The sequence below is a fragment of the Curtobacterium sp. MMLR14_006 genome, from assembly GCF_001864985.1.
Taxonomy (GTDB): domain Bacteria; phylum Actinomycetota; class Actinomycetes; order Actinomycetales; family Microbacteriaceae; genus Curtobacterium.
Genome location: NZ_MJGU01000025.1, coordinates 148,428 through 189,672 on the forward strand (window position 1 = coordinate 148,428; position 41,245 = coordinate 189,672).

At 71.1% G+C, this 41,245-nt stretch carries 41 protein-coding genes (1 of these 41 running past the window's edge); 14 read left to right on the plus strand and 27 right to left on the minus strand.

Annotated elements, in window-relative coordinates:
- The 5 genes from BIU94_RS15925 to nrdH all read right to left on the minus strand — a co-directional run.
- On the minus strand, nucleotides 1–259 hold the 5' portion of the coding sequence (locus tag BIU94_RS15925) for a hypothetical protein (protein ID WP_139196430.1). Its footprint begins 398 nt before the window's first position; only the first 259 of its 657 coding nucleotides appear in the window; it begins with the start codon at nucleotides 257–259; its stop codon lies off the left edge, out of view.
- A gap of 240 nt (nucleotides 260–499) precedes the next feature.
- Nucleotides 500–1,501, minus strand: a complete 1,002-nt coding sequence (gene nrdF, locus BIU94_RS15930) for a class 1b ribonucleoside-diphosphate reductase subunit beta (protein WP_071262881.1) — start codon at nucleotides 1,499–1,501, stop codon at nucleotides 500–502.
- A gap of 94 nt (nucleotides 1,502–1,595) precedes the next feature.
- On the minus strand, nucleotides 1,596–3,701 hold the full coding sequence (nrdE, locus tag BIU94_RS15935) for a class 1b ribonucleoside-diphosphate reductase subunit alpha (RefSeq protein ID WP_139196019.1): 2,106 nt from the start codon (nucleotides 3,699–3,701) through the stop codon (nucleotides 1,596–1,598).
- Between the two features lie 17 nt (nucleotides 3,702–3,718).
- Entirely contained in the window at nucleotides 3,719–4,135 is a 417-nt protein-coding gene (gene nrdI, locus BIU94_RS15940) for a class Ib ribonucleoside-diphosphate reductase assembly flavoprotein NrdI (RefSeq protein ID WP_071263051.1), read from the minus strand.
- A gap of 82 nt (nucleotides 4,136–4,217) precedes the next feature.
- Nucleotides 4,218–4,451 carry a glutaredoxin-like protein NrdH gene (nrdH, locus tag BIU94_RS15945; protein WP_071262886.1) on the minus strand — a complete coding sequence of 78 codons (234 nt, stop codon included), beginning with the start codon at nucleotides 4,449–4,451 and terminating at the stop codon, nucleotides 4,218–4,220.
- Nucleotides 4,452–4,832: 381 nt separating this feature from the next.
- On the opposite strand from nrdH, the gene BIU94_RS15950 reads away from it, so the two are divergent.
- The 3 genes from BIU94_RS15950 (at nucleotide 4,833) to BIU94_RS15960 (ending at nucleotide 7,697) form a co-directional block, all read left to right on the plus strand.
- Nucleotides 4,833–6,038, plus strand: coding sequence for an MFS transporter (locus tag BIU94_RS15950; RefSeq protein ID WP_071262888.1), 1,206 nt, complete (start codon nucleotides 4,833–4,835; stop codon nucleotides 6,036–6,038).
- 256 nt (nucleotides 6,039–6,294) lie between these two features.
- On the plus strand, nucleotides 6,295–7,113 hold the full coding sequence (locus BIU94_RS15955) for an aldo/keto reductase (protein WP_071262890.1): 819 nt from the start codon (nucleotides 6,295–6,297) through the stop codon (nucleotides 7,111–7,113).
- Nucleotides 7,110–7,697 (plus strand): hypothetical protein, encoded by a 588-nt coding sequence (locus BIU94_RS15960; protein WP_071262892.1) that lies wholly within the window; start codon nucleotides 7,110–7,112, stop codon nucleotides 7,695–7,697. The genes BIU94_RS15955 and BIU94_RS15960 overlap by 4 nt, the downstream gene beginning before the upstream one ends.
- On the opposite strand, the gene BIU94_RS15965 is transcribed toward BIU94_RS15960, so the two are convergent.
- Nucleotides 7,694–8,032 (minus strand): hypothetical protein, encoded by a 339-nt coding sequence (locus BIU94_RS15965; RefSeq protein WP_071262896.1) that lies wholly within the window; start codon nucleotides 8,030–8,032, stop codon nucleotides 7,694–7,696. The genes BIU94_RS15960 and BIU94_RS15965 overlap by 4 nt on opposite strands.
- Nucleotides 8,033–8,092: 60 nt before the next feature.
- Here BIU94_RS15965 and BIU94_RS17925 point away from each other — a divergent pair, with 60 nt between their 5' ends.
- The 5 genes from BIU94_RS17925 (at nucleotide 8,093) to BIU94_RS15985 (ending at nucleotide 11,573) form a co-directional block, all read left to right on the plus strand.
- Nucleotides 8,093–8,254 carry a hypothetical protein gene (locus tag BIU94_RS17925; protein ID WP_175472197.1) on the plus strand — a complete coding sequence of 54 codons (162 nt, stop codon included), beginning with the start codon at nucleotides 8,093–8,095 and terminating at the stop codon, nucleotides 8,252–8,254.
- A 32-nt stretch (nucleotides 8,255–8,286) separates the two neighbouring features.
- Nucleotides 8,287–8,724: a MarR family winged helix-turn-helix transcriptional regulator gene (locus BIU94_RS15970; protein ID WP_071262898.1), complete on the plus strand. Its 438-nt coding sequence runs from the start codon at nucleotides 8,287–8,289 to the stop codon at nucleotides 8,722–8,724.
- A gap of 101 nt (nucleotides 8,725–8,825) precedes the next feature.
- Complete coding sequence (locus BIU94_RS15975) at nucleotides 8,826–10,250, plus strand: MATE family efflux transporter (protein ID WP_083404912.1); 1,425 nt, start codon at nucleotides 8,826–8,828, stop codon at nucleotides 10,248–10,250.
- Nucleotides 10,251–10,324: 74 nt separating this feature from the next.
- On the plus strand, nucleotides 10,325–10,951 hold the full coding sequence (locus BIU94_RS15980) for a hypothetical protein (RefSeq protein ID WP_071262901.1): 627 nt from the start codon (nucleotides 10,325–10,327) through the stop codon (nucleotides 10,949–10,951).
- 100 nt (nucleotides 10,952–11,051) lie between these two features.
- Nucleotides 11,052–11,573, plus strand: coding sequence for a ribonuclease H (locus BIU94_RS15985; protein WP_071262903.1), 522 nt, complete (start codon nucleotides 11,052–11,054; stop codon nucleotides 11,571–11,573).
- Nucleotides 11,574–11,579: 6 nt separating this feature from the next.
- Here BIU94_RS15985 and BIU94_RS15990 read toward each other — a convergent pair whose 3' ends face one another.
- The 3 genes from BIU94_RS15990 to BIU94_RS16000 all read right to left on the minus strand — a co-directional run bounded on the left by BIU94_RS15990 (nucleotide 11,580) and on the right by BIU94_RS16000 (nucleotide 14,975).
- A complete protein-coding gene (locus BIU94_RS15990) occupies nucleotides 11,580–11,831 on the minus strand; it encodes a DUF6458 family protein (RefSeq protein WP_071262905.1) in 252 nt (83 codons plus the stop codon).
- 67 nt (nucleotides 11,832–11,898) lie between these two features.
- On the minus strand, nucleotides 11,899–12,399 hold the full coding sequence (locus BIU94_RS15995; RefSeq protein ID WP_071262921.1) for a GNAT family N-acetyltransferase: 501 nt from the start codon (nucleotides 12,397–12,399) through the stop codon (nucleotides 11,899–11,901).
- Nucleotides 12,399–14,975: an RNA helicase gene (locus tag BIU94_RS16000; protein ID WP_071262923.1), complete on the minus strand. Its 2,577-nt coding sequence runs from the start codon at nucleotides 14,973–14,975 to the stop codon at nucleotides 12,399–12,401. The genes BIU94_RS15995 and BIU94_RS16000 overlap by 1 nt, the downstream gene beginning before the upstream one ends.
- 171 nt (nucleotides 14,976–15,146) lie before the next feature.
- Here BIU94_RS16000 and BIU94_RS16005 point away from each other — a divergent pair, with 171 nt between their 5' ends.
- Entirely contained in the window at nucleotides 15,147–16,157 is a 1,011-nt protein-coding gene (locus BIU94_RS16005) for an LLM class flavin-dependent oxidoreductase (protein WP_071262926.1), read from the plus strand.
- A 435-nt stretch (nucleotides 16,158–16,592) separates the two neighbouring features.
- Here BIU94_RS16005 and BIU94_RS16010 read toward each other — a convergent pair whose 3' ends face one another.
- On the minus strand, nucleotides 16,593–19,058 hold the full coding sequence (locus BIU94_RS16010; RefSeq protein ID WP_071263060.1) for a glycoside hydrolase family 3 protein: 2,466 nt from the start codon (nucleotides 19,056–19,058) through the stop codon (nucleotides 16,593–16,595).
- Nucleotides 19,059–19,104: 46 nt separating this feature from the next.
- Nucleotides 19,105–20,385, minus strand: coding sequence for an MFS transporter (locus BIU94_RS16015; RefSeq protein WP_071262933.1), 1,281 nt, complete (start codon nucleotides 20,383–20,385; stop codon nucleotides 19,105–19,107).
- A 119-nt stretch (nucleotides 20,386–20,504) separates the two neighbouring features.
- On the opposite strand from BIU94_RS16015, the gene BIU94_RS16020 reads away from it, so the two are divergent.
- Together BIU94_RS16020 and BIU94_RS16025 are read left to right on the plus strand one after the other, a co-directional pair.
- On the plus strand, nucleotides 20,505–21,095 hold the full coding sequence (locus BIU94_RS16020; RefSeq protein ID WP_083404913.1) for a TetR/AcrR family transcriptional regulator: 591 nt from the start codon (nucleotides 20,505–20,507) through the stop codon (nucleotides 21,093–21,095).
- Between the two features lie 222 nt (nucleotides 21,096–21,317).
- Entirely contained in the window at nucleotides 21,318–22,181 is an 864-nt protein-coding gene (locus BIU94_RS16025; protein WP_071262935.1) for an NAD(P)-dependent oxidoreductase, read from the plus strand.
- A gap of 34 nt (nucleotides 22,182–22,215) precedes the next feature.
- Here the strand turns inward: BIU94_RS16025 and BIU94_RS16030 are convergent, their stop codons facing one another.
- Both BIU94_RS16030 and BIU94_RS16035 read right to left on the minus strand, forming a co-directional pair.
- A complete protein-coding gene (locus tag BIU94_RS16030) occupies nucleotides 22,216–23,892 on the minus strand; it encodes a class I SAM-dependent methyltransferase (protein WP_254784830.1) in 1,677 nt (558 codons plus the stop codon).
- Nucleotides 23,889–24,254 carry a helix-turn-helix transcriptional regulator gene (locus BIU94_RS16035; protein WP_071262942.1) on the minus strand — a complete coding sequence of 122 codons (366 nt, stop codon included), beginning with the start codon at nucleotides 24,252–24,254 and terminating at the stop codon, nucleotides 23,889–23,891. Before BIU94_RS16035 ends, BIU94_RS16030 begins: the two co-directional genes overlap by 4 nt.
- A 101-nt stretch (nucleotides 24,255–24,355) precedes the next feature.
- On the opposite strand from BIU94_RS16035, the gene BIU94_RS16040 reads away from it, so the two are divergent.
- Complete coding sequence (locus BIU94_RS16040; protein ID WP_254784831.1) at nucleotides 24,356–25,612, plus strand: MFS transporter; 1,257 nt, start codon at nucleotides 24,356–24,358, stop codon at nucleotides 25,610–25,612.
- 33 nt (nucleotides 25,613–25,645) lie between these two features.
- Here BIU94_RS16040 and BIU94_RS16045 read toward each other — a convergent pair whose 3' ends face one another.
- From BIU94_RS16045 to BIU94_RS16055, 3 genes are all read right to left on the minus strand, one after another.
- Nucleotides 25,646–26,089 (minus strand): TIGR02611 family protein, encoded by a 444-nt coding sequence (locus BIU94_RS16045; RefSeq protein WP_071262951.1) that lies wholly within the window; start codon nucleotides 26,087–26,089, stop codon nucleotides 25,646–25,648.
- A 119-nt stretch (nucleotides 26,090–26,208) separates the two neighbouring features.
- On the minus strand, nucleotides 26,209–27,258 hold the full coding sequence (locus BIU94_RS16050) for a hypothetical protein (RefSeq protein ID WP_071262953.1): 1,050 nt from the start codon (nucleotides 27,256–27,258) through the stop codon (nucleotides 26,209–26,211).
- 100 nt (nucleotides 27,259–27,358) lie between these two features.
- A complete protein-coding gene (locus BIU94_RS16055) occupies nucleotides 27,359–27,691 on the minus strand; it encodes a TraR/DksA C4-type zinc finger protein (protein ID WP_071262955.1) in 333 nt (110 codons plus the stop codon).
- A 78-nt stretch (nucleotides 27,692–27,769) separates the two neighbouring features.
- On the opposite strand from BIU94_RS16055, the gene BIU94_RS16060 reads away from it, so the two are divergent.
- A complete protein-coding gene (locus BIU94_RS16060) occupies nucleotides 27,770–28,807 on the plus strand; it encodes an LLM class flavin-dependent oxidoreductase (RefSeq protein WP_071262958.1) in 1,038 nt (345 codons plus the stop codon).
- 13 nt (nucleotides 28,808–28,820) lie between these two features.
- Here the strand turns inward: BIU94_RS16060 and BIU94_RS16065 are convergent, their stop codons facing one another.
- On the minus strand, nucleotides 28,821–29,294 hold the full coding sequence (locus tag BIU94_RS16065; protein ID WP_071262960.1) for an ASCH domain-containing protein: 474 nt from the start codon (nucleotides 29,292–29,294) through the stop codon (nucleotides 28,821–28,823).
- Nucleotides 29,295–29,419: 125 nt separating this feature from the next.
- Here BIU94_RS16065 and BIU94_RS16070 point away from each other — a divergent pair, with 125 nt between their 5' ends.
- A complete protein-coding gene (locus BIU94_RS16070) occupies nucleotides 29,420–29,863 on the plus strand; it encodes a DUF2510 domain-containing protein (RefSeq protein ID WP_071262962.1) in 444 nt (147 codons plus the stop codon).
- 161 nt (nucleotides 29,864–30,024) lie between these two features.
- Here BIU94_RS16070 and BIU94_RS16075 read toward each other — a convergent pair whose 3' ends face one another.
- The 10 genes from BIU94_RS16075 to BIU94_RS16120 form a co-directional block, all read right to left on the minus strand.
- A complete protein-coding gene (locus BIU94_RS16075; RefSeq protein WP_254784832.1) occupies nucleotides 30,025–31,032 on the minus strand; it encodes a site-specific tyrosine recombinase XerD in 1,008 nt (335 codons plus the stop codon).
- A complete protein-coding gene (locus BIU94_RS16080; protein WP_071262982.1) occupies nucleotides 31,029–31,610 on the minus strand; it encodes a DUF1349 domain-containing protein in 582 nt (193 codons plus the stop codon). Before BIU94_RS16080 ends, BIU94_RS16075 begins: the two co-directional genes overlap by 4 nt.
- Nucleotides 31,607–32,182: an NUDIX hydrolase gene (locus BIU94_RS16085; protein ID WP_071262987.1), complete on the minus strand. Its 576-nt coding sequence runs from the start codon at nucleotides 32,180–32,182 to the stop codon at nucleotides 31,607–31,609. Before BIU94_RS16085 ends, BIU94_RS16080 begins: the two co-directional genes overlap by 4 nt.
- Before the next feature lie 155 nt (nucleotides 32,183–32,337).
- On the minus strand, nucleotides 32,338–34,053 hold the full coding sequence (locus tag BIU94_RS16090; protein WP_071262989.1) for a CTP synthase: 1,716 nt from the start codon (nucleotides 34,051–34,053) through the stop codon (nucleotides 32,338–32,340).
- Between the two features lie 270 nt (nucleotides 34,054–34,323).
- Nucleotides 34,324–36,018 (minus strand): DNA repair protein RecN, encoded by a 1,695-nt coding sequence (recN, locus tag BIU94_RS16095; RefSeq protein WP_071262993.1) that lies wholly within the window; start codon nucleotides 36,016–36,018, stop codon nucleotides 34,324–34,326.
- A 52-nt stretch (nucleotides 36,019–36,070) separates the two neighbouring features.
- On the minus strand, nucleotides 36,071–37,003 hold the full coding sequence (locus BIU94_RS16100; protein ID WP_071262995.1) for an NAD kinase: 933 nt from the start codon (nucleotides 37,001–37,003) through the stop codon (nucleotides 36,071–36,073).
- A complete protein-coding gene (locus BIU94_RS16105; protein ID WP_083404918.1) occupies nucleotides 37,000–37,833 on the minus strand; it encodes a TlyA family RNA methyltransferase in 834 nt (277 codons plus the stop codon). The genes BIU94_RS16100 and BIU94_RS16105 overlap by 4 nt, the downstream gene beginning before the upstream one ends.
- Nucleotides 37,826–38,014 carry a hypothetical protein gene (locus tag BIU94_RS16110; RefSeq protein WP_139196431.1) on the minus strand — a complete coding sequence of 63 codons (189 nt, stop codon included), beginning with the start codon at nucleotides 38,012–38,014 and terminating at the stop codon, nucleotides 37,826–37,828. Before BIU94_RS16110 ends, BIU94_RS16105 begins: the two co-directional genes overlap by 8 nt.
- A gap of 10 nt (nucleotides 38,015–38,024) precedes the next feature.
- Nucleotides 38,025–39,002: an HAD-IIA family hydrolase gene (locus tag BIU94_RS16115; RefSeq protein WP_071263003.1), complete on the minus strand. Its 978-nt coding sequence runs from the start codon at nucleotides 39,000–39,002 to the stop codon at nucleotides 38,025–38,027.
- 25 nt (nucleotides 39,003–39,027) lie between these two features.
- Nucleotides 39,028–39,831, minus strand: a complete 804-nt coding sequence (locus tag BIU94_RS16120) for a hypothetical protein (protein WP_071263069.1) — start codon at nucleotides 39,829–39,831, stop codon at nucleotides 39,028–39,030.
- Nucleotides 39,832–41,245 lie beyond the last annotated feature (1,414 nt).

The following is a 41,245-nucleotide window of genomic DNA, read 5'->3' on the forward strand; positions in this document are numbered from 1 at the left end:
CCCAGAAAGACCACCTGTCGTAGATCTTGGGTACCCGTCCGGTGAGCGGGTGCACGCCGCAAGAGATACGCTCCGCGGGCAGGTTCGAGGACGTCTTCGCTGCTTCGACCAGACGCCGGATCGCGAACATCCCGTTCAACAGGTCGCGCTCGACAAGGAACGACGTCCGTTCAACCCATCGAGTCGAGTTCGCACGCTTCTCGAGTGCCGTCGCGGCCTTCCAGAGATGCTCACGCCACGGCACGGAGTCTGAAATCATGCGCGCAGTCTCTCAGGCGGCGGGCCATGTGAAGCGCTGCTAGGGGTGTCCACTAGCCGGTCCTCGACCGCACACCTCCGCGTTCAACGCCCGCACCGAACACCGCCCGTCTCACATGACGCGTCCGATGCGAATCTCGATGAGCGTCCGCTATCCGGACGCCTCCGCGTCACCAAGAGAACGAGAACGCCCCGCCGGCCGAGGCCAGCGGGGCGTCTCCTCAAATGAGTCAGACCAGGATCAGAAGTCCCAGTCCTCGTCCTCGGTCTTCTCCGCCTTGCCGATGACGTACGACGAGCCGGACCCCGAGAAGAAGTCGTGGTTCTCGTCGGCGTTCGGCGACAGCGCCGACAGGATCGCCGGGTTCACATCCGTCGTCTCCTTGGGGAACATCGGCTCGTAGCCCAGGTTCATCAGCGCCTTGTTGGCGTTGTAGTGCAGGAACTTTTTGACGTCCTCGGTCAGCCCGACGCCGTCGTAGAGGTCCTGCGTGTACTGCACCTCGTTCTCGTAGAGCTCGAACAGCAGGTTGAACGTGTAGTCCTTGATCTCCTGCTTGCGCTCTTCCGAGGCGCCCTCGAGGCCCTTCTGGAACTTGTACCCGATGTAGTACCCGTGGACGGCTTCGTCGCGGATGATCAAGCGGATCAGGTCGGCGGTGTTGGTGAGCTTCGCGCGCGAGGACCAGTACATCGGCAGGTAGAAGCCGGAGTAGAACAGGAACGACTCGAGCAGCGTCGAGGCGACCTTGCGCTTCAGGGGGTCGTCACCGGTGTAGTAGTCGAGGACGATCTGGGCCTTCTTCTGCAGGTTCACGTTCTCGGTGGACCAGCGGAAGGCGTCGTCGATCTCGGGCGTCGAGGCCAGCGTCGAGAAGATCGACGAGTAGCTCTTCGCGTGCACCGACTCCATGAACGCGATGTTCGTGTAGACGGCTTCTTCGTGCGGGGTGATCGCGTCGGGGATCAGGCTGATCGCGCCGACGGTGCCCTGGATGGTGTCGAGCAGCGTCAGGCCGGTGAAGACCCGCATGGTGAGCTGCTGCTCCGCCGGCGTCAGTGTGTTCCACGACTGCACGTCGTTCGACAGCGGCACCTTCTCGGGCAGCCAGAAGTTGTTGACCAGCCGGTTCCAGACCTCGACGTCCTTGTCGTCCTCGATGCGGTTCCAGTTGATGGCACTGACCGCACTGATCAGCGGGATGGACTTGCCCGTGGCGTGGACCGGGTCGGTGAGGGTCATGGGATTGTCTTCCGGATTCGGGATGGTGATCTGATGACGGACTGGAGGCGCGGGGCGGGGCCCGCCCCGCGCCTCCAGGAAGAGAGCAGCAGCTCTACAGCATGCAGCTGACGCAGCCCTCGACCTCGGTGCCCTCGAGGGCGAGCTGGCGCAGACGGATGTAGTAGATCGTCTTGATGCCCTTGCGCCATGCGTAGATCTGCGCCTTGTTGATGTCGCGCGTGGTGGCGGTGTCCTTGAAGAACAGCGTCAGGGACAGGCCCTGGTCCACGTGCTGCGTCGCCGCGGCGTACGTGTCGATGATCTTCTCGGCACCGATCTCGTACGCGTCCTGGTAGTAGTCCAGGTTGTCGTTCGTCATGAACGGCGCCGGGTAGTAGACGCGGCCGAGCTTGCCTTCCTTGCGGATCTCGATCTTCGACGCGATCGGGTGGATCGACGACGTCGAGTGGTTGATGTACGAGATCGAACCGGTCGGCGGGACGGCCTGCAGGTTCTGGTTGTAGATGCCGTGCTCCTGGATGGACGCCTTCAGCGCCTTCCAGTCGTCCTGCGTCGGGATCGTGATGTTCGCGTTGTCGAACAGCGATGCCACGCGGGGGGTCGCCGGCGTCCACGCCTGGTCGGTGTACTTGTCGAAGAACTCCCCCGACGCGTACTTCGAGTCGCGGAAGCCGTCGAAGGTCTCGCCGGTCTCGATCGCGATCTTGTTCGACGCGCGCAGGGCGTGGAACAGCACCGTGTAGAAGTAGATGTTCGTGAAGTCGATGCCCTCTTCGGAGCCGTAGTACACGCGCTCACGAGCCAGGTAGCCGTGCAGGTTCATCTGGCCGAGGCCGATGGCGTGCGACTTGTCGTTGCCGTCCTCGACGGAACGCACCGAGGTGATGTGCGACATCTGCGAGACCGAGGTCAGGCCGCGGATGGCCGTCTCGATGGTCTTGCCGAAGTCCGGCGAGTCCATCGTCAGCGCGATGTTCAGCGAGCCGAGGTTGCAGGAGATGTCCTTGCCGATCTCCTTGTAGGACAGGTCCTCGTTGAAGGTCGTCGGGGTGTTGACCTGCAGGATCTCCGAGCACAGGTTGGACATGTTGATCCGACCCTTGATCGGGTTGGCCTTGTTCACCGTGTCCTCGAACACGATGTACGGGTAGCCCGACTCGAACTGGATCTCGGCGATGGTCGTGAAGAAGTCACGCGCCTTGATCTTCGTCTTCTTGATGCGCGAGTCGTCGACCATCGCACGGTAGTTCTCGCTGATCGGGACGTCGCCGAAGGGGACGCCGTAGACCTTCTCGACGTCGTACGGCGAGAACAGGTACATGTCCTCGTTGTTCTTCGCGAGCTCGAACGTGATGTCCGGCACGACGACGCCGAGGGACAGCGTCTTGATGCGGATCTTCTCGTCGGCGTTCTCGCGCTTGGTGTCGAGGAACTTCATGATGTCCGGGTGGTGGGCGCTGAGGTACACCGCGCCGGCACCCTGACGCGCACCGAGCTGGTTCGCGTACGAGAAGGAGTCTTCCAGCAGCTTCATCACGGGGATGATGCCCGAGGACTGGTTCTCGATCTGCTTGATCGGGGCGCCGGCCTCGCGGATGTTGGAGAGCAGCAGGGCCACGCCGCCGCCGCGCTTCGAGAGCTGCAGCGACGAGTTGATCCCGCGCGAGATCGACTCCATGTTGTCCTCGATGCGGAGGAGGAAGCACGAGACGAGCTCGCCGCGCTGGGCCTTCGCCGTGTTGAGGAACGTGGGGGTCGCGGGCTGGAAGCGGCCGGCGACGATCTCTTCGACCAGGTCGATGGCAAGCTGCTCGTTGCCCTGGGCCAGGCCGAGGGCGGTCATGACGACGCGGTCCTCGAAGCGCTCCAGGTACCGCTTGCCGTCGAACGTCTTGAGCGTGTAGCTCGTGTAGTACTTGAACGCGCCGAGGAACGTCTGGAACCGGAACTTCTTCGAGTACGCCAGGTCGTTGAGCTGCTGGATGAAGTCCAGCGAGTACATGTCGATCGTGGCTTTTTCGTAGTACTCGTTCTCGACCAGGTAGTCGAGCCGCTCCTTCAGGTTGTGGAAGAAGACGGTGTTCTGGTTGACGTGCTGCAGGAAGAACTGCTTGGCGGCCTCACGATCCTTGTCGAACTGGATGTTCCCGTCCGCGTCGTAGAGGTTGAGCATCGCGTTGAGGGAGTGGTAGTCCATCCCCGTCTGCGGCGACGTCAGATCGACGTCTGCAACTGCTGCGTCCAAAATGCATCCAATCCTGAGTTGACCGCCGACACGTCGTCAGGGGTCCCGAAGAGTTCGAATCGATAGAGAAGGGGGACGTTGCACTTCCGTGCGACGACGTCCCCTGCCAGGCCGTACGCCTCGCCGAAGTTCGTGTTGCCGCCGACGACCACGCCGCGGATGAGCGAGCGGTTGTGGGCGTCGTTGAGGAACTTGATGACCTGCTTGGGGACCGCGCCCTCGCCGTTGCCGCCACCGTAGGTGGGCAGGACCAGGACGTAGGGCTCGTCGACGTGCAGGAACGGTTCGCTCGGGTAGAGGGGGATCCGGTCCGCGTCACGGCCGAGCTTCTCGACGAAGCGTGCGGTGTAGCCGGACACGCTCGAGAAGTAGACGAGGCGACTCATGTGCACTCCCAGGTGGGGGATGCGGACAGCAGATCAGGGGGTCGGTGCTCCCGGCCGCGACGGGCCGGGAGCACCGGGGCGATCAGCCCAGTTCGGCGCTGAGCGTCGCGATCTTGTCGGGGCGGAAGCCCGACCAGTGGTCGTCGTCCGTGACGACGACGGGGGCCTGCATGTAGCCGAGGCTCTTGACGTGCTCGAGGGCGGCCTCGTCGGTGGAGACGTCGTGCACCTCGTACTGGATGCCCTTGTTGTCGAGCGCGCGGTACGTCGCGGTGCACTGGACGCAGGACGGCTTGGTGTACACGGTGACTGCCATGGTCTCCCCTGATTTCTACTGGTCTTCGAAGGCGCTTCGCGCCGGTGGGCGCTGCGTGCTGTGAGGTGGTGCTGATGCCTGTTCGCAGACGTGTCCGGGAAGGGGCCGCTGCGATGGCTCCACACTACATCTAGTGGCTGGCCGGGTGAACGACCACAAGAGGAAGTGTTACAGCCGTGTAGTTCTCCACAACGCTCTCCACACGCTGTGGATTCCTGCGAGGCCCGTCGTTCCGCCAGTCTCCGCCCGACCACCGACACTTCCCCACACCCGTGGACAGCCTCGATCCACATGTGTGGAATCAGCGTGTCGGCGTGTCGCGGCAGACCCCCTCCCCAGGACGGGGGACAGCCCGTTCCGTCCGGTCCGTACACTCGTGTCGTGAGTACGTACGGCCCCCTCCTCAAGACCCCCGGCGTGGGTCGTGTCATCGCTGCACAGCTCACCGCGCGCTTCCCGTTCGGGATGCTGTCGCTGGCCTACCTGCTGCACGTGGAGCACGTCTTCGGCTCCTACGGCGCCGCCGGCCTCGTGCTCGCGACGACGAGCATCGGGCAGGCGATCGCGGGTCCGCTGACGAGCCGCTGGATGGGCAGCTGGGGAATGCGCCCCGTCCTCGTCCTGACGAGCATCGTCGCGCTCGCGAGCATGGTCGTGATCGCCTTCTCCACCATGCCGCTCTGGGCCTACGTCGTGGTCGGGTTCCTCGGCGGCCTCGCCGTTCCGCCCGTGCAGCCCGCGGTGCGCACCATCTACCCGAAGATGGTGACCTCGTCGCAGCTCACCCCGCTGTTCTCGCTCGACGCCAGCGCCCAGGAGCTCATCTGGGTCGCCGGCCCGGTCATCACCACCTTCGTCGCGACGCAGGTCGGCACCGTGCAGGCGATCGTCGTCGCCATGGTCTTCCTTGTGATCGGCGGCGTGTGGTTCATCGCCTCCCCCGAACTCGGTCGCGTGCGCATCCCCCGCTCGAAGCGCGCGTTCGGCGTCGTGCTCCGCCGCCCCTCGGTCGTGGTGGCGACGCTGACCGGTCTGCTGCTCATCGGCGCCTGCTCCGCGGTCGAGGCCAGCGTCACCAGCGTCTTCGGCGAGGGCAGCCCGAACGCCGGCATCGTCCTCGCCGTCTTCGCGGTCGGCTCCCTGCTCGGCGGGCTGGCGTTCGGCCACCGCCCGATCTCCCGCAACACCCTGTGGACGCGCATGGCCGTCGTCTTCGTCGGCCTCACCCTGGCCCTCGGCGGCACGGGCTTCTGGTGGCTCTGCCTCGCACTGGTCATCGCCGGTGTGGGCATCGCCCCGGCCCTCGCGGTCATGTTCGGGTCGGTCTCGGCGACCGTCAAGTTCTCCGACACCGCCGAGGCCTACGGCTGGATGGGCACCGGCCAGCTCATCGGCGCCGCCGGCGGATCGGCCGTCGCCGGCTTCCTCATCGACAGCAACGGCCCGATCGGCGGTTTCACCGTGGGCGCCGTGATGGCCGGCGTGGGCGTGCTGCTCCCCCTGGCGATGCGCAGCTGGCTGCCCGACCTGCGCGGCCGCGACGCGAGCCCCCTGCCCGACACCGAACCGGTCGTCCTGCCGACCTGACGCTCGCGCGCCGGCCCGTCCGCGGCGCCGCGCTGCCGCGTCGACGTCGCACGACAGCGACCTCGTCGCCCCGCCGCAGCCCGACGTCCCTCCCCCGGTCCGGCAGGCGGCTCGCGACACCATCGTCGTCGTACGACAGCGATCATGTCGCGCCGGTCGCTCGACCTCCCCTCCACAGCCCGCCGATCGGCCCGCGTCCTCCACGGACGGCCGGGAGGCCCGGCGCACCCCCGGCGAGCACCGGCAGGATGGGTGCATGGTCACCTCCATCCCCCTCCGCGACGGGGCATCGATCCCCGCGATCGGCTTCGGCGTCTACAAGGTCGACGACACCGAGGCCGAGTCGGCCGTCGGCACCGCCCTCGACGCCGGCTACCGACACGTCGACACGGCCGAGATGTACGGCAACGAGACCGGCGTCGGCAAGGCGATCCGGGCCTCCTCGCTGGACCGTGACGACGTCTTCGTGACGACCAAGGTGTGGAACGACCACCAGGGTCGCGACGCGACGCTGCAGGCCTTCGACGACAGCGTCGCGCGGCTCGGCCTGGACACGGTCGACCTCTACCTCATCCACTGGCCGGCCGCGGCGAGGGACCGCTACGTCGAGACCTGGCGCACCCTGGTCGAACTGCGCGAGTCCGGCCGCGCGCGGAGCGTCGGGGTGTCGAACTTCCAGGTGGAGCACCTGCAGCGGCTCGTCGACGAGACCGGTGAGGTCCCTGCGCTCAACCAGGTCGAACACCACCCGTGGCTGCCGCAGCGGGAGCTCATCGCCTTCCACCAGCAGCACGGCATCGCCACCGGCGCCTGGTCGCCGCTCGGGCGCGGGCGGCTCATCGACGAGCCGGTGCTCACCGGCATCGCGGACGCGCACGGGGTCAGCGTGGCGCAGGTGCTCGTGCGGTGGAACGTGCAGCAGGGCGTCGTGGTGCTGCCGAAGTCGGTGACACCGTCGCGCATCCGGTCGAACCTGGACGTCGACGGCTTCGTGCTGACCGACGAGGAGCTCGCAGCCATCGCCACGCTCGAGTCCGGGCAGCGCACCGGCTCCCACCCGGACGCCGTCTCGTGACGAAGGGGTCCGGCGGAGCAGGCGACCCGCAGTCCACGGCTCGTGCCCACCTCGGGCCGGACGAGCAGCTGTACTGGGCCGGCACGAGCGACCCCGCGAAGCGCTTCTCGGGGCGGGACGGCTTCCTCGTCCCGTTCAGCCTGCTCTGGCTCGGGTTCGTGGTGTTCTGGATGGTCTCGGCCATCACCGGCGGAGCGCCACCGTTCTTCCTGCTCTTCGGGACCGTGTTCGTGCTGATCGGCCTCCACATCACGGCCGGCCGGTTCATCGTCAAGCAGCACCGCAAGCGCACGACGGTCTACGCCGTCACCGACCGCCGGGCGCTCGTGATCACCCCGGGCGGCACCCGTGACGTGCCGATCGGCCGGACCGACCGCACCGTCAGCTGGACCCGCGACCGGAGCCACTGCACCGTGGAGTGGGGGTCGGACGGCGGCGGCTCGATCTTCGCCGCGAACGGCATGAACGCCAGGGTCTACGGCAACACCGGCCTCGACGGCCTCTTCGGCCCCCAACCGATGGCGTTCTGGGACGTCAGCGACGGCGAGGGGCTCGTGCGCGCGCTCGACCGGACGTCGCGCTAGCCGCGGCGGTCCTCCTCCGACTGCCACGGCAGGTGCAGGTCGCCCGGTGCGGGCTCGACGTCGCCGGCGTCGTCGGCTCCGCCCGTCCCCGGTGCCGCGATGACCTTGGACGTGTCGATGCCGTCGGCCTCGAGCTCGGCGTCCGAGCGCTGGTCGTCCTGCGCGGCGACGGTCTCTCGCTCGCTCGAGGGGCTGTACGCCGTGTCGGCGGCGCGCTGTTCGCTCGCGTCGACACCGCCCTCGCCCTCGTGGTGGGCGGCGTCGCGGAGGGCGTCGCTGCGTGCGCGGTCGTCGGAGGAGTCAGGGCCGGGGGCCTGCGGGATGCTGTCGCTCATGGCCCGCACGGTAGTCCGCGCCTCCCGAGTGCCGGTCCGACGATGCCCTCCAGGACCGCGGTGCTCGCGCAGGGAACCGACACGATCACGCCCGTCTCCTGCGTCGTCATCGGCGTCGCGATCGTCGTGCTCCTCAGCGCCCGCGCCGACGCCGTTCCTCCCGGCGAGCCGGATCTCCGCCCACGGCCAGTCGACGATCGCCCCACCACGGCCGCGCATTGACTGTTTGATATCGAACGGTTAGAGTTCTGATCATGCAGGCACCGCACTTCGACACCCCGCTCCAGCTCATGCGGTGGATCGGCTGGGCGCAACGCAAGGCCGCGGACGACTGGGTCCGTGAACGCGACCTCACGCACGAGCAGAGCTTCGTGCTGGGGTACCTGCAGCAGAACCCCGGTGCCATCCAGCGGGACATCGCCACGATGACCCGCACCACACCGGCCAGCGTCTCGAGCCTGCTGCAGGGACTCGAGAAGCGTGGTCTGGTCGAACGACGGCCCGACGCCGCGAACGGCCGCACGAAGCTCGTCCACGCCACACCCGCCGGTGTCGAGCTCATCGCCGGCTTCGAGGACGCGATGCTCGCCCTCGACGACACCCTGCTCGCGCCGCTCAGCCCCGCTGAGCGCGCCACGCTCCGCGAACTCCTGCTCAAGGTGACCGCAGAGCTGCCGGAACCGACCCGGTAACCGCACCCGTGCCTCCCGGCCGTCCGCCGGAGGCACCACCCACACGCACGCGACGGCCACCGCCGGACGCGCGATCCGTCCTGCCCGGAAGGGGCCGACACATGAGCACCGACACCACGACCGCAGCGGCCACCAACCGCTGGTACCTCTCCACCGCCCCGATCGCCAGGGCACTCGTCCACCTCTGCGTCCCGATGGCCGCGGCGATGGTCGTCAGCGCCCTGTACAACGTCATCAACGCGGGCTTCATCGGCTCGCAGCACGACACGTCGCTCCTCGCCGCGATCACGTTCGGCACCCCGCTGCTCGGCCTCATCATGGCGATCGGCGGCGTCTTCGGCGTCGGCGGCAGCTCGCTGATGTCCCGGTTGCTCGGCGCGTCCGAGAACGACCCGGCGAAGGCGGGTGAGATCAAGCACGTCGCGTCCTTCGCGGTGTGGGGTTCCGTCATCACCGGCGTCGTCCTCGGCGGCGCGGGGCTGCTCCTGCTCCGGCCGCTCGTCGGCGTGCTCGGGGCGGACGCCGCCGCGGTGCCCGCGACCAGTGCCTACGTCGCCGTGATGCTGGCGTTCGTGCCGGTGCTCGCTGCCGCCTTCTGCCTCGAGCAGATGGTCCGCGCCGAGGGCGCCGCCCGGCAGGCCATGGTCGGCCTGGTCCTGTCGACGATCGGGAACCTGGTCTTCGACGTGCTCTTCATCCTGGTGCTGCACTGGGGCGTCGCCGGAGCAGCCCTCGCCGTCGGACTCGCCAACGTCGTGAGCATCGTCTACTGGGTGCGCTGGCTCGGGCGGCACAGCGAGAACGTGTCGCTGTCGCTCCGGTGGTTCACGCTCCGGCGGTCGGTGCTCGGACCCGTGTTCGGCATCGGGGTGAGCGAACTGCTGCAGGCCGGGTTCCTCATCGTCACGACCCTGGTGCTCAACAACCTCGCGGCCCGGTACGGCGACGACCCGCTCGCCGCCATGGGGGTGGCCGTGCGGATCGCACAGGTGCCCGAGTTCCTCGTGATGGGCGTCACCATCGGGGTGCTGCCGTTGCTGGCCTACGCCTACGGCAAGGGCGACCGTGCCCGGCTGCACGCCGCACTGCGAGCGTCGGCACTGACCGTCGGAGCCATCGTGCTGGTCTTCTCGGGGACGGTGTTCGTGTTCCGCGAGCAGGTCTTCACGATCTTCTCGTCCGACCACTCCGTGCTCGCGATCGGTCTGACGATCCTGGTCGCCCAGCTCGTCGCGACCGTGGTGAACGGCTTCACCGGCCTGTTCACGTCCCTGTTCCAGGCCGCCGGACTGGTCACGCCGGCGATCGCGATGTCCCTCGCGCAGGGCGTGCTGTTCATCCCGATCGTGCTGCTCGGCAACCTGTGGTTCGGCCTCGCGGGCATCATCTGGGCGCTGACCGTCACCGAGGTGCTGGTGTTCCTCGCCGGACTCGTCATCTGGACGGCGTCGCGCCGCCGGATCGACGAGGGGCTCGCCGCGGGCAGCCCGGAGCGGGCTGAGGCCACGCTCGAGGCCGCCGGCTGACGACCAGGTCGTCCCGACCGGCCGACCGGCCGACCGGCCGCCCGGTCGGCCGGCCGGCCGCTACGCTCGCAGTCGTGGGTGAACCGACCGCCGAGCGGACACGACGGGCACGACGGGCGCGACCGCGGTCCGGCGACGACCGACGTGCTCTCGTCGAGCCGCTGCTGGCGCCCGACGAGCAGCTGCTCTGGGTCGGGTACAGCGATCCCCGGAAGATGTTCGGCTCCCACGACCGCTGGCTCGTCCCGTTGAGCATCCTGTTCACGGGCTTCGTGGTCGCCGTGCTCGTCCGTGGGGCCGTCGAGGGGATCCCTCTGCCCGCGGCGGTCGTGCTGCTCGTGTTCCTGCTCATCGGAGCGCACGGCATGGTCGGACGCTTCCTGGTGAAGCGGCACCGCAAGCGCACCGAGGTGTACGCCGTGACGGACCGCCGCGCCCTCGTCACCGACGGGCGGCACACCCGCGACGTCGACGTCCGACGCACGGACCGCATGGTCGACGACTCCGGCGACCACCTGTCGATCGAGTGGAACGAGACCGGCGACCTCGACACGCTCTTCCTCGGTGGCAGCAGCGCAGTCCGCCAGTACGCGAACACGGGACTCGACGGGATCCTCGGGATGCGGCGTGACTTCGCCTTCTACGACGTCACCGACGGCGACGGGCTCGCCTCCGCCCTGGAGCAGGCCGTCGACCGCTGAGGCAGCGGCCAGGCGCCGTGGCGGGGCAGCTCGGACGGGCAGGGGCAGCCGGGCGTCCGTTACGCTCGACGGGCACCAGCACCGACCAGGAGGTCCCCTCGTGACGATCGTCGCCGCAGCAGACGGCTCAGCCCTCGGCAACCCCGGCCCCGCCGGCTGGGCCTGGTACGTCGACGACGACCGGTGGGCTGCGGGCGGGTGGCCGCGCGCGACGAACAACATCGGCGAGCTCACCGCCGTCCTGCAGCTGCTCCGGGCGACGAAGGACGCGGGCGAGCCGCTGCACATCCTGTGCGACAGCCAGTACGCCATCAAGGCCTGCACGGAGTGGCTCGCCGGGTGGAAGCGCAAGGGCTGGCGGAAGGCCGACGGCAAGCCGGTGCTCAACGTCGAGATCATCAAGGAGCTCGACGCCGAACTGCAGGGCCGCAAGGTCACGTTCGAGTGGGTCCGCGGCCACGTCGGGCACGAGATGAACGAGGCGGCGGACGTGCGCGCCCGCGGAGCGGCCACCGCCTACCAGAACGGCACCGAGGTGCCCGAGGGTCCGGGCTGGCCGGGTGCCGAGGTCAGCGGGCCGTCACCGCTGCCCGAGGCGACCCCGCCGGCGACGCTGTTCTAGCCGCGCTCAGTACGTCCCGTCACGCCGTTCCTGCTGGGTGATCTGCTCCCCCGACGCCGGGTCGACGCCGGAGCGCGTGGTGGTCGTGGTCCGTCGGCCACCGAAGGCGACGGCCAGGCTGATGATGAGCAGGACGACACCGGCCGCCATGAGGATGTAGCCGATGAGCCGGAGGTCGATCCCGGCGAGCTGCACGTCCACGGCGAACGCCACGATGGCGCCGATGACGATCAGGGCGATGCTCGATCCGATGCGCACGATGGGGTCCTCTCGTTCGTGACCCCGAGCCGATCGGCGCAGGGCTGGCGCCGAACGTACCCGCTCGTCAGAGTCGCCGTTCCCACAGCGCGACCGTGCTGGTGAGGTGGTCGTACCGGTAGGGCTTCCGCTCCCCCGTCGGTTCGTACCCGAGGGCCCGCCAGAACGGCTCGGCGACGGGTGCGTTCGTCGCGACGATCCCGAGCCGCAGCCGCTCGGTGCCCGGAGTCGCCCGGAGCTGGTCGACGACGGCGTCGTGCATCGCCCGACCGAGCCCGCGCCGACCGCGGTCGCCCCGCACCACGAGCAGCCCGATGAACGCCACGGCGTCGGACGGGTACCCGCGCAGGACGTCCGCGAAGGCGACCAGCTCCGGCCCGTCCCAGAGTCCGGTGCCGGACTTCCCCGCGGGATCGAACCCGTCGGGCACCGAGACGAGCGCGCTCAGGCCGTCCGAGGGGCCGGGCGGGTAGCCGGTGATGCGCGCGGCGTAGTCCGGCACGGACTCGAGCAGGCCCTGCAGCGCCGCGACGTCGTCGGGGCCGAGATCGCGCACCGTCAGCGGCATCAGTCGACGTCCACCTCGGCCCAGCCGTCGAAACGCCCGATCTCGGTGACCTGAACGACCGCCTCGCCGACCTCGTCGGACGCGTCGAGGTCGATGGTGGCCGAGAACCCGAAGTCCTTGTCGCCGGACGGGTCGGCGAAGATCTGGCGGGCCCGCCAGACACGGGCGCCACCCGACCCGGCCGCCGCGTTCTCGTCGAGCACCAGGTACTGCATCGAGCGGGCGTCGGCGTCGGTGCGGACCTCGTCGTGCGACTCGTAGTACTCCTCGAGCACCGCGTCCCAGGCGTCGGCGTCGAAGCCGGCGGCCGCGTCGAGCGCGCCGAGCCCGTCGACGTCGTCGGCGGCGGCGAGCAGCACCCGCTGGAACAGGGCGTTGCGCACGAGCACGCGGAACGCCCGCGGGTTGCCGGTGAGGCGGGCGGGTTGTGGCGGCGTGATCTCGTCGTGCTCCTCGGCCGCGAGCAGGACGTCGCCGTTGACGAGCGCCTCCCACTCGTCGACGAGCGAGGAGTCGGTCTGCTTGACGACCTCGCCGAGCCACTCGATCAGGTCGTCGAGCTCCTGGGTCCGTTGCTCGTCGGCGATGGTCTGCCGCATGGTGCGGTAGGCGTCGGACAGGTAGCGGAGCACGAGCCCCTCGGACCGGGTGAGCTGGTAGAAGCGCACGAAGTCGCCGAAGGTCATCGCGCGTTCGTACATGTCGCGGACGACGGCCTTGGGCGAGAGCGCGAAGTCGAGCACCCACGGCTGCTCGGCCGCGTACGCCTCGTACGCCGCTTCCAACAGCTCGGACAGCGGGCGAGGCCACGTGACCTCCTCGAGCAGCTCCATCCGCTCGTCGTACTCGATGCCCTCCTGCTTCATGCGGGCGACGGCTTCGCCGCGCTCCTTGAACTGCTGCTGGGACAGGATGGCGCGCGGGTCGTCGAGGGTGGCCTCGACGACGGAGACCATGTCGAGCGCGTAGGTGGGCGACTCGGGGTCGAGCAGTTCGAAGGCTGCGAGCGCGAACGGGGACAGCGGCTGGTTGAGCGCGAAGTTCGGCGCGATGTCGACGGTGAGGCGGTAGGCCCCGTCGACCTTCTCGATCACCCGTGCGTTGATGAGCGTCCGCGCGATGACGAGTGCCCGCCGGGCCATCGCGAGCTGGCGCGCACGCGGTTCGTGGTTGTCGAACACGAGCGACCGGACGTCCTCGAAGGCGTCCCCGCCGCGCGCGACGACGGACAGCACCATCGCGTGGGTGATCCGCATCCGCGAGACCATCGGCTCGGGTTCGGCGCCGATGAGCCGTTCGAACGACGGCTGCCCCCACGAGACGAAGCCCTCCGGGGCCTTCTTCCGTTTGATCTTGTTCTTCTTCTTGGGGTCGTCGCCGGCCTTCGCGACCGCGCGGGCGTTCTCGATGTCGTGCTCGGGCGCCTCGGCGACGACGTCGCCCTCGGTGTCGTAGCCGGCGCGGCCGGCCCGCCCGGCGATCTGGTGGAACTCGCGGGCGGACAGCTGGCGCATCTTCGTGCCGTCGAACTTCGTCAGGCCCGTGAACAGCACGGCGCGGATCGGCACGTTGATGCCGACGCCCAGGGTGTCGGTGCCGCAGATGACGGGCAGCAGGCCGCGCTGCGCGAGCTGCTCGACCAGGCGCCGGTACTTCGGCAGCATGCCGGCGTGGTGCACGCCGATGCCGGCACGGATGAGCTTGGACAGCGTCTGGCCGAAGCCGGCGCTGAACCGGAAGCCCGCGACGGCGGCCGCGATCTCGTCCCGTCGCTCACGCGAGGCGACCCGGGCGGACAGCAGCGACTGCGCGCGTTCCAGGGCCGCTGCCTGGGCGAAGTGCACGATGTAGATCGGCGCCTTGCCCTCCTCCAGCAGCCGTTCCACCGTCTCCTGCACGGGCGTCATCACGTACTCGTACTCGAGCGGCACGGGTCGCGAGACGCCGGTCACCCGGGCGGTGGGTCGACCGGTCCGGCGGGACAGGTCGTCGGCGATGGTGGTGACGTCGCCGAGGGTCGCCGACATGAGCAGGAACTGCGCGCGCTCGAGCACGAGGAGCGGCACCTGCCACGCCCACCCGCGGTCGGCGTCGCCGTAGAAGTGGAACTCGTCCATCACCACGACGTCGACGTCGGCGTCCGGGCCCTGGCGCAGCGCCAGGTTCGCCAGGATCTCGGCGGTGCAGCAGACGATGGGAGCGTCGGCGTTGACGCTCGAGTCCCCGGTCACCATGCCGACGTTCTGCGCGCCGAACAGGTCGACGAGCTGGAAGAACTTCTCCGACACGAGCGCCTTGATCGGGGCCGTGTAGTAGCTGCGCTTCCCCTCGGCGAGGGCGGCGAAGTGCGCGCCTGCGGCGACGAGGGACTTCCCGGTGCCGGTCGGGGTGCTGAGGACGACGTTGGCACCGGACACGAGCTCGATGACGGCTTCGTCCTGCGCCGGGTAGAGCGGGCGGCCGCCCTCGGCGGCCCAGGCGGCGAACGCCTCGTAGACGGCGTCGGGGTCGACCGCGCCGTCCACCGCCGCCGGGATCGCGGCGACGAGCGGGGCCTGGGTGGTGACGTCGGTCATGCGCCCATCCTCCCAGGTACCGCCGTCGCGGACGGCGGGAACGGGCAGCGGGGTGCAGACGGCACAGCGCAGACGGCGGACGGGAGGCGCGGCACCGGGCCGCCACGCGCCTCCCGACCCGACAGGTGCCGGACTAGGGACGCGCTCCATACGTGCGCATAGACTCACGACATGCGCGAACTCGGCTTCCTCTCCTTCGTCCCGAACCACGGCGGCACCGACGGTGCCGCGGCCGCCCTGGAGGACGGCCTGCGCCTGTTCGAGACCGCCGAGCGGTTCGGGTACGGCACCGGCTGGGTGCGCGGTCGGCACTTCGAGCCGTTCCTCACCAGCCCGATGACGTTCTTCGCGGCCGCCGCACAGCGCACGAGCACGATCGGGTTCGGCACCGCGGTGCTCGGCATGCGCTACGAGGACCCGGTCCGGCTCGCCGAGGACGCCAGCACCGTCGACCTGTTGAGCGGCGGTCGCGTGCAGCTCGGCATCAGCACGGGCATCGCCGGGTACGGCCCGATCCTCGACCCGGTGTTCGGCAGCGTCGACCGGTCGTTCCGCGACGAGGCCGAGGCCCGCGCCGGCCGCCTGCTCGAGGTCCTGCAGGGCGAGCCGCTCGGCAGCGCCGGCAAGGGCTACGAGAGCATCCCGGCCGGGGCGGACCTGACGCTGCAGCCGCTGAGCGCCGGCCTGCGCGAGCGCGTCTGGTGGGGCGGCGGCAGCATGGCCACGGCGGTCCGCACGGCGGAGAAGGGCCTGCTGCTGCACTGCTCGACGCTGAACACCGAGGACACCGGCGCTCCGTTCGCCGAGGCGCAGGCCGACCAGGTCGCCGCGTACCGGGAGCGCTTCGCCGCGCTGCACCCGGAGCGCACCCCGAAGGTCGCCGTCGGGCGCATCGTCGTCCCGCTGCTCGACGAGCACGACCGTGCCGTGCACGAGGAGTTCCTGACCGGGTACGCCGCCGGCATGGACGACGAGGGCCGTCCGTCGTCCGGCCCGCCCTTCCGCTTCAGCTCGGTGCTGTCCGGCGAACCGGCCGCCATCGTCGACGCCCTGCTCGCCGACCCGGCCGTGACCGCTGCCGACGAGCTCGTGGTCACCCTGCCGGCGAACGGCGACGCGGCGTCGCACGAACGGATCCTGCGCATCGTGGCGGAGGAGATCGCGCCGGCGCTGCGGGCCTGACGCCCTGCGGAGCATCCGGCGGGGCTCACATCGGGGTGGTGAGTCCCGAGAGCCCTGCCGGATGACCATCCCGTCCCTGATCCGCACGGGATGGTGGGACCATCGTTCCACCCGGCAAGTGGTTTGTCACACCGGTCTGCGCCCTGCGGACGGAAAAACCTGACCGATCGTCATGGGATTTGTCGGGTTCGTACGAAGTGCCCGCGACCCGGATCAGCGCCGATCCCCGCTCCGACGAGGAATGCGCCCCCGCGCGGACGCGGGGACGCATTCGGGACGCACCGGGGTGCCAGGGCTCCGTCGGCCGGATCAGGAGACCGAGTCGCGCGTCCGGCGACCCCGTGAACGGTGCGCACGCCGCCGGTAACCAGCCGACTGGCGCACAGCGATGCTACTCGGACAAGCCGAGTGCCGCACGGAAATCGGACGTCCGGCTCACTCCAGTTCGAGGGCCGCCGTCCCGGACTCGTCGGTCACCGAGGCGCCGACGTGCAGTGTGAAGGCGCCGGGCTCGTACCGCCAGGCACCGTCCTGCCAGTGCGCGAACGCCCGCGCCGGGACCTCGATCGACACCTCGGTCGACTCCCCGGCGTCGAGGCGCACGGGGGCGAACCCGACGAGCCACCGCACCGGCCGGTCGACCACCGAGGCCCCGCGCGAGGCGTAGACCTGCACGACGTGCTTGCCGGCCCGGTCGCCGGTGTTCGCCACGGTGGCCGTCACGACGGCCGTCCCGCCCTCGCCGACGGTGGGCGTCGCCGCCACGCCCTCGATCGTCCAGGTGGTGTACCCGAGGCCGTGGCCGAACGGGTACGCCGGCTCGGTGCCCGCGCGGAGCCAGGCGCGGTACCCGATGTGCACGCCCTCGTCGTAGCGCACCAGGCCGTCGACCGGGGTGACGTCGAGCACCGGCACGTCGGCCATCGCGGCCGGCCAGGTCGTGGGCAGGCGCCCGCCGGGCTCCTGCGCGCCGGTGAGCACGTCGGCCACCGCGTTGCCGTACTCCTGACCGCCGAACCAGGTGAGCAGCACCGCGGCGACGTCGTCCCGCCAGGGCATCTCAACCGGGGACCCCGCGTTGACGACGACGACCGTGTTCGGGTTGGCGGCGGCGACCGCGCGCACCAGGTCGTCCTGGTGCCCGGGCAGGGCGAGCGACGACCGGTCGTAGCCCTCGGACTCGACCTTCGAGTTCGTGCCGACCACGACGACCGCGACGTCCGCGTCCTCCGCGGTGGCCACCGCGGCGTCGATGAGCACCGACGGGTCCTCGTCGCTCGGCTCGGTGCCGAACTGGTAGGCGAGCACCCCGCCGAGGGTCTCGTCCTGCACCACGTCGTACTCGATGCGGATCGCGACGTCCTGCCCGGCGGTCACCGACACCGGCACCGACCGGGCCGGCGGGTTGAGGAACGCCGCGCCGAGCTGGTCGCCCTCGTACGGCACGTCCTCGTCGAGCACGAGCTCGTCGTCGATCCACATGCGCGAGCGGCCCGCGGCGCCGATGCCGATCCGGACCGTCCCGGCAGCGGGCGCCGTGTACGTCGTGGTGATGTCGAGCCGGTCCGCCTCGCGGGTGGGGGCGTCGCCGCCGAACCAGAAGAGCGCGGTGGCCCGGCGGTCCTCGACGTACAGCTCGACCCCGTCGCGCACGAACGCGACACGGGCGCCGGGCTCCCCGGTCGCCGGGTTGGTGATGGTGTCGATCGGGAACTCCGCGATGCCCTCCTGCACGACCGCGCCGATGGCGTGCTCGACCGTCGCGCCCGGGAACGCGGCACGGATGCCGTCGAGCGGCGACACGACCGAGGACGGCACGACCGTCGCCGAGCCGCCGCCCTGCGTGCGCGCCTGGTCGGCGTTGTGGCCGATGACGGCGACGCGTGACACCGCGGGGGCGTCGAGCGGCAGCACGCCGGTGTTGCGGACGAGCACGGTGCCCTCGGCCTCGGCCTCGCGGACGAACGCGGTGCCGTCCTCGACGTGCACGGGCGTCGCGGCGACGGGCTCGAAGCCCTCGAGCGCGCCGACCCGGGCGGCCAGCGTCAGGATGCGCCGGACCTTGCGGTCGATCGCGTCCATCGGCACCTCGCCCGACTCGACCGCGGCGAGCAGCGGCCCCTCGCTCCACCACGGGTTCGGTCCGGGCATCGCGACGTCCTGCGACGCCTTCGCCGAGTCGACCGAGCGCACCCCGGTCCAGTCGGACACGACGATGCCGTCGAAGCCCCACTCCGTGTTGAGCGGCGTCTCGAGCAGCTCGTGCTCCGACGCCGTGACGCCGTTGACCGAGTTGTACGACGACATGATCGCCCAGGCGTGCGCCTCGGTGACGGCCTTCTCGAACGCGAGCAGGTACAGCTCGCGGAGCGCCCGGTCCGAGACCTCGGTCGAGGCGGTGAAGCGGTCCGTCTCGTAGTCGTTCGCGATGTAGTGCTTCGGCGTCGCGGCGACGCCGTTCTCCTGCACGCCCGCCACGTACGCCGCGGCGAGGTCGCCGGTCAGCACCGGGTCCTCGCTGAACGCCTCGAAGTGGCGGCCGCCGAGCGGCGACCGGTGCAGGTTGATGGTCGGGCCGAGCACGACGTCGACGCCCTTGCGCCGGGCCTCGACGGCGGCGGCCGCGCCGTAGCGCTTCGCGACGCCTGCGTCCCACGACGCGCTCAGCGCGGTGGCCGAGGGCAGGTTGAGGGACGGGTCGCGCTCGTCCCACACCTCGCCGCGGACCCCGGAGGGGCCGTCGGACATGAGGATGCGGCGCAGCCCGATCTTCTCGATCGGCCAGGTCGTCCAGAAGTCACGTCCGGTCAGCAGCTGCACCTTCTCCTCGGTGGTCAGCTGGTCGACGAGCGCGTCGATGCGCTCCGCCAGCGGACTGGAGGTGGTGCTCGCGGTCTGCAGATCAGTCACGGTGATCGGTCCTTTCGTTCAGAGCCGGGGCAGGGGGTCAGCGCACGCCGCGGATGCGGGACACCGAGGCGATGCCGAGCAGTCCGACGACGGCGCCGGTGATGAAGAAGCCGCTGTACCCGCCGGTCAGGGCGATGACGCCGGGAGCGGCGGCGGGCACGAGGGACTGCGGCAGCGCCTGGGCGATGTTCACGACGCCGAGGTCCTTCGCGTTGTCCTGGTCCGACGGCAGCACGTCGGTGATGAGCGCCAGGTCGACCGCGTAGAAGACGCCCATGCCGGCACCCATCACGAACTCGCCGACCAGGACCACGCCCAGGGACGGCGCGAGCGCGATGATGACGAGCCCGACGACGCCGACGACGCCGGCGACCGCGACGAAGAGCTTGCGACGCCCGAGCTTGTCCGACAGCCAGCCGGCCACGAGCGAGGTCAGCACGATGCCGACGACGTTCCACAGCGTGCCCTGGAACACGGCGTTCGCCAGGTTCGACTCGTCGACGCCGATGTCGTCGCGCAGGAAGTAGGTCAGGTAGCTCACCGCGGTGTACTGGGCGGCGACCATCATGAAGCGGGTGAGCCAGGCCCAGCCGAGGTCGGGGTGCTTCACGGGGTTGAACACGAACGAGCCGAAGAGCTGCCCGATGCCGAGCTTCGAGGTCGGGCGCTGCGCGAGCACGCGGTCACGGAACACCAGCGCGTAGAGGACGACGACCGCGGAGCCGATCGCCCCCGGCACGATCATCTGCGTGGCCGAGGTCGAGAAGAGCTGCACCAGGAAGGTGCCGCCGACGAGCGCGAGGTTCTGCGCGAGTCCGAGGAGCGCCGCGACCCGGCCGCGCTGCGAGCGCGTGACGTGGTCGGGCAGCACGGCGGTGAGCGCCGCGATCGTCGCGTTGTAGGCGATCTGCGCGACACCCCAGCCGATCACCAGCACGACCACGGAGGACGTCGTCGCGACGACCACGAGGGCCGCGAAGCCGACCACGGTGCCACCGATGATCCACGGACGACGCATGCCGAGCCTCCCGGCCGTCCGGTCGCTGAAGCGACCCGCCAGCGGGTTGGCGACCATCGCGGCGAACGCGCCGATGCCGAGCGCCAGGCCGAGCACGCCGGCCTGGTTGTCCGGCGCGATCTCGGCGACCTTGAGCGCCATCGCGACGAGCACCGGCGGCAGCAGGGCGATGAAGAGCCCGAACATCGCGATCGGCATGCCGAGCGAGTACATGAGGGGCGCACCGCGACCCTGGGTCGGGGCGACCGCGGTCGGGGTGTCGGAAACGGACAGGGCGTCGTTGCCCACTGCAACCTCCATGGGGTGCGCCACCGTCGTCGGTGACTCGCTCGCCTCCGTCGGCGGCTGGGGGCCACGGTACCACCAAAACCAAGCAGTAGTAGGTTTTCTGCTGCCGACCCTGGCGGTACAGTCCTGCCATGGCACAACGGGGTTCGTACGCGAAGGGGATCGCGAAGCGCGAGGAGATCCTGACGGTCGCCCTCGAACTCGTCGCCTCACAGGGGTTCCGCCGGACGAGCATCAAGGACATCGCCGACGCCGTCGGTCTGACCCAGGCCGGCCTGCTGCACTACTTCGACTCGAAGGACGACCTCTGGGTCGAGGTCCTCCGCCGCCGCGACGACTCCGACGCCGCCACCGACTGGGACGCCGCCGACCCGGGCGAGCTGCTCGCCGCCATCGTGCGGCACAACGTCTCGGTGCCCGGCCTCGTGCAGATGTTCGTCAACCTGTCCGCGGCCGCGGCGACCGACCCGGACCACCCCGCGCACGCGTACTTCCAGGAGCGCTACGACCGCACCCGCCGCGACCTGTCCGCGGACTTCCGGGCGATGCAGCAGGACGGCCGGCTCCGGACCGACGTCGACGCCGAGGAACTGACGAGCGTCCTGCTCGCGGTCTCCGACGGCATGCAGATCCAGTGGCTGTTCGACCCCTCGCGCGACATGGCCCGGCACGTCGAGCTCGTCACCCGGCTCGCGATCGCCCAGGCGGCGCCCGCCGTCTGACGCCGCCCCCGGTCGCTCCCCGCCCAGTCGCTCCCCGCCCGGTCGCTCCCCGCCGGAACCAGGTTCCGGACACAGCACCGCGCGGTTCCGTGGTGTCGTGTCCGGAACCTGGTTCGCACGACGGAGCGGGGTACGGACAGGGCCTGGCCCGACCCCGGCCGCCCGGGGCAGGATGGACCGGACCCTCCGGGGTGCACCCCGACGACGATGTGGAGAGACGCGATGACGCGTGTGTTGGTGACCGGCGGCAGCGGCAAGCTCGGGCGGGCGGTGGTGCGCGACCTCGACGCGCACGGGTACGACGTGGTCCTGCTCGACCGCGTGCCAGCGCCGGACAAGCCCGAGCGGGTGCCCTTCCTGCGGATCGACCTGACCGACCACGGGCAGGTGCTGAACGCCTTCATGGGCATCGACGACCGCTACGACCACGTGGACGCCGTCGTCCACCTCGCGGCCGTGCCGGCCCCCGGACAGGTCCCCGACGTGGCGCTCATCACGAACAACGTCACGTCGTCGATCAACGTCTTCCACGCGGCCCGAGCGGCCGGGATCAAGAACGTGGTGTGGGCGTCGAGCGAGACCCTGCTCGGGATCCCGATGGGCGAGCACCACCCGCCCTACCTGCCCGTCGACGAGGAGTTCGCGGTCCGCCCGCAGTCGTCGTACTCGCTCGGCAAGGCCGTGGAGGAGGAGATGGCGCGCCACTTCACCCGCTGGGACCCGGAGCTGAAGATGATCGGGCTGCGGTTCTCGAACGTCATGGACGAGACCGACTACCCGGCCTTCCCGTGGGACGCCACCCCGGAGGCGAAGACCTTCAACCTGTGGTCGTACATCGACTCGCGCGACGGTGCCCAGGCGGTCCGGAAGTCCCTCGAGGCCGACCTCACCGGGTTCGAGGCGTTCGTCATCGCGAGCCCGGACACCGTGATGGACACGCCGACCATCGAGCTGGTCGAGCGCTTCGTGCCGGACATCGAGCGCCGCGCGGACATCGACGGGGTCAGCTCACTGCTGTCGTCGGAGAAGGCCCGCGAACTGCTCGGCTACGCGCCGGAGCACAGCTGGCGTGACCACCGCGCCTGAGCGCGCGCGGGGTCGCTCGGTCCCCGTGTGCGCGTCAGGCAGCGGGGACGAGCAGCCCGTCGAGCACCAGGTCGCGCGCCGCCGGCAGCAGGTCGGCGGCGAGCGCCTGCTCGTCCACCCCGGTGATCTGCGCGAGCGCGCCGATGATCGCGGCCACGGACAGGTCGCCGTCACAGGCGCCGACGAACGCGGCGAGCGCGGTGTCCGCGTCGACCCTGCGTCCGAGTCCCCCGCCCTGCACGAGCGTCATCACCGTCGGGTCGTCGTTGCCCGGCCAGTAGTAGCGCTCCTCGGTGACGTCGCCGGCGACCGACAGGTGCGTGGCGGCGAGCGCGGCGTCGTCGTGCCCGGCGAGCCAGGCGGCCGCGTCGAGGACGCGCGCCACCGTGGCACCGAGCCCGGCGGGGTTGGAGCCGAGCGCCTCGGGGACGCGCTCGAACCGGCGGAATCCGGACGGGCCTCCCCCCACGGGCTCGGCCGCCACGTCGCTCCGCAGGCTCCGCGACGCGTCGGAACCGGCCCGCGTGGGCCGAGGCAGGGGTCGACGCACCACGACGTACCCGAAGCCGACGCCGGTGACGCGGCGCTCCGCGAAGTCGTCGAGCCAGGCGCCCACCAGCGTGTCGAACTCGGTCGTGCCGGGCTTCGTGCCGCCGTCGCGGATCCAGGTCTCGGCGTAGGACGTCGGGTCCTGGCGCTCGCGCTCGACGACCCACGCGTCGAGGTCGGTGTCCGCGAACCAGCCGCGCACGCGGTCGAGGCCGTCGACGCCCCAGTGGTACTCCCAGTTGCCGAGCAGCTGCGCGGTCCCGCCGGGCTCCAGGTGGTCGGCCAGGCCGCGGAGCACGGTCTCGACCAGGGCGTCGCCGACCATGCCGCCGTCGCGGTACTCGTACGAGGGGACGCCCGGTCGGCGGGGCGTGATGACGAACGGCGGGTTCGAGACGATGCGGTCGAACCGCTCCCCCGCGACGGGCTCGAAGAGCGAGCCGTACCGGAAGTCGATCCCGTCGATCCCGTTGAGCTGCGCGTTGAAGCGGGCGATGTCGAGGGCGCGGCGGGAGATGTCCGTGGCGACCACCCGGTCGGCGAAGCGTCGGGCGTGCATTGCCTGGATGCCGCACCCGGTGCCGAGGTCGAGCACCGTGCGGACGGGCACCGGGACCTGCAGGCCGCTCAGCGTGGTGGTCGCCCCGCCGATGCCGAGCACGTGCTCCTCGCTGATCGCGTGGCCGAGCGCGAGCTCGCCGAGGTCGGAGACGATCCACCAGCTGCCGGCACCGAGGTCGTCGACGAAGGCGTAGGGGCGCAGGTCGACGGTGGGCAGGACCTCGGCGCCGCCGGTGCCGCCGGTGCCGCCGATGCCGTCGGCACCGTCGGCTCCGTCGGCTCCGTCGATCCGCAGCAGGCCGGCGACGACGACGGCGTCGAGGCCGGCGGTCGGGAACGCCGCCGCGGCGTCCTCGTGCGGGACCGGCAGGCCGAGCACGAACAGGGTCGCGAGCGTGCCGAGCGGCGATGACGGCCGCGCCGCGAGGGCCCGGAGGGCGGCCACCCGTGAGCCGCGGTGCAGCGACGCGGCGGCCTCGGCACCCCACAGCGAGTCGACCCGCTCGACGCTGAAGCCGGCGGCGTCGAGGTCCGCGGCGAGCGCCGACGTCACGTGCGGCGCGGCGCCGACCTCGGGCAGGGCGTGCACGGTCCGGCTCACGACTCGATCCCGTCGCGCATCAGGGCGGCGGGCACGTCCCACGCGGACACCAGGTCGAGCAGCCCGGGGAACCGTGCCTGCACGTCCTCGGCGCGCACCCGACTGGAGCGGGTGAGCCCGTCCTGGTGCTGTTCGAGCAGCCCGGCCTCGCGCAGGACGCGGAAGTGGTGGGTGAGCGTGGACTTCGGTCGGTCGACGCCGACCCACCCGCAGCTGCGCACGCCGCCTGCGGCGTCCACCAGGTAGCGGTGCAGGATGGCGAGCCGGATCGGGTCGCTCAGGGCATCCATCACGACCGGCAGGTCCAGCTCGGCCACGGACGGTTGGGGCAGTCGCTCGGGGGCGTCGACGTGCGCGGGCATGGACGGGACGCTACCACCGACCACCTCGCAGTACGACTTGCGTCGTACAGTTCACCTGCGGTACGAATGCAGTCGTACAACACGTGGACGAAGGGATGCTCGTGCAGCAGCAGTCAGCTCGATCGGTCGCCGGGTTCTGGATCCTGGCCGCCATGCTCCTGGCGTCGGTCGCCTCGTCAGCCGTCCCCTCGCCGATCTACCCCGTCTACGCCGCCGAGTGGCACCTGACGCCGCTCATGCTCACCGGTGTCTTCGCCGTCTACGTCGCCGGGCTGCTCGCGAGCCTGCTGGTCGCCGGCCGTCTGTCCGACCACGTCGGCCGGAAGCCGGTGCTCGTCGTCGGCGGCCTCGGCGTCGCCCTGTCGCTCGGGCTCTTCGCCGTCGCCGACGGCGTCCTCGCCCTGGTCGTCGACCGCATCGTGCAGGGCGTCTCCGTCGGGCTGCTCATCGGCGCGCTCGGCGCCGCCCTCATCGACAACTCGCTCGAGCGGCACCCCGCCCTGGCCGGCGTGCTCAACGGCGTCGTCCCGCCCGTCGCCCTGGCCACCGGAGCGATGGCGAGCGGCGCCCTGGTCGAGTGGGGCCCCGCGCCGGAGCAGCTCGTCTACCTGGTGTTCGGCGTGCTCCTGGTCCTGCTCGTCGTCGCCCTCGTCGTCGTCCCCGAGCGCGTCGAGCGCCGCCCGGGGGCCCTGCGCTCCCTCCGCCCGACGATCAGCGTGCCCCGGTCGTCCCGCCGGCTGTTCCGCGGCGTCGCCGGATCGCTCGTCGCGAGCTGGGCACTCGGCGGCATGTTCCTGTCGCTCGTCCCCTCCGCACTCGGCGCGGTGTTCGGCATCACGAACCACTTCGCCGCCGGCGCGCTCATCGCCGTCGTCACCGGCACCGGTGCACTCACCGGGCTCGCGATCCAGCGGATGGACACCCGACGCGCGGTGCTCCTCGGCCTCGTCGCCCTGGTCCTCGGACCGGTCGTCACCGTCGCGTTCGTCGCAGCGCACTCTCTGCCGGGGCTCGTCGTCGGCAGCGCGATCGCCGGCGTCGGCTTCGGCGCCGGGTTCCAGGCACCGCTGCGGATGCTGCTCGCCACCGCAGCGCCGACCCACCGCGCCGGACTGCTCTCCACCATCTACGTCGTGAGCTACCTGGCGTTCGGCGTGCCGTCCGTCATCGGCGGCCTGCTCGAGCCCGCCGTCGGCCTCGTCCCGGTGATCGCCGGGTACGGCGGTTTCATCGTGCTCGCCGCGGTCGTCGCCCTCGTGCTGCAACTCGTGTCGAAGGACACCGCCGCGGTCGAGGAACAGGCAGCCGAGGCCGTCGAACGCACCGCGACCGGGTCCGTGCGGGTCGCCGCCGAGTAGTGGCCGGGTACCGGCCGTCCGTCCCGTCGGGCGTCAGTGCCCGGGGCGGGCCGGCTTCGCGCCCCGACGCGGCACGCCCACGGTGCGCGCGGCACCGGTGTGCGCGGCGTCGACGTCGGCCTTGCCGCGGTCGGCCGCGTCTCGCAGCCGCTTCGGTCCGTGTCGCTTCGCCCAGTCCCAGAACCGGTGCAGCTGCGCGCGGAGCCACGTGATGATCCGGTGGAAGAAGTGGAACTCGCTCGCCAGGATCGTCAGCCCGATGAACACCACGAGCCAACCCGGACCGGGCAGCGGCACGAGGATCAGCCCGATGACCACCACGAGCCCACCGACGATGCCGACCAGCACCTTGTAGAACAGGTGCACGTGCGGCCGCGCGTGGATCCAGGTCCGCATGTCGTGGAACCACTGGAACCGCTGGCGCTGCGCACCCTCGCCCTGCGCCTCGGCAGGTCCGGCGTTGGGGTCGGCGTCCATGCGGAAACGGTAGGGCGCGCGGCTGGGAATCCGCGGCGCGCCCGGTGGACGGATGGTGCGCCGGCCGGGAGGCGCGAGGCGGGGCCGCATCGTGCCTCCCGGCCGGCAGGTGGTCGCCGCTACTGCGCCGTGGGAGCGAGCGCGGTCCCCTGCAGCGCCTGGTACCAGGCGCTGCTCCAAGGGATCATCGTCTCGACGAGCGCGTCGAGGTCGTCGAGGCCGACGGGTTCGGTCTTCGGACCGATCGACCAGTCGGCGTAGCCCCTGGCCAGGTGGGTGCGCCCGGTCAGGTGGCGCTTCGCGAGCCGGAGCTTGTGCTTGCCGAGCCCCTTCCTGCCGTTGCCCGCCGATCCGAGGCTCACCGCGACCCGGCCCGGGTTCTTCGTCAGGACCTCGTCGTCCAGCACCTCGAGCGCGCGGATCCACGACGGGGCGTCACCGGTGTGCTCCGGATCCGGGAAGTCGGCCTCGGACAGGTGGCTCACCGAGATGCCGACGAACCCTTCGAACTCCGTGTCGTCGAGGTGCGGCGGCATGCCCCGCCCGGTCACCTGGATCTGTCCGCGGATCCACTTCGCGTCCTCGCCGTCGTGCAGCGCGCGCTCGAAGACGATGGACGGCATCCCGCCGTCGCCGCGCTGCACGCGGACGTCCCAGTCGGGCATCCGCTGCCGGAGCCCGAGCGCCTGGAGCCGAGCCTCGACGGTCGTCTTGAGCAGCCGCCCCTCGCCCTCGATGTCGTCCTTCACGAGTCGCGGCGAGTCGAAGCACGCGAGCGCCTCGTCCCAGTCGATCACGTGGACGCGCTCGTCGTTGGTGACGAACTCGCCGAGCGACTCCTTGCGCGGCACGAGGACGAACAGCGTGCCGGTCTCGCCGAGGGCCTCCAGCTGCTCGTCGACCTGCCGACCGGTCAGCTCGTGGTCGAGCTTCGCCTCGATCCCGACGGTGCCGTGCTCGAAGGTCAGCTCGACGTCGAGCCGGACCGTGCCCCGTTCGGTCTCGACGTCCTTGTGCGGCACCTCGCACTCGACCTTCTGGAACGTCCCGAACTGCTTGCCGCTCACACGCTCGAGGAGCTGGACGAAGCGCTCGTGGTCGTGGCGGATCTCGGCACCGAGGGCACGGGTCGCCATCGGCTCCGTGCGGTAGATGGTGGTCTGCGTCATGGCGCCATGATGTCGGGGCGCGAGCGCCTCGGAGGGGCGCAACGCGCCGTCGGTGGAGAAATGTTGTAGAAATCTCACCTGTGAGGAGAACGGTGGACGGTCACGCGTGCGCAATGCAGGTCGCCGCCCACGGCACTGCCGCCAGACGGGCCTCGGGGATCGGTTCCCCGCCGACGATGCACCGGCCGTAGGTCCCCGCGTCGAGTCGGACGAGCGCGGCGTCCACCAGGCGGATCCGTTCACGGGCGTCGTCGCGCACGGCGCCGAGCGACCCGCGCTCCCACGCGAGCGTCGCGCCCTCGGGGTCGTGCTCGTCGTCGGAGTTCGCGTCCTGCCGGGCGTCGCTGACGTCCCGCATGCTCCGCTCGACGTCGGCGAGCAGGCGCTCGTTCCGGGAGCGCTCGGCGGTCAGGGCGGCGCGGGGGTCCTCCATGTCGCACACCGTAGTCGCCGACGGGCCGGCCGGCAGGCGACGCGGGTGCGGAATGGTCCGCACCTCGGATGCGTTCGCATGGACATGACGAAGATCGGGTTCCTGTCGTTCGGCCACTGGCGCGACGTCCCGGGTTCCAGGGTGCGCAGCGGCCGCGAGGCCCTCGTGCAGGCGATCGACCTCGCGGTCGCCGCCGAGGAGTCCGGCGTCGACGGCGCGTACTTCCGCGTGCACCACTTCGCACCGCAGCAGGCGGCGCCGTTCCCGCTCCTGTCCGCCATCGCCGCGAGGACGAGCCGCATCGAGATCGGCACCGGCGTCATCGACATGCGGTACGAGAACCCGCTGTACATGGCGGAGGAAGCCGCGGCCACCGACCTCATCTCCGGCGGACGCCTGCAACTCGGTGTCTCCCGGGGGTCACCCGAGACCGCCCTCGCCGGCTACGAGCAGTTCGGGTACGTGCCGGACGCGTCGGACACGAACGGTGGCGACCTGGCCCGGTCGCACACGAGCGTCTTCCGACGTGCGATCGCCGGCGAACCGATGGCGAACGCGAACCCGCAGATGACCGGCATGGCCGGGTCGCTGCCGATCTCCCCGCTCTCCGACTCGCTCAGCGACCGCATCTGGTGGGGCGCCGGCACCCGCGCGACGGCCGAGTGGACGGCCGAGCAGGGCATGAACCTGATGTCCTCGACCCTGCTGACCGAGGACACCGGCGTGCCGTTCGACGAGCTGCAGGCCGAGCAGATCGCCCGCTTCCGCAGCACCTGGGCGGACATGGGGTGGGAGCGCACGCCACGGGTCTCCGTGTCGCGCAGCATCATCCCGATCACCGACGACGAGTCGCGGCACTACTTCGGCGTCCGCGCGCAGGTCGAGGGGCAGGACCAGGTCGGCCACCTCGACGGCGGACTCGCCCGCTTCGGTCGCTCCTACATCGGCGAGCCCGAGCAGCTCGTAGCCGAGCTCGCCGCGGACCGGGCGGTCCGCGAGGCGGACACCGTGCTCGTCACGGTGCCGAACCAGCTCGGCGTCGACTTCAACTCCCGGCTGCTCGCCGCGGTGAAGGACGTCATGAACGAGGTGGACGCGGCGCCCGTCCCCGCCTGACGGCCTCGGGGCGTCAGGCGGTGCGCGTCGCCGTCGGCCACACGAGCCGGAACCGTTCGCACACGACCGGCATGTCCGGCTCGAAGCCGCGCGGGTTCTCGGAGTGCGCTCGCCAGTAGGCCTCGTGCTCCCGCCGCCACCACGCCAGCGTGCGGTCCCCTTCGCCCTCGGCGCGGGCGTGCTCCTCGTCGACCTCGTCGAACGGGACCACCCGCACGTCGGTGACCGCGATGACCGCGCGCGGGGCGCCGACACCGTCGAGGACGACGGCGAGGTCCCCGACCGTCGGCAGCGCCTCGTCGGCGGCCTCGTAGTCCCAGAGCGACGACGCCGTGCCGTCCTTCACGCCGTCGAGCACCAGTGCGAGCAGGTCGTCGGCCTGCTCCGGCGTCGCCCCGAACGCCCAGGCCTCGGGAACGGCGCTCGGCAGGCCCGGTACCTCGTCACGTCGGCGGGCCCAGAACTCGTCGAGCGGTGTCGTGGTCATCCCCCGACGGTAGTGCAGCCGGTCTGTCCTCCGTTGTGCTGACACCCGCGCTGGGACTGGGGAGCGCGCGCTCCTCCTCGTAGCCTCGTGGGGCATCGACTTCCCCCGCACCACGAGGAGGACCCGTGACCCTTCCGGCCGCAGGCTGGTTCCCGGACCCGCAGGACGCCAGCCGCCTGCGTTGGTGGGACGGTCACGCCTGGGGTGACGCCACGCGGGTGCTGCCGAACCAGCCGGAACCCGTCGCTCCGGTCGTCGTCGCCGCGGCCGGCCCGTCGTTCTCGGTGCACACGGGGTCGCTCGGGGTCCACGCTTGGGCGTCCGGCGTGCAGGACCGCCGCTTCTGCGTGTTCACGATCGTCGCGGTGTTCTTCGCCCTGCTGTCCGTCCGCGTGAACCCGATCGGTGCGAGCAGTGTGCTCGCACTCGTGTCCGGGGTCGTCGGGATCGTACGCCCCGGCGCGACCGGCCCCTGGCGAGTGCTGGCCCGGAGCATCGCGGCGAGCGCCGTCGTCGTCGCCGTGGCCACCGCAGCGGTCGCCGCCTCGGTGCAACTGCACCTCTTCTGACCCGCGGGTACCGCCACCGAACGACTTCGTGAGCAGGAATGGTCGCGTCCGCCACGCGAACCCGATCATTCCTGCTCACCGAGCGAACGACCGGCCGAACGAACCCGAGCGAACGCCCGGCCGGCAGGCCGGACCCGCCCGGACGACCTCGCCCGACCGCCCTACCGCCGCGCCCGCGGGTGCGCCGTCTGGTACACGTCCCGCAGCATGTCGGCGGTGACCATCGTGTAGATCTGCGTCGTCGCGACGCTCGCGTGGCCGAGCAGTTCCTGCACGACGCGCACGTCAGCACCGCCCTCGAGCAGGTGCGTCGCGAACGAGTGCCGGAAGGTGTGCGGGGACACGTGCGCCTCGAGGTCCGCCGCGGCAGCGGCCGCCTGGATCACGAGCCAGGCGCTCTGCCGCGACAGCCGGGCGCCGCGCGCGCCGAGGAACAGCGCCGGTGTCGAGGCACCGCGTGCCGCGAACACCGGTCGCGCCCGCACCAGGTAGGCGTCGACCGCCGCCCGGGCGAAGCTGCCGAGCGGCACGACGCGCTGCTTGTTGCCCTTGCCGGTGACCTTGACCACGGAGAGCTCGCCACCGGCGTCCGACAGGGTCGTGACGTCGTCGACGGACAGCCCCACCGCTTCGGAGATGCGCGCGCCGGTGGCGTAGAGCAGCTCGAGCAGTGCCTTGTCCCGCAGCTGCACCGGGTCGTCGGCGTCCGCCGAGACGGCGCCGAGCAGCCGTTCCATGTCCTCGACCGAGATCGCCTTCGGCAGGCGCATCGGGGCCTTCGGCGGTCGGACCGCGGTGCCGGGGTCAAGTGGCAGCCACCCCTCCCCCGCCGCGAACGCCGTGAACGACCGGACCGAGCTGAGCATGCGGGCGATCGACCGCGGTGCGAGCGGCCCCGACGGTCGGGTCGCCAGGTGCGTCACGAACGCCGAGACGTCCGCGCGCGCCAGCCGGGCGACGTCCTCGACCGCGGAGGCTCCGCCGGCCCGGTCGGCTCCGTCGGACGCCACGACCGGGGCGGACGCCAGCCACGAGGCGAACACCTCGAGGTCCCGCCGGTACGCCGACAGGGTGTGCTGCGAGAGTCCCCGTTCGATGGCGACGTGCCGCAGGTACGTCTCCACGGCGCGGTCGAGGGGCGTGGCCCCCGCTGATGCGGCGGCGGTCAATGCAGCGCTGCGTCGGGTGCGCCCACCCGGAACCCGGTGAACGTCACGGTCAGGCCGGCACGTGTCGGCGCCGCGCAGAGCAGGCCCACCGTCACGTCGGCCCCCGGGTCGAGGTACGCGACCCGGACCAGCCGCGGAGCCTCCCCCGCTGCCCAGGCCCGCACGGTCACGGCATCGCCGTCGCGGCTGACCCGCACCGTCACGGTCCGTCCGACCCACTCCGGCACCGGGGCCACCGACCAGTCCGAGGTCCCCCGCGTGACGACGGCACCGAGCTGCGGCGTCCCGTCCGAGACCTCGACCCCGGCCTTGATCCAGTGCTGCCCGTCGACTCGCAGGAACAGCCCCGCCTGGTCGAACTGCTCCGTGTAGTCGAGGACGAACGACGCCTCGGCCGAGAACGGGCCGTCGACCGCCTGCAGCAGCGCGTGCTCGGAGTCGTGCACGAACCCGTACGAGGTGGTCCGCCAAGCATCACTGCCCTCGACGGCGGTCACGCGCAGGACGTCGCCGTCGAGCGTCACCGCAGCCGGCTCGTTCGTCCACCGTCCCTGGTCGACCAGCGCGGCGAGGCTCACGCGTCGCGCCGTTCGAGCGCGTCCACCGCCAGCACGGCCACGACCAGACCGGAGTTGTGCAGCCGCCCGTCGAGGATCGCCGCCACGAGCTCGGCCCGGGGCACCCACCGCTTCACGATGTCGGCTTCCTCGGCCTCGCGGTCGAACGCGGTCGCCGTGGGCCGGACACCCCGCGCGCGGTACACCTGCAGGAACTCGTTGCTGCCGCCCGACGAGGTGTTGTACCGGACCAGCGGCTCCCACTCGTCCGCCTCGAGGTCGGCTTCCTCCGCCAGCTCGCGCTGCGCGGCGGTCAGGTGCTCCTCGCCCTCCATGTCGAGCAGCCCGGCGGGCAGCTCCCAGTCGCGCACCCGCACCGGGTGGCGGTACTGCTGGATGACGAGCACGCGCCCCTCGTCGTCCTCGGCGTAGACCGCGACGGCGCCGGTGTGGTCGACGTACTCCCGCACCATCGAGTCGTCGTGGTACGCGATCGCGTCACGCCGGACGTCCCACACGGCGCCCTCGTACACGACGGAGGATTCGGTGACCTCGAAGGAGGCCGGCTCGTCAGCGATGGGTGCGTCAGTCACGCAACCATCCAAGCACGCGCCCCTCGCGGAACCAGGTTCCGGACACAGCACCGCGTCGTCCCGCGGTTCCGTGTCCGGAACCAGGTGCCGTGGTCGCGACCGACGGGAGGCGCGGTGCCAGCTGGCACCGCGCCTCCCGTCCGAGACCACTCGCGTTACGCGACCTGCTCCTCGGTCTGCGGGTCGAACAGGCTGGACGCCTCGTGGCGCTCGATCGCGGCAGCGACGAGCCCCGCGAACAGCGGGTGCGCGTCGGTCGGGCGCGAGCGGAGCTCCGGGTGCGCCTGCGTCGCGATGTAGAACGGGTGCACGTCGCGCGGGAGCTCGACGTACTCGACCAGGGTGCCGTCCGGCGACGTCCCCGAGAACACGAGGCCGGCCGCGGCGATCTGGTCGCGGTACTTGTTGCTCACCTCGTAGCGGTGGCGGTGCCGCTCGGAGGCCTCCGGCGCACCGTACAGCTCCGCCGCGAGCGAGCCTTCGGTGAACGACGCCGGGTAGAGGCCGAGGCGCATCGTGCCGCCCATGTCGCCGCCCGCGATGATGTCGACCTGCTCGGCCATCGTCGCGATGACCGGCGTCGAGGTCTCCGGGTCGAACTCGGTGCTCGATGCGTCGGTCAGGCCGGCCTCGTGCCGGGCGTACTCGATGACCATGCACTGCAGGCCGAGGCACAGCCCGAGCGTCGGGATGCCCTGCTCGCGGGCGAACTGCAGCGCGCCGAGCTTGCCCTCGATGCCGCGCACGCCGAACCCACCGGGGACGCAGATGCCGTCGACGTCGCCGAGCTGCTTCGCCGCACCCTCGGGCGTGGTGCAGTCGTCGGACACGACCCACTTCAGCGTGACCTTCGCGTCGTGCGCGAAGCCGCCCGCACGGAGCGCCTCGGTCACCGACAGGTAGGCGTCCGGCAGGTCGATGTACTTGCCGACCAGGGCGATCGTGACGTCCTTCTTCGGCTCGTGCACGGCACGGAGCACCGGGGTCCACGCGGTCCAGTCGACCGGACCGGCGTCGAGCCCGAGCGCGTCGACGATGACCTGGTCGAGGCCCTGGTTGTTCAGCAGCGTCGGCAGGTCGTAGATCGAGGGGACGTCCACCGCGTTCACCACGGCGTCCTCGTCGACGTCGCACATCAGCGCGATCTTGCGCTTGTTCGAGTCCGACACCGGGCGGTCGCTGCGCAGGACCAGCGCGTCCGGCTGGATGCCGATCGAGCGAAGCGCCGCGACGGAGTGCTGCGTCGGCTTCGTCTTCTGCTCGCCCGAGGCGTTCATGAACGGCACCAGCGAGACGTGCACGAAGAACACGTTGTTGCGGCCGAGCTCGTGCCGCACCTGGCGGGCGGACTCGATGAAGGGCTGCGACTCGATGTCTCCGACGGTGCCACCGACCTCGGTGATGATGACGTCGGGCTGCGGGTCGTTCTGCGCCTGCTCACGCATCCGGCGCTTGATCTCGTCGGTGATGTGCGGGATGACCTGCACCGTGTCGCCGAGGTACTCGCCGCGACGCTCCTTGGCGATCACCGTCGAGTACACCTGACCGGTCGTGACGTTCGCCGACTGCGACAGGTTGATGTCGAGGAAGCGCTCGTAGTGCCCGATGTCGAGGTCCGTCTCCGCACCGTCGTCGGTCACGAAGACCTCGCCGTGCTGGAACGGGTTCATGGTGCCCGGGTCCACGTTGAGGTACGGGTCGAGCTTCTGCATGACGACCTTGAGGCCGCGCGCAGTGAGGAGGTTGCCGAGGCTGGCTGCCGTCAGGCCCTTGCCGAGAGACGAGACGACCCCGCCGGTCACGAAGATCTGCTTCGTCACCTTCGGGGTCGCGTTCGAAGAATTGGTACCGCCGCTGAGAGTGTCCGCCACGGGATTCCATCGTACGTCAGAACTGCCGGGAGGCGCGACCTCCGTTCGCAGTGGGCGTTGCGCGGACGGGTGGCCGGGTCCGCGTCGCACGGAGCGAGCTGGCACGGCGCGGGTCGAGCGCACCCGTCGTACGAGGCCAGCTGGCACGACGCAAGGTGACCGCCGCCGCTCCACGGGGCGAGCGCGCGAGATGGTCGGTGGGCTCGCCCGGAAGCGATCAGGACGTGCGAGTCGGGCTCGACCCGCGCCTCCAGGCCGGTCCCGTGCCGGTCAGGCGCGCTGACCGGCCACGTCGAGCAGTTCGCGTGCGTGCTCGATGCCGCTCGCGCTGTCTCCGAGACCCGAGAGCAACCGGGCCATCTCCTGCAGCCGGTCCTCGCCCTCGAGCCGCCGCACGCTCGACGACGTCACCGCACCGCTGGCGTCCTTCACGACGTTGAGGTGGTTGTTCGCGAACGCCGCGACCTGGGCCAGGTGCGTGACGACGATGACCTGGGTGCGCTCGGCGAGCTTCGCCAGGCGTCGCCCGATCTCGATCGCCGCCGCTCCACCGACGCCGGCGTCGACCTCGTCGAAGACGAACGTCGGCACCGTCGTGCTGCCGGCCATGACGACCTCGATCGCGAGCATCACCCGCGACAGCTCCCCACCGGAGGCCCCCTTGCCGATCGGCCGCGGGTCGGTGCCGGAGTGCGGCTGGAGCAGGATCGACACCTGGTCGCGGCCGTGGCGCCGGTACTCGCCGGCGTCGGTGACCTCGACGACCAGCGTCGCCCCTGCCATGGCCAGCGTCTTCAGCTCGGTCGTGACCCGCTTCGCCAGGTCCGTGGCGGCCTTCGTGCGCGCCGTGGTGAGCGCGCCGGCAGCATCGGCGAGGGCCTGCTCGTCCTGCTCCACCGCACCCTGCAGTGCCGCGATGCGGTCGTCGTCGCCGTCGAGCTCGAGCAGTCGGTCGCTCGCCCGTTGTCCGTACGCGATGACGTCGTCGATGGTCTCGCCGTACTTGCGGGTGAGCCCGGCGAGCAGCGCCCGCCGCTCGTTGATGACCTCGAGGTCGTGTCCGGCGTCCGGTTCCAGCGACCCGAGGTAGCTCGAGATGCTCGCAGAGGTCTCCGACGCCTGGATGCCGAGTTCGGTCAGCTGCTCGAGCACGGGCTGCAGTGCGGCGTCCGATGCGACCACGCGCTCCACCGCCCGTCGTGCGGACTCGACCAGGCCGATGACGTCCGAGACGCCGTCGAGTGACTCGCTCGACAGGGCCTCGTGCGCGAGGGCCGCGGACAGACGGAGCTCCTCGAGGTTCCCGAGCCGGTCGGCACGCTCGCCGAGCTCGACGTCCTCGCCGGGTTGCGGGTCGACCGCCTCGATCTCGTCCGAGGCGGCACGGATGCGCTCGGCCTCGGCCACCCGGTCGTCGCGGTCACGCGTCAGGGTCTCGAGCTCGGCGGCGTGCGCCTGCCAGGCGTCGTAGGCGACGACGTAGCGCCGCAGGGCCTTCTCGAGGGAGGCACCCCCGAAGCCGTCGAGCGCCGCACGCTGGGCGGTGGCGGAGGTCAGCCGGATCTGATCGGACTGGCCGTGCACGGTCACGAGCTGGTCGGCGAGCTCACCGAGCACCGCGACGGGAGCACTCCGGCCTCCGACCGTCGCCCGGCTGCGGCCCTCGGCCGACACCGTACGGGTGAGGATGAGCTCGCCGTCCTCGACCGCGCCGCCGGCGTCCTCGACACGCTCGGCGACGGCGGCGTGGTCGGGGACGTTCCACCGGCCCTCGACGATCGCGCTCGACGCACCGCGCCGCACGGACGCGGCATCGGCGCGGGAACCGAGCAGCAGCCCGAGCGCCGTGACGATCATGGTCTTGCCGGCGCCGGTCTCACCGGTGACGACCGTGAACCCGGGACCGAGTTCGAGCGTCGTCTCACCGATGACCCCGAGGTCGCGGATCGCGATCTCCTCGATCATCGGTCCTCCTGGTCGGTCGTCGCGGATGCGGTGACAGGGCGTCCCACACGGGTCACAGGAGGTCACCGTCCTCGTCGTCGGACTGCGGCCCGCGCCACCCGGCGACCGGCAGCTGGAACTTGGCGACCAGGCGGTCGGTGAACGGGGCGTCCTTCAGTCGGGCGACCCGGACGGGGTCCGGGGACCGTCGGACCTCGACCCGCGCGCCCGGGGGCAGGTCGTGCGTGCGGCGCCCGTCGCACCAGAGGACGCCGACGCCGCTGGTGCGCCGGAGCACCTCGACGGCGAGCGTGCAGTCAGGGCCGACCACGATGGGTCGGGCGAACAGGGCGTGCGCGCTGAGGGGCACCATGAGCAGGGCGTCGACGTCCGGCCAGACGATCGGGCCGCCGCCGGAGAACGAGTACGCCGTCGAGCCGGTCGGCGTGGAGACCACCACACCGTCGCAGCCGAACGAGGACAGGGGACGACCGTCGACCTCGGTGACGACCTCGAGCATGCGCTCGCGCGAGGCCTTCTCGATGGTCGCCTCGTTGAGAGCCCAGCTCGAGTAGACGACCTGGTTGCCGACGACGACGTCGACCTGGAGCGTGACGCGTTCCTCGACGTGGTACTCGCCGGAGAGCGCGCGTTCGACGGTCTCGGCGAGGGCATCCCGCTCGCTCTCGGCCAGGAAGCCGACGTGGCCGAGGTTCACCCCGACGAGCGGCGGGCGGGTGTCGCGCACGAGTTCCGCAGCGCGCAGGATCGTGCCGTCGCCGCCGAGCACGATGACGATCTCGAGCTGGTCCGCCTGCACGTCGACGCCGAGGATGTCGACCTGGCCGACCGAGGCCTCGGCGCGCCGGATGTCGGCGTACTCGTCGAAGGGCATGACGGGGTTGAGGCCGGCCGCGTGCAGGAGGTCGCAGACCTCGACGGCAGCGTCGATCGAGTCACGGCGGCCCGTGTGGCTCACGAGCAGGATGTGCCGGTCCTCGGTCATGCGGTCCCCTCTGTCAGTTCGGTCGCTCGGAGGATCCATTCTGTCGGATTGCCCCCGACACCGCGCTGGAAGTGCGCGAGGTACTCGTGGTTGCCGTGCGTCCCGATGATGGGCGACGCCGCCAGACCGGAGGTGCCGAAGCCGAGGTCCCACGCCGCCCAGAGCACGTTCATCAGCGCGTCGTGCCGCAGGCCGGGGTCGTGCACGATGCCTTCGCGGACACCGGTGCGTCCGACCTCGAACTGCGGCTTCACGAGCAGGACGAACTCGTCCGCCGGGACCGCCTCGACGAGTGCGGGCAGCACGAGCCGGAGCGAGATGAAGGAGAGGTCGCCGACGACCAGCGAGGTCTCGGGCGCCGTGGCGTCGAGCGCCGCGTAGTCCGCCGCGGTGAGGTTCCGGGCGTTCGTGCCCTCGACGACGACGACCCGCTCGTCGAGCGCCACCGAGGGGTGCAGCTGCCCGTGCCCGACGTCGAGCGCGATGACCCGACGGGCCCCTCGTGCCAGGAGCACCTGGGTGAAGCCGCCCGTGCTCGCCCCGACGTCGAGCACCACACGACCCGACGGGTCGACCGCGAAGGCGTCGAGCGCGCCGACGAGCTTGCGCGCCGCACGGGACACCCACTCGTCCACGACGTCGACGACCAGTTCGGCGTCCTGCGTCACCGGGGTCGAGGCCTTCACGACGGGGTGGCCGTCGACCGTGACACGGCCGTCCTGGACGAGCTTCGTCGCAGCCGTGCGACTGCGGGCGAGCCCGCGCATCGCGAGCAGTGCGTCGAGGCGGACCGGGGTCGCGTCGGGTACGGCGCCGTCCGGCTCAGGCACGCGCGGTGCCACCGGTCTCGAGCCGTGTCCGGAGTTCGTCGTGCAGGGCCGAGAACGCGTCGGCGCGCTGCTCGAGCGGCAGCGACTCGGCCGTCGCGGTCCGAGCGGAGAAGTCGTCCTGCTCGTCCTGCTCGACGTGCTCGACGTCCTCGACTGCGGACGACTGCTCGGGGTTCGGCACGTCCAACACGCTACTCGCCGCCGTACAGCTGCGGGTCGACGTCGAGGCCGTAGATCGCCAGGCCCGACTCCCAGATCAGGGTCGCCCCGGCGCGGAGCCGATCGATCGCCGTCCCCGCGTCGAGGACCCGGACCACGTGCCCTCGCATGGCCACGGTGGCGCTGCCCATCGTCACGTACCGCGTGCCGTCCTCGTCCTCGCGGCGGACGGTCACCGGGTACGGCGCCGACAGACCCCGCAGGTCCTGCAGGACGAACGTCGGACGCGACCGCTGGTCGGCCGCGAGCACCTGCTTGGCCTGGTCGATGCCCGTGAGCACGAGGACGCTGGGGATCCCCGCGTCGTTCGCGCCCTTGATGTCGGTGTCCAGGCGGTCGCCGATGAAGATCGTCCGGCCGCTGCCGAAGCGCTGCACGGCGGCGTCGAAGATCGGGCGCTCCGGCTTGCCGGCCACGACGGGCATCCGCCCCACGGCCTGGTGCACGGCGGACACGAGCGTGCCGTTGCCCGGCGCGATGCCGCGCTCGACCGGGATCGACCAGTCCATGTTCGTCGCGACCCACGGCACGTCCGGGTCGGCGAGGGCGAAGGACGCCTCGGCCAGTTCCTTCCAGCCGAGGTCCGGCGAGAAGCCCTGGATGACGGCCGCAGGGGCGTCCTCGGCGCTCGACGTCACGGTGAACCCGGCCGCCTCGACGATGCTCGACAGACCGATGCCGCCCGTGACGAGCACGGTCGCCCCGGCCGGTACGAGCGTCGACAGCAGCTGGACCCCCGCCTGCGACGACGTGACGACGTCGTCCTCGGACACCTCGAGCCCGTAGCGCGCCAGGTGCTCCGCGACGTCGACGGGTCGCCGCGAGGCGTTGTTCGTGATGTACCCGACGCGAGCGGTCAACGACGCGCGGGTCAGGGCCTCGACCGCGTGCGGGATCGCGTTCCGCCCGCGGTACACGACACCGTCGAGGTCGGTGAGGACGACGTCCACACCGTCCGTCGGCGGCCTCGGGGTGTCAGCCGGCTGCGGAGCCGTCGACGTCGCGGGGGTTGTCGTCGTCGATCTCGCCGAGGTCGTCGTCGGGGTCGTCGACGTCGTCGAGCTGGTCGGTGTCGTCGAGGCCGCTGACACCGGCTGTGGGCTCGTCGACGCGCTCAGCGTCGGCTCCGGGCCCGTCGTCCCTGGGTTCTTCGACCTCGATCGTTTCCTCGACCACATCAACAGTCTCCCATGCGTTCTCGTCGGCGATCTCGGACAGGGCCTGGGCGGCGCGATCGACCCGCGCCCACCACTCGTCGGCCTCGTCCTGGCGACCGAGCTCCTCGAGCGTGGCCGCGTATGCACTGTAGAGCGCCGGCGACCAGGTGTAGGCCGTCGACGGGTCGAGCTGTGGAATCTCCAGCTCGCCGAGGGCGGCTGTGGGATTCCCGAGGTCCAACCGGGCGCCGGACATCGCGATCGCGAGTTCGACCTGCACCGGCGTCTCGAGCGCCGACCGTTCGACGGACCGACCGAGCTCGAGCGCACGTTCCGGACGCCCGAGGCCGCGCTCGCAGTCCACCATCATCGGCAGCTGGTCGTTGCGGCCCGAGATCCGTCGGTACGTCCGGAGCTCGCGGAGCGCCGTGGCGAAGTCGCCCAAGCGGTACGCGGTGATCGCTGCGGTCTCACGGACCACACCGACACGGCCGGCACGGCGCGCTGCGCTCAAGGCGTGCTGGTTCGCCGTCTCGGGGTCGTCGTCGACGAACATCGCCGCGGCCACGAGGTGGCGGGCGACCCAGTCCGCGTTGTCCTTGCTCAGGGTCTTCAGCTCCATGCGGGCTGCCGGGTCGAGGTCGCGCGCCTGGATCTCCTCGGGGATCTCCGGGTCGTCGTGGCGCGGGCGGATCGACTTCGTGCCGTACGGGTCGCGGTCCTCCCAGTCGTCCCGCGCAGCCTCGCCGAAGCGGGCACCGGCATGGCGGGTGCCGTCGCCGAAGCGGCGACGATCCTCACCGCCGTCGCGGCGCGGGCGGTCGGACGAGCCACCGCCGTAGGACGGACGGTCACCGTCACGACGCGGACGGTCGGATGAGCCACCGCCGTAGGACGGCCGGTCACCGTCACGACGCGGACGATCAGAGGACCCCCCGCGGTACGACGGACGGTCACCGTCACGAGACGGACGGTCAGACGAGCCACCACGGTAGGACGGACGGTCACCGTCACGACGCGGGCGGTCGGACGAGCCACCGCCGTACGACGGACGGTCACCGTCACGACGCGGGCGATCGGACGAGCCACCACGGTAGGACGGACGGTCACCGTCACGACGCGGACGATCGGAGGACCCCCCGCGGTACGACGGACGGTCACCGTCACGAGACGGACGGTCAGACGAGCCACCACGGTAGGACGGACGGTCACCGTCACGACGCGGACGGTCGGACGACCCACCGCCGTACGACGGACGGTCACCGTCACGACGCGGACGGTCGGACGACCCACCGCCGTACGACGGACGGTCGCCATCCCGACGCGGACGGTCCGAGGACCCGCCGCGGTACGACGGACGATCACCGTCACGAGCCGGCCGGTCGGACGACCCACCACGGTACGGAGGACGGTCGCCATCGCGACGCGGACGGTCTGCGCCCCGAGGGCCGTCACCGCGCGGCGGACGGCCGGAATCCCCACGGTCGCTCCGCCACGAGGGACGGTCGTTCCGGTCGCCCTCACGGAACGGACGGTCGCCGTCGCGACGCGGAGCGCCGTCGCGACGAGCAGCCCCGTCGCGGAACGGTCGGTCACCGCGCTCGGGACGCCGATCGCCCTCACGGCGTTCGAACTCGCGGGGACCGGACGACCAACGGCCACCACGGTCGCCACGGTCGCCGTCGCGACGCGGAGCGCTGTCACGGCGAGGGAACCGGTCACCGTCGCGTCGAGGCCGGTCTCCCCGATCGCCGTCGTTCCGTCGCTGGTCGTCGTCGTTCGCCACCGTTGCTCCTCATCGCGTGCCCGAGTCAGAACCAGGGCGTTCGTCCGCTGTGTCGTTGTGTTGGATGCCGCATCGGTCACCCGACACCCGGACTCCAGTCCATCACGAACCAGAGCCGGCGTCGAGCGGCCGGGGCAGAAACAGAAATGGCCACCGGCCTCGATCGAGAACGAGGGTCTCCCCTGCGAGTTCTCGATGGAGGGCCGATGGCCACATCTTTCTTACGTTGAGTCCGGCGGCGTCCTACTCT

Bases quoted from the DNA above. Each gene is read 5' to 3' on its own strand.
- nrdF (WP_071262881.1), bottom strand. From the start codon at position 1,501: ATGACCCTCACCGACCCGGTCCACGCCACGGGCAAGTCCATCCCGCTG.
- nrdE (WP_139196019.1), bottom strand. From the start codon at position 3,701: ATGGACTACCACTCCCTCAACGCGATGCTCAACCTCTACGACGCGGAC.
- nrdI (WP_071263051.1), bottom strand. From the start codon at position 4,135: ATGAGTCGCCTCGTCTACTTCTCGAGCGTGTCCGGCTACACCGCACGC.
- nrdH (WP_071262886.1), bottom strand. From the start codon at position 4,451: ATGGCAGTCACCGTGTACACCAAGCCGTCCTGCGTCCAGTGCACCGCG.
- BIU94_RS15955 (WP_071262890.1), top strand. From the start codon at position 6,295: ATGGTCACCTCCATCCCCCTCCGCGACGGGGCATCGATCCCCGCGATC.
- BIU94_RS15965 (WP_071262896.1), bottom strand. From the start codon at position 8,032: ATGAGCGACAGCATCCCGCAGGCCCCCGGCCCTGACTCCTCCGACGAC.
- BIU94_RS15970 (WP_071262898.1), top strand. From the start codon at position 8,287: ATGCAGGCACCGCACTTCGACACCCCGCTCCAGCTCATGCGGTGGATC.
- BIU94_RS15975 (WP_083404912.1), top strand. From the start codon at position 8,826: ATGAGCACCGACACCACGACCGCAGCGGCCACCAACCGCTGGTACCTC.
- BIU94_RS15995 (WP_071262921.1), bottom strand. From the start codon at position 12,399: ATGCCGCTGACGGTGCGCGATCTCGGCCCCGACGACGTCGCGGCGCTG.
- BIU94_RS16000 (WP_071262923.1), bottom strand. From the start codon at position 14,975: ATGACCGACGTCACCACCCAGGCCCCGCTCGTCGCCGCGATCCCGGCG.
- BIU94_RS16005 (WP_071262926.1), top strand. From the start codon at position 15,147: ATGCGCGAACTCGGCTTCCTCTCCTTCGTCCCGAACCACGGCGGCACC.
- BIU94_RS16015 (WP_071262933.1), bottom strand. From the start codon at position 20,385: ATGGAGGTTGCAGTGGGCAACGACGCCCTGTCCGTTTCCGACACCCCG.
- BIU94_RS16020 (WP_083404913.1), top strand. From the start codon at position 20,505: ATGGCACAACGGGGTTCGTACGCGAAGGGGATCGCGAAGCGCGAGGAG.
- BIU94_RS16025 (WP_071262935.1), top strand. From the start codon at position 21,318: ATGACGCGTGTGTTGGTGACCGGCGGCAGCGGCAAGCTCGGGCGGGCG.
- BIU94_RS16035 (WP_071262942.1), bottom strand. From the start codon at position 24,254: ATGCCCGCGCACGTCGACGCCCCCGAGCGACTGCCCCAACCGTCCGTG.
- BIU94_RS16045 (WP_071262951.1), bottom strand. From the start codon at position 26,089: ATGGACGCCGACCCCAACGCCGGACCTGCCGAGGCGCAGGGCGAGGGT.
- BIU94_RS16050 (WP_071262953.1), bottom strand. From the start codon at position 27,258: ATGACGCAGACCACCATCTACCGCACGGAGCCGATGGCGACCCGTGCC.
- BIU94_RS16055 (WP_071262955.1), bottom strand. From the start codon at position 27,691: ATGGAGGACCCCCGCGCCGCCCTGACCGCCGAGCGCTCCCGGAACGAG.
- BIU94_RS16060 (WP_071262958.1), top strand. From the start codon at position 27,770: ATGGACATGACGAAGATCGGGTTCCTGTCGTTCGGCCACTGGCGCGAC.
- BIU94_RS16065 (WP_071262960.1), bottom strand. From the start codon at position 29,294: ATGACCACGACACCGCTCGACGAGTTCTGGGCCCGCCGACGTGACGAG.
- recN (WP_071262993.1), bottom strand. From the start codon at position 36,018: ATGATCGAGGAGATCGCGATCCGCGACCTCGGGGTCATCGGTGAGACG.
- BIU94_RS16100 (WP_071262995.1), bottom strand. From the start codon at position 37,003: ATGACCGAGGACCGGCACATCCTGCTCGTGAGCCACACGGGCCGCCGT.
- BIU94_RS16120 (WP_071263069.1), bottom strand. From the start codon at position 39,831: ATGGAGCTGAAGACCCTGAGCAAGGACAACGCGGACTGGGTCGCCCGC.